This is a genomic window from uncultured Allobaculum sp., from assembly GCF_948576815.1.
In the GTDB taxonomy this organism is placed as follows: Bacteria; Bacillota_I; Bacilli_A; order Erysipelotrichales; family Erysipelotrichaceae; genus Allobaculum; species Allobaculum fili.
Map to the genome: position 1 here is coordinate 1 of NZ_CAPAEZ010000002.1, position 57,671 is coordinate 57,671.

At 52.5% G+C, this 57,671-nt stretch carries 41 protein-coding genes, 1 pseudogene and 1 other annotated feature (1 of these 43 running past the window's edge); of the genes and pseudogenes, 17 read left to right on the forward strand and 25 right to left on the reverse strand.

Going from position 1 to position 57,671, the window contains the following annotated elements; translation table 11 throughout:
• Positions 1-289 precede the first annotated feature (289 nt).
• Positions 290-1,990, reverse strand: a complete 1,701-nt coding sequence (locus Q2J39_RS00355; RefSeq protein ID WP_288338769.1) for an MFS transporter — start codon at positions 1,988-1,990, stop codon at positions 290-292.
• A 284-nt stretch (positions 1,991-2,274) separates the two neighbouring features.
• Between Q2J39_RS00355 and Q2J39_RS00360 the strand changes: the two genes are divergently transcribed.
• Entirely contained in the window at positions 2,275-3,366 is a 1,092-nt protein-coding gene (locus tag Q2J39_RS00360; RefSeq protein ID WP_288338771.1) for an FUSC family protein, read from the forward strand.
• Between the two features lie 198 nt (positions 3,367-3,564).
• On the opposite strand, the gene Q2J39_RS00365 is transcribed toward Q2J39_RS00360, so the two are convergent.
• From Q2J39_RS00365 to Q2J39_RS00375, 3 genes are all read right to left on the reverse strand, one after another.
• Positions 3,565-3,879: an AzlD domain-containing protein gene (locus Q2J39_RS00365; RefSeq protein ID WP_288338773.1), complete on the reverse strand. Its 315-nt coding sequence runs from the start codon at positions 3,877-3,879 to the stop codon at positions 3,565-3,567.
• The gene (locus tag Q2J39_RS00370) at positions 3,876-4,595 is read right to left on the reverse strand and encodes an AzlC family ABC transporter permease (RefSeq protein ID WP_288338774.1); all 720 of its coding nucleotides are present in this window, start codon (positions 4,593-4,595) and stop codon (positions 3,876-3,878) included. The genes Q2J39_RS00365 and Q2J39_RS00370 overlap by 4 nt, the downstream gene beginning before the upstream one ends.
• Positions 4,596-4,809: 214 nt before the next feature.
• Positions 4,810-5,340 (reverse strand): tetratricopeptide repeat protein, encoded by a 531-nt coding sequence (locus tag Q2J39_RS00375; RefSeq protein WP_288338775.1) that lies wholly within the window; start codon positions 5,338-5,340, stop codon positions 4,810-4,812.
• Positions 5,341-5,561: 221 nt separating this feature from the next.
• On the opposite strand from Q2J39_RS00375, the gene Q2J39_RS00380 reads away from it, so the two are divergent.
• Positions 5,562-5,990, forward strand: a complete 429-nt coding sequence (locus tag Q2J39_RS00380; RefSeq protein ID WP_300925471.1) for an iron-sulfur cluster biosynthesis family protein — start codon at positions 5,562-5,564, stop codon at positions 5,988-5,990.
• Positions 5,991-6,140: 150 nt separating this feature from the next.
• Here the strand turns inward: Q2J39_RS00380 and Q2J39_RS00385 are convergent, their stop codons facing one another.
• The 3 genes from Q2J39_RS00385 to Q2J39_RS00395 all read right to left on the reverse strand — a co-directional run bounded on the left by Q2J39_RS00385 (position 6,141) and on the right by Q2J39_RS00395 (position 11,515).
• The gene (locus Q2J39_RS00385; protein ID WP_230266587.1) at positions 6,141-7,010 is read right to left on the reverse strand and encodes a UPF0158 family protein; all 870 of its coding nucleotides are present in this window, start codon (positions 7,008-7,010) and stop codon (positions 6,141-6,143) included.
• 228 nt (positions 7,011-7,238) lie between these two features.
• Positions 7,239-10,541, reverse strand: coding sequence for a DEAD/DEAH box helicase (locus tag Q2J39_RS00390; protein WP_288338778.1), 3,303 nt, complete (start codon positions 10,539-10,541; stop codon positions 7,239-7,241).
• Between the two features lie 95 nt (positions 10,542-10,636).
• Positions 10,637-11,515, reverse strand: a complete 879-nt coding sequence (locus Q2J39_RS00395) for a DUF1848 domain-containing protein (RefSeq protein WP_230266585.1) — start codon at positions 11,513-11,515, stop codon at positions 10,637-10,639.
• Positions 11,516-11,783: 268 nt separating this feature from the next.
• Between Q2J39_RS00395 and Q2J39_RS00400 the strand changes: the two genes are divergently transcribed.
• Together Q2J39_RS00400 and Q2J39_RS00405 are read left to right on the forward strand one after the other, a co-directional pair.
• Positions 11,784-13,145 (forward strand): MATE family efflux transporter, encoded by a 1,362-nt coding sequence (locus Q2J39_RS00400; RefSeq protein ID WP_230266584.1) that lies wholly within the window; start codon positions 11,784-11,786, stop codon positions 13,143-13,145.
• A gap of 293 nt (positions 13,146-13,438) precedes the next feature.
• Positions 13,439-17,587 carry a TIR domain-containing protein gene (locus tag Q2J39_RS00405; RefSeq protein WP_288338780.1) on the forward strand — a complete coding sequence of 1,383 codons (4,149 nt, stop codon included), beginning with the start codon at positions 13,439-13,441 and terminating at the stop codon, positions 17,585-17,587.
• A gap of 139 nt (positions 17,588-17,726) precedes the next feature.
• Here the strand turns inward: Q2J39_RS00405 and Q2J39_RS00410 are convergent, their stop codons facing one another.
• The 6 genes from Q2J39_RS00410 to Q2J39_RS00435 all read right to left on the reverse strand — a co-directional run bounded on the left by Q2J39_RS00410 (position 17,727) and on the right by Q2J39_RS00435 (position 25,106).
• Positions 17,727-18,731 (reverse strand): LacI family DNA-binding transcriptional regulator, encoded by a 1,005-nt coding sequence (locus tag Q2J39_RS00410; protein ID WP_230266581.1) that lies wholly within the window; start codon positions 18,729-18,731, stop codon positions 17,727-17,729.
• A 215-nt stretch (positions 18,732-18,946) separates the two neighbouring features.
• Positions 18,947-19,939 (reverse strand): carbohydrate kinase, encoded by a 993-nt coding sequence (locus Q2J39_RS00415; RefSeq protein WP_288338781.1) that lies wholly within the window; start codon positions 19,937-19,939, stop codon positions 18,947-18,949.
• Positions 19,940-20,041: 102 nt separating this feature from the next.
• The gene (locus Q2J39_RS00420; protein WP_288338782.1) at positions 20,042-21,481 is read right to left on the reverse strand and encodes a glycoside hydrolase family 32 protein; all 1,440 of its coding nucleotides are present in this window, start codon (positions 21,479-21,481) and stop codon (positions 20,042-20,044) included.
• Positions 21,482-21,487: 6 nt separating this feature from the next.
• Positions 21,488-23,497 (reverse strand): sucrose-specific PTS transporter subunit IIBC, encoded by a 2,010-nt coding sequence (locus Q2J39_RS00425; RefSeq protein WP_230266578.1) that lies wholly within the window; start codon positions 23,495-23,497, stop codon positions 21,488-21,490.
• Positions 23,498-23,842: 345 nt separating this feature from the next.
• A complete protein-coding gene (locus Q2J39_RS00430; RefSeq protein ID WP_230266577.1) occupies positions 23,843-24,100 on the reverse strand; it encodes a SemiSWEET family transporter in 258 nt (85 codons plus the stop codon).
• Between the two features lie 322 nt (positions 24,101-24,422).
• Positions 24,423-25,106: an InlB B-repeat-containing protein gene (locus tag Q2J39_RS00435; RefSeq protein ID WP_288820389.1), complete on the reverse strand. Its 684-nt coding sequence runs from the start codon at positions 25,104-25,106 to the stop codon at positions 24,423-24,425.
• A 114-nt stretch (positions 25,107-25,220) separates the two neighbouring features.
• On the opposite strand from Q2J39_RS00435, the gene Q2J39_RS00440 reads away from it, so the two are divergent.
• The gene (locus Q2J39_RS00440) at positions 25,221-26,267 is read left to right on the forward strand and encodes a YdcF family protein (protein ID WP_288338784.1); all 1,047 of its coding nucleotides are present in this window, start codon (positions 25,221-25,223) and stop codon (positions 26,265-26,267) included.
• Between the two features lie 218 nt (positions 26,268-26,485).
• Here Q2J39_RS00440 and Q2J39_RS00445 read toward each other — a convergent pair whose 3' ends face one another.
• From Q2J39_RS00445 to Q2J39_RS00455, 3 genes are all read right to left on the reverse strand, one after another.
• Complete coding sequence (locus Q2J39_RS00445) at positions 26,486-27,466, reverse strand: P1 family peptidase (RefSeq protein WP_288338806.1); 981 nt, start codon at positions 27,464-27,466, stop codon at positions 26,486-26,488.
• Between the two features lie 273 nt (positions 27,467-27,739).
• The gene (locus tag Q2J39_RS00450; RefSeq protein WP_288338785.1) at positions 27,740-28,165 is read right to left on the reverse strand and encodes a serine acetyltransferase; all 426 of its coding nucleotides are present in this window, start codon (positions 28,163-28,165) and stop codon (positions 27,740-27,742) included.
• Between the two features lie 378 nt (positions 28,166-28,543).
• Positions 28,544-28,774 carry a hypothetical protein gene (locus Q2J39_RS00455; protein WP_288338786.1) on the reverse strand — a complete coding sequence of 77 codons (231 nt, stop codon included), beginning with the start codon at positions 28,772-28,774 and terminating at the stop codon, positions 28,544-28,546.
• Positions 28,775-29,279: 505 nt separating this feature from the next.
• On the opposite strand from Q2J39_RS00455, the gene Q2J39_RS00460 reads away from it, so the two are divergent.
• Entirely contained in the window at positions 29,280-34,856 is a 5,577-nt protein-coding gene (locus Q2J39_RS00460; RefSeq protein ID WP_288338787.1) for an SGNH/GDSL hydrolase family protein, read from the forward strand.
• 1,037 nt (positions 34,857-35,893) lie between these two features.
• On the opposite strand, the gene Q2J39_RS00465 is transcribed toward Q2J39_RS00460, so the two are convergent.
• Positions 35,894-36,919, reverse strand: a complete 1,026-nt coding sequence (locus tag Q2J39_RS00465; protein WP_230266571.1) for an aldo/keto reductase — start codon at positions 36,917-36,919, stop codon at positions 35,894-35,896.
• 776 nt (positions 36,920-37,695) lie between these two features.
• Between Q2J39_RS00465 and Q2J39_RS00470 the strand changes: the two genes are divergently transcribed.
• The 11 genes and pseudogenes from Q2J39_RS00470 (at position 37,696) to Q2J39_RS00520 (ending at position 47,528) form a co-directional block, all read left to right on the forward strand.
• Positions 37,696-39,159 carry a peptide ABC transporter substrate-binding protein gene (locus tag Q2J39_RS00470; RefSeq protein ID WP_288338788.1) on the forward strand — a complete coding sequence of 488 codons (1,464 nt, stop codon included), beginning with the start codon at positions 37,696-37,698 and terminating at the stop codon, positions 39,157-39,159.
• Positions 39,160-39,229: 70 nt separating this feature from the next.
• Entirely contained in the window at positions 39,230-40,177 is a 948-nt protein-coding gene (locus tag Q2J39_RS00475) for an ABC transporter permease (protein WP_230266569.1), read from the forward strand.
• Between the two features lies 1 nt (position 40,178).
• The gene (locus Q2J39_RS00480) at positions 40,179-41,222 is read left to right on the forward strand and encodes an ABC transporter permease (protein ID WP_288338789.1); all 1,044 of its coding nucleotides are present in this window, start codon (positions 40,179-40,181) and stop codon (positions 41,220-41,222) included.
• Between the two features lie 2 nt (positions 41,223-41,224).
• Positions 41,225-42,460 (forward strand): ABC transporter ATP-binding protein, encoded by a 1,236-nt coding sequence (locus Q2J39_RS00485; protein WP_288338790.1) that lies wholly within the window; start codon positions 41,225-41,227, stop codon positions 42,458-42,460.
• Positions 42,460-43,420: pseudogene (locus tag Q2J39_RS00490) on the forward strand (ABC transporter ATP-binding protein). The gene Q2J39_RS00485 and the pseudogene Q2J39_RS00490 overlap by 1 nt, the downstream one beginning before the upstream one ends.
• A gap of 271 nt (positions 43,421-43,691) precedes the next feature.
• Positions 43,692-44,447, forward strand: a complete 756-nt coding sequence (locus Q2J39_RS00495) for an AzlC family ABC transporter permease (protein ID WP_288338791.1) — start codon at positions 43,692-43,694, stop codon at positions 44,445-44,447.
• Positions 44,444-44,749 carry an AzlD domain-containing protein gene (locus tag Q2J39_RS00500; RefSeq protein ID WP_288338792.1) on the forward strand — a complete coding sequence of 102 codons (306 nt, stop codon included), beginning with the start codon at positions 44,444-44,446 and terminating at the stop codon, positions 44,747-44,749. Before Q2J39_RS00495 ends, Q2J39_RS00500 begins: the two co-directional genes overlap by 4 nt.
• Before the next feature lie 177 nt (positions 44,750-44,926).
• Positions 44,927-45,484: a TetR/AcrR family transcriptional regulator gene (locus Q2J39_RS00505; RefSeq protein WP_288338793.1), complete on the forward strand. Its 558-nt coding sequence runs from the start codon at positions 44,927-44,929 to the stop codon at positions 45,482-45,484.
• Positions 45,485-45,617: 133 nt separating this feature from the next.
• Positions 45,618-46,292 carry a hypothetical protein gene (locus Q2J39_RS00510; RefSeq protein WP_230266563.1) on the forward strand — a complete coding sequence of 225 codons (675 nt, stop codon included), beginning with the start codon at positions 45,618-45,620 and terminating at the stop codon, positions 46,290-46,292.
• A gap of 31 nt (positions 46,293-46,323) precedes the next feature.
• Positions 46,324-46,755, forward strand: a complete 432-nt coding sequence (locus Q2J39_RS00515) for a DUF2871 domain-containing protein (RefSeq protein WP_230266562.1) — start codon at positions 46,324-46,326, stop codon at positions 46,753-46,755.
• Positions 46,756-47,150: 395 nt separating this feature from the next.
• The gene (locus Q2J39_RS00520; protein WP_288338794.1) at positions 47,151-47,528 is read left to right on the forward strand and encodes a helix-turn-helix domain-containing protein; all 378 of its coding nucleotides are present in this window, start codon (positions 47,151-47,153) and stop codon (positions 47,526-47,528) included.
• Between the two features lie 155 nt (positions 47,529-47,683).
• Here the strand turns inward: Q2J39_RS00520 and Q2J39_RS00525 are convergent, their stop codons facing one another.
• The 8 genes from Q2J39_RS00525 to Q2J39_RS00560 form a co-directional block, all read right to left on the reverse strand.
• Positions 47,684-48,514 (reverse strand): HAD family hydrolase, encoded by an 831-nt coding sequence (locus Q2J39_RS00525; RefSeq protein WP_288338795.1) that lies wholly within the window; start codon positions 48,512-48,514, stop codon positions 47,684-47,686.
• A gap of 445 nt (positions 48,515-48,959) precedes the next feature.
• Positions 48,960-49,871: an ornithine carbamoyltransferase gene (gene argF, locus Q2J39_RS00530; RefSeq protein ID WP_230266559.1), complete on the reverse strand. Its 912-nt coding sequence runs from the start codon at positions 49,869-49,871 to the stop codon at positions 48,960-48,962.
• Positions 49,868-51,055: an aspartate aminotransferase family protein gene (locus Q2J39_RS00535; protein WP_288338796.1), complete on the reverse strand. Its 1,188-nt coding sequence runs from the start codon at positions 51,053-51,055 to the stop codon at positions 49,868-49,870. Before Q2J39_RS00535 ends, argF begins: the two co-directional genes overlap by 4 nt.
• A 2-nt stretch (positions 51,056-51,057) precedes the next feature.
• Entirely contained in the window at positions 51,058-51,915 is an 858-nt protein-coding gene (argB, locus tag Q2J39_RS00540) for an acetylglutamate kinase (RefSeq protein ID WP_230266557.1), read from the reverse strand.
• On the reverse strand, positions 51,912-53,117 hold the full coding sequence (gene argJ, locus Q2J39_RS00545; RefSeq protein ID WP_230266556.1) for a bifunctional glutamate N-acetyltransferase/amino-acid acetyltransferase ArgJ: 1,206 nt from the start codon (positions 53,115-53,117) through the stop codon (positions 51,912-51,914). Before argJ ends, argB begins: the two co-directional genes overlap by 4 nt.
• Positions 53,118-53,193: 76 nt before the next feature.
• Entirely contained in the window at positions 53,194-54,123 is a 930-nt protein-coding gene (gene argC / locus Q2J39_RS00550; RefSeq protein WP_288338797.1) for an N-acetyl-gamma-glutamyl-phosphate reductase, read from the reverse strand.
• Between the two features lie 450 nt (positions 54,124-54,573).
• On the reverse strand, positions 54,574-55,980 hold the full coding sequence (argH, locus tag Q2J39_RS00555) for an argininosuccinate lyase (protein ID WP_230266553.1): 1,407 nt from the start codon (positions 55,978-55,980) through the stop codon (positions 54,574-54,576).
• On the reverse strand, positions 55,981-57,252 hold the full coding sequence (locus Q2J39_RS00560; RefSeq protein WP_230266552.1) for an argininosuccinate synthase: 1,272 nt from the start codon (positions 57,250-57,252) through the stop codon (positions 55,981-55,983).
• A gap of 242 nt (positions 57,253-57,494) precedes the next feature.
• Positions 57,495-57,671 (reverse strand) — a binding site (T-box leader); it runs 31 nt beyond the window's last position.

Consider the following 57,671-nt stretch of genomic DNA (forward strand, 5'->3'; position numbering starts at 1 on the left):
AATTATCCCAAGGAGGCGGTCGAGAAAATACCCGTCTTTTATTTGACGCTTACGAAATAATACGCAAAATAACAAAGCGATCCGCATGTCCGGGCAAACGTATCCCGGAAGCGGATCGCTTTTCCTCTGCCGAAGGGGTTTACCTCGCGTAACCCGAACTGCAGAAATTGAAAACGCCCTGGCTTTGCGGCAAGCCAGGGCGTTGTTGTTTTTTCTAAAACGTTTTGCTTGGTAAAGAAGAACGAAAAGTCGCTTCGTCTTCGCTTACCCCACTAAAAACGGAGAAATCTTAGTCTTTCTTTTCGTCTTCGGATCTGGAAGCGTCAGCAGGCGCTGCGTTTTCCTCTGTAGCGGGATCCGAAGCGTTTTCGTCTGCCGGTTTGGCGGACGGTTTGGATTTTTCCTCGTCTTCCGTATGCGAATGTTCGTCCGGCGCTGCGCCTTCGTGTTCCACGTATTCGGCATCGACCGGTTTGTTTTCTTTGGCGTCGGCCGGTTCTTCAAACGGGTTCACTTCAGCAGCTTCTTTCGCTTCGTGCTCGGCTTCGAGGGCGTTTTCTTTTTCCGTTTCCTTTTCGGGCGGTACGACAATGGAAGAAGCCACGACATGCGCGCGCATGGCGGATGGCGTATCCTGACGCTTCATTTCTTCGTCATACGCTTTCTGTTCTTCTTCCTTGCGGCGGCGTTCCTGCGCTTTGCGGGAACGTTCGCTGCGGTATTTGTTTTCCCAGTCACGCAGTTTCAGAACGAGCGAGCGGGTTGTCGCATTGGTGACCAGATCGTCGTTTTTCGCGCTGCGGATGAGCAGCCAGAGCAGGAAGAGAATCAGGACTTCCGCTGCAATGGCCAGAACGTACATCCATACGTAGCTGTGCAGGCCGTCATACATGTAGCCGATCACCATGATCGACAGAGCCGTCGTCATCGTCGAAAGGCAGTTGAGCACGGCGTAAAACGCGGAGAAGTGACGGCGTGCCGCATTGGCGGAAACGAGCAGCGGCAGAGAAAGTTCACTTAACGCAAAGACGCTTCCAAGGAAGAACGCCAGCCAGGACAGGGCGTCGCTTGCGCCGCTGAGAATGCAGATCAGAATGCCGATCGAAGCGATCAGCGAGCAGAGATCGAGAATGGCGATCGTCCATACCGGCTGCAGACGGTTGGACAGCCAGCCGCCGACCAGCTTGAAAACGAGGTTTCCAAGCATCGCATACGTCAGCATCGACGCCCCCAGCAAAGTGGTGCGGCCAATGGAGGCGGCCAGCGAAGAGAAGTGCATCGGCAGACCGATCAGAATGGCGGACAGAATCGCGATCAGCGCGAATGTCCACAAAACCGAGTTGGACAGCTTGCGCGCATCCGGTTCTGCGGGAATGCCGTGTTCATGTCCATACGGCTGCATGCCCGCCTGCGCCGGCGTCAGATCAATTTTCCAGAGCAGCGCCGGAAGCATAAGCACCAGAATGAGGACAGCTTCCAGAACGAAGCCCATGCGCCAGCCAAACATGGAAATGGAAAAGCTGAACACGGAAGAAAACAGCGCCGCCACGAGTGCCGATCCCGCCAGCGCGATCGATGTCGCTCCGGCGCGATGCTTCACAAACCAGTTCTGGACGATCGTACTTGCCGGAACCATGCCGATCAGCGCGGCGCCGATTCCGGTAATGGCGCTGAAAATGTAAACCCAGGCCACGTTCACGGAAAAGGCAATCATCAGAACCGATCCGGCACAAAGCGCGGTACCGATCAAAAGCAGGTCCAGAAGCCGCAGCTTGCGCAGCAGAAACGGGACGGCCAGGGCGCTGAGCGCCATGAATACGAGCATCCAGGTCGTCGAGGCCGAAGCCTGACCCAGGGAAATGCCCAGGCCGCCGGAAAGCGGGCTGTAAAACGCACCGGCGGAATAAAAGCACAGACCGATGCTCGCACCGACCATCAGACACGTGCTGATCAGTACTTTCAAATATGCTAGGTGGTCTTTTTTTACCATAAATAAAAGCTCCTTTTGTTTCCTCCATTATACGGGGAGGGCTGTCGATTGGAATGACCAAGCCCGATTTGACCCGTTTCCACTCGCCCCCTTTTACGCCGTCCATTCTCGTTCGGGTATCCCTTTTCGATTTTTATTACCGTGGTTTTACAATGAAACGGAACGATGAACGTATCCAGAATGTACATTCTTTTCATACCGATTCCATACCTTTGTATTCAACGTGTATTCAATGGCTGCCTTCTGGAACGTTCTCGATGCCCTTTTGAGAAAAGGAGGCTTCCATGACCTTTTATCAGATGATTCAATATGATCCGGCCGCGATCCGCGCCATGATCGCGAAAACGGACGCGCCCGAAGAGAAGCGCCGATGGCGTCTGGCTATGTTTGTCCGTTCGCTTCTGATCGTTGTCTTTGCGATCGCCTTTATCGGTCTTATGACGGCACTCTTCGGTTCGGCCAACAGTTCCATGGCGGTCTCCATTTTCTGCATTTTACTGGCGAGCCGGTTTGTCGGCTTCGGCTACCGGATCAAGGATTCCCTGTTTGCGATGTTTGTCGCGTTCGCCCTGCTTTTTGGCGCGCCGATTCTCGCTTCGCTCAGCCCCAGTCCTCTGCTGACGTTTGTCATTCATTTTTGCGCCCTGCTTCTGATCATCGCCCTGACGTGCGAAAATCCGTCGCTTGGAAACGGCGGCCTGTATTCCTTTGCCTACATTTTTCTTTGCGGCAATCCGGTGTATGGACAAGATCTGATCGGCCGTCTGGAAATGACGGTTGTGGGCTATGTCCTTTGTGCAATCGTGCTGTGGCGCAATCATCGAAACGCCAATCCGGACCGGACGCTTGGCATGGTCTTTCATGAATTCACTTTGTACAACTACAAGTGCCAGTGGCAGCTGCGTCTGACGCTGGGTGTCAGCCTGCTTCTGACAATCTTTTCGCTCTTTGTCGTTCCGCGCTACATGTGGGCCGGCTTTGCGTGCGGCTCCCTGCTTTCGGATGCGCAGATTGAAGACCGCATTCACGAAAAGAAGCGCGACCGGATTCTTGGCGTCATCGCCGGTTCCCTGCTGTTTTATGTCGTCTATAAAATTCTTCCGCCCCAGCTGTATCCGCTGCTCGGTCCGGTCGGCGGTCTGTGTCTGGGCCTGTGTTCAGAATACCGTCACAAGACGATGCTCAACTGCTTTGGTGCCCTGTCGCTGGCGGCCGGACTGTACGGCCTGAAAGACGCGGTCATTCTGCGTATTGGACTGACGATTGCCGGCGTTCTGTTTGCGATGCTGTTTTACTGGCTGTATGACCGCTTCATCATGGTCCATTTCCTTCCCGAAGCGCAGAAGCGCACCATGAACCGGGCGCAAAACCAGTAAGAACTTCAAAATATTCCCCAGAACAACCCAGAACAAAACACATAAAGGCGAAGGACCTTACGCCAGATGCTTCTTCCCACAGGGAAGAAGCCGCGTAAGCCTTCGCCTTTTCTGTCTCAATTTCGATCGCTTTTCAGCATCCATTTCTGCAGGCGATTCCATCCAGATCCGGCAGTCTGGATCTCTCCAGCTGAATTATTAAAGACCGGGAACGAGTCCCGCAATCCAGGCTGCGCCCGCTGCGGCGCAGGCCACCTGAAGCAGGCTGCCGCCAAACCAGGCGCTGATGACTGCGGCCAGTACACCGATCGAGCAGACGGCAGTCGAAAGCGAACCCGCAAAAACGCCGGGAAAGGTCATCGCCGAAAGGACGGCGTACGGTACGTAGTAGAGAAAGGACTGAAAGAAGCGCGATCGAATCGGCCTGGAAAACAGGGCCATCGGAATCATGCGAATGACATACGTCACCAGTGCCATGACCGCGATGCCGGTATACATTTCGGCCGTACTCATTGCGGTTCGTCCTCCTTCCTTGGAAACTTCCAGGCACAGAAGGCGGAAGCCAGAACGGTCACAATTACGATCACATAGCCGTTGGACAGTTCTTTCAGACCTGGCGTCCAGGCAAACAGACAGCTGAGCGCAATGGAAAGCAGGACACAGATTGCTACGGCTTTTTCCCTGCGGGCAGCCGGTACAAAAATGGCGATAAACATGCCGTACATCGCCAGTCCCAGCGCATTGACCAGATTTTGAGGAAGCAGGCTGCTCGCCAGTCCGCCGGCAATCGTTCCCGCGGTCCAGCCAATGACCGGCAAGACGACCAGCCCCATGAACCAGACAAAGGACAGCTTTCCTTTTTTGGAAATGGCCGCCGCATAAATTTCATCGGTAATACCGTATGCCATGAGCAGACGTTTGCCAAGAGGCACCGATCCGCCGCATTTCTGTGCCAGCGAAATCGCCATCAGAAAATAGCGCGCGTTAATGATCAGCTCGGTGAGAATGAGTTCGAACAGACTGGCGCCCGCGCAGATCAGCGTCGTTCCCGCAAACTGCCCGGCACTCGTCAGATTGGTCAGCGAAGTAACCGCCGCCTCGTTTACGGTCATTCCCTGAATAATAGCGGCCATGCCGTAGGCGCAGCTGACTGCGAAGTAGCCAAGTGCAATGGGAATCGAAGTTTTCATGCCGTCCAGAAAAAGACGGCGCGATTCATTTTCGTTCATGGTTTGAAGTATAGCACCACAAAAGAGACGTCCGAACCTTCCCTTTTTCTCGTCTGCACCTTCGTCTGCGGATTGTATGGAACCATCGTTCTGAACGCGCTCCCAAAAAATTCAGTTCTCTTATGGCGGCGTCTTTTTTCCAAAACAAAAGCCGAAAAGCCGACTTAAAATCAAGTCTCGCTTTTCGGCGGTTCAGACGGTATTCACTGCTTTTTCAGTTGAGCGCGCCACTGACGGCCTGCATGCCTTCGAGCATGCGTGCGGCCAGCCGGCTTTTGGCCTTTGCGGCTTTTTCCATCCAGTAGCGGGCAAGATACTTGTTGCGGCTTACCCATTTTCCGAGATAAAAACATTTTCCCAGAACAATCTGCGCATCCGGACATCCGCCGTTCGCGGCCTGATAGAGATAATCAAGCCCGAGCTCCAGATCAATGACCGTATGGCTGATTCCGTGAATGTTTCCCAGGTAGTACATCGCCAGGACATTCATGGCGTCGGTATTGCGGTTAAAAGCGGCCAGCTTCAAAAACTGTACGCCGTGCGCAATTTCGCCGACATTCATCGAATACACGCCTTCGAGAAACTGGGCTCTCGGCTCATCGTAATCGAGAGCGAGATCCAGCCACTTTCTGGCGGTTTTTTCATCCCGGGTGTTGTTGGAATACTCCTGGTACAAGGCCAGACAGGCTTTTCCGTCCCCGGTGCGCGCCTGTGCTTCAAGCTGTCTGAGGGTGATCAGTTTCATAAAGATTACCTCGCACCTTCATCTTAACCGTCCAGACCCCCTTCTGAACCCCATTTGCCTGTATTTCCCCTTATTTCGTAAGAATATTCCACATTCCCATAATAATATTTCTTGACACTCATTCTGTTTTATGACTTATAAACATTTCAAACAGACAGGGCTAAACCGAGCGCCTGAACCGAAACTCTTTTAAAATAGAGGAGAAATGGAGGCAGAAACATATGTTAACAATTACAGATGCAGCCGCGAACGTGCTGAAACCCATGCTGGAAGAAAACCATGCAGACGGACTGATGGCTACCCTTCATCAGACCTGCTGCTCCGCAGCACCCGTTTTCCAGATGGTTCGCTACGAAGAAGGCGACAAGCCGGTGGAAATCAACGGCATCAAAGTGCTGATGGATGAAGATACCGCCAAATACTGCGATGACGCTTTTGTCGATCTGCAGAACGGCGAACTGATGGTATTCGCGCCAGCCGAAGGCGGCGGATGCGGATGCGGCGGCCATCACGACCACGAAGGCGGATGCTGCCACGGTGACGATCACGACCATGAAGGCGGATGCTGCCACGGCGACGATCATGACCACGAAGGCGGATGCTGCCACGGCGAAGGCCACGACGGCGACTGCTGTAACTCTCACGAATAATCCCAGACCGAAGATTCCTATGCAAAACCGGGCCTGAAAAATCCGGCTCGAAGATCAAATCGAAATTTTTGAAACGATAAACGCCGCAGGCGGAAACAGCAGTTTCCGCCTGCGGCGTTTTATTTTTATGGATCGTTAAAAATCTCGTTTCTATTTCAGTTTCAGAACGGCTTTGCGAACATCGTCTTCGGGCTTAAAGCCAAAGGATTCAACGAGTTCTGCATCCAGTCCATAGGAGCGGACAACCGGCAGCTTGCGGCGTTTTGCCTCTTCGAGCAGACGGGAAAGAATTTCCTTTTCGTAGCCGTTTCCCTTTACTTCTTCATCGCACCAGAAGTTGCACAGATAGCCATTGCGGCCATCGGGCAGTTCGGGTGTTGGCGGCGTGAAGACCCAGGCGATGGCGCCGCACGCGACGATACGGTTTTTCCACCAGGCGAAAATTTCATACAACGCGCCGTTTCGCATCTGCGCTGCAAAGTAGCGGTCGAGTTCGAAATCGAACGAATCGTCTTCCGGCGCAAGACCGAGTTCTTTCTTGCGCAGTTCAACCATCGTTTTCACATCGCTGCGCACCGCACGGCGATAGACAATTTTCGGGACTTCTTCAAAAGCGACTTCGTTGTCGCGGCACCAGTTGCGTGCAAATTCCATGTAGCGGTCGTCTTCGTATTCATACCAGTCGTTGAGCAGGTTGAAACTGTTCAGCGCGTTGCGAAAACGCTGGAAAATGCCTTTGCGGTTGCCTAAAGCGGTCGTCAGCGCGTCCTTGGCCTGACCGTCCGGGAGTGTCCACGTAAATTCACGCATCATGCGGATGTCGCCGGCATCGCGGGATGTCGGGATCAGCAAAATGGAATCGTAGACTTTGTCGAGTTCATCATCGATGTCGTTGAGCTCTCTTACGGAAAGACGATCATCACGCATGATGATTTCTCCCGTACGGGTATTGAGATAATACTCAACCGAATTGCTTCCGCCCTGAATGGCATCCACAATATCGTCAAGATCAATAACCATTAGTTTTATTTCCTCCACTTAATCTGTCCAGGGCTCTTATGAACACGGTTTTCTCTTTGCTTGCCTGCGTGCTCGGACTCTGGACAGGACGCTTTCATTATACCAAGCGGGTACGCTCAAGAAAAAGAAGGGAAGACAAAGGTCACGCCGTCAAAATCGACCGGCAAACGTGCCTTTCGTACTTCCCTTCTGTTGCGTTTGCGTATTTGGAGCGCCTGCTTTTTACGCTCAGGACTGGGAAGCCTGAGCATGCTGGAGACTGAGCTGCCGGATTTCTTCGCGGCGTCTGGCTTCGAGCAGCTCGTTGGCATCCTTTCTCGACACCATCCGCACAATGCCGGAAGAGGCCGCCTGCGAAGAAAACACGTTGCCGTACCAGACAATTTCCTGATCCACGATCAGACAGCACGCGACGATGCGGTCGTGAAAATGAACATGGAAACCCGCATTGCGCATGCGGCGTACCTGTTCATCGGAGGCGTTTTCGACAAAAAGATCAAAGCGAACGCCTTCGAGCGCTTTCTGACCGGCCACATCGATCAGCGTCTGCAGCTGCTCATCCTCAAAGGCGCGCATACAGAGCGCCACCCGTTTTTTCGCCTGGCGGATATCGCGCACACAGGCTGAAATGTAGTCTTCTGTCCGGTACACCTTTCCCGAAGACGTGCCTTTTCGCTCATCGAGTACTTCGCCGATCTGATAGCCCTGATTGACGTACTCTTTCATTCTTGCCTGATACATGCTTTCCAGCATGCGGTTCTGCACGTCGGCATAGTCGTAGACGATGGCAATCTGCTTGTTTCGCGTCTGGCGGTGAATTCGACCGATCGACTGTGAAATGGTGATCTGCGAACGAATCGGCAGCGCAAGCATGAGTGTATCGAGCAGCGGAAAGTCAAAGCCTTCACTGATGCTCGCATACGTGCCGATCAGCACGACTTTCTTATCTTTTCGTACTTTGGGATCTTCGAGTTCGCGCAGGCGTCTTGTATTTTCCTGCTTGCGTTTGGGATCACCCGCGTAGACGAACAGTTCGGTATCGTCTCCGGGGGCCAGCAGACGAGCGAGCGTATGGGCATGTTCAATAAAGCGCGTCAGCACCAGAACGGTTCGCCCGTTATCGAGCGCTTCGCGGATATCCTGCACGATCATTTCATTGCGCAGCGGATGCGAAGCCGCTTCCTGCACCAGACGGGTAAAGTCATTGTTTTCCGCGTCGCTTCCCGCAAAGGGTGTAAAGCGCGGACAGATCAGACGGTGGAACGTCTGACTGGCCATCTGATCTTTCGAACTGAACGAAGCCGCGATTTCACCCAGTTGCCAGAACATGCTTGTCGAAAGGCCGTCAGTCCGCTTTGGCGTCGCGCTCAGACCGTATACGCGTTTGGCCTGCAGCGCGTCGAGTACTTTCTGATAGGACGGCGAGCCGGCATGATGGCATTCATCCACAAAGACGACGCCATAGCCGGAAAGCAGTTCTTCGAGATTTTCCTTCTGGACCAGCGAAGGCACCATGGCCACATCCACGCGCCCAGAAAGCGAACGCGTAGCGCCCTGCAGCACCCCGATTTTTCCTGGATAGTTTTTCGAAGGCGCCTTCCAGTTTTCCCATTCCGGACTGGAAAAATGCAGGAAGCGGTTCAGCGAACTGACCCAGCCCTGCAAGATTTCCTTGGAATTGACCAGAATCAGCGTGCTTCTCGAAATCTGCGCGATCAGCGCTGCGCCGATGACCGTTTTTCCGGTCCCCGTTGCCGCTTCCAGAATGCCGCTCCCTTTCTGATACAGAGCGGAAGCCAGCGACACCTGTTCCGGACGAAGTTCGCCGTTAAATTCCATCGGAACCGACTGCCCTTCGCTTTCCCAGTCCTGCAGATCCACTGTCGCTCCAGCCTGAGAAAGCCGATAAAGAAGCGGCGCTTTTAAATGACGGGGCAGCGAAATCCAGCGCGTGCCCAGTCCCGTATTGTTTTTGTTTTCAGTATTTTCAGAATCGGCATTTTGTGAACCGGATTGCGGTCCATGCGCTTCGCGTCTAGCCAGCGAAACGATGCGCGGTCCGGTCGCAAACTTGTTTTTCTGCGAGCGATACGCCGGATTCCAGTAGCTGCCCATCGCCAGAATCTGATTTTGTACAGAAGCGGGCAGCGCATCCGCGCACACCCAGATCCGTCCTTTTTCGATCACTTCGATCACGCCGGATTCCTGCAAAGGCGCAAACACAAACGGATCGTCGTCCGCGGCGATCAGGCGCATGGACTCCATCGTGTCCGGCTCGCTTTTCGGATCGCCCGCAAACAGTTCTTCCCGCTTGCGCGAGGTGCATTCGCGAATCTGCGCCTCCATCTGGGCCGGTTCCACACGGGTAATCGACTGTATCTGCGCAAACGGATCGGCAATTTCTTCGCCTTTTTCATCGATCAGAATGGAATACCGATCGGCGTCTCTTCCCTGTTTTCGCAGCGCTTCATCGAGCCAGCCAAACAGCGGAAGCGGCAACGCCATTCCCCGATCCTTGGGCTGTTCCTTGACAAAAATACGCGGGAACGTCTGATCGAGAAAGCGCAGATCCCTGAGCTCACCTTTGGCAAACCCGTTGATCAGAAACGCGCGCAAAAAGCGGGAAACCCGGGAGGCGTCCACCGGCATCGCGAGTAAAAACCAGATGCGCCACGACAAAACACCGTCTTCCTTGCGTTCTTCGCAAAGAACATCGAGTCCAATCGCTTTAGCTGCCCTCTGAACTTCAAGCGCAGCCTTCTGCCCCTGGCCGCTTTCGATCGTGATACAGGCGTAGGCAATGTGACCATCCTGGCTTAACGGCGAAAGCCCGATTTCACTTTGTCCGTGAAGATGATTGAGCACTTCTCTTCGTCCAAGCGAAATAGCGGGCCGAACGGTACAGGTTTTGCATTCCGGCTTGGCGTTTTTCTGAAAGTACGGACAGCCCGGCCGCAGACGGATCGGACAGGGCTGATAAAAGAAGCCTTTCTGGGAACGGACAAAATACGTTTCTTCATTGGAAGGAAACGCGATGCCAAGCAGATCCGCATACGCCAGCGGATTTTTCGGTGAAGCGGAAAGGGAAGAAACGGAAGGTTTTCCTCGTTTTACGGGCGATTCGACCGGCTCATCGGATCTGGAAGCAGCCGTCTCCGACTGTGTCTGCGAATCGGACGGCTTTGAAAACTCCGCCCGGGGCTGAAAAGCAGCCCGTTTGTGCTCAACAGCCTGTTCATTGTGGACCGGCGGCTGCGGTTCACGCTGGGCGAAAAACGCTTCTTCCGATTGTGGTTTTGGGGAAACTGGCCGCGTCGGATGCGTTCGAGGCGGTTCCGGAGCGGCGGCTCGCCGCGTACGCTCCGGCGTTCTGGAAGAAACAGCAGCTGCATCCTTGCGGCGTTTTGTTCTCTGGTCAATCTCAAGCTGCAGGTCGGCGGCAATCTGAGAAGGCAGATGATGGTCTTCTAACAGTTTCTGAAGACGTTCGAGTTCGTCGAGTGCCTGTTCAAAAAGTGGGCTGGATGACATGCTTCTCTCCTTTCCGCCGGTCTGGCTAAGGATCGACCGGAATCGGATTTCGAAAATCCGATTTGGATTCGATCTGGTTTAATTTTACGTGCAGTTTATCGTTTGCGGCGAATGATTTCATCGTCGGCTTCCAGATGTCCCACCAGCATCGTCGAACTGGGATCATGAAGACGCCGGTTTTGGGCGATCTGCTTTTCATCAAAGTTGGCATAGCAGTAGCGGCAAAGGTGCGCACACGTGTTGTAGACGCCAAGATCCGCCATTTCGACGCAGCCGCAGTCGCGCGCTTTCCACTTTCGAAACTTGCGGCCGGTCCAGGCCAGCGCGAGTTCCATAGGAAAGCAGGCGCCGGAAGGCACGCCGAACGGGGCTAGAATCTGCTTTTCGTTGCAGGTGAAAACGGGAATGCCATGATCCGCAGCGCATTTTGCGAACGCTTCGCCAATAGCTTTTAATTCGGCTTCACTCGGTTCGTGCGCATTCAGTTCGCCGGCATGACGGCGGACGTTTTTGTAGTCGTCGAGAAAGGAAATGGAAATCGTCTCCACCGCGCCTTCGAGCAGAGAACAGAGCCGCTCAAAAGCCCGAATGTGATAGTCCACCGTATACGTTGGATTCAGCAAAATCGGATCGTAGCGAACCGACACATGATCCTTTCCCAGCTTTTCGCCCATGAAGCGGACCGCTTCAATAATTTTCGTTTTATCGGGTACCGCCGGTTCCAGATCCTTTTTATACGGCGTAATCGTCACATCCATTAAGATCGGCTGCTTGAACCGGTCCAGATACGGAATAAGCGGCAGCGGATTTTTCGTACAGAACATCCAGGCATCCGCGTCTTCAAAGTAAATGCGCGAAACCCGTTTGGGATAAAACGGATTGCGCACGTCCACAAAGCCCTCCTCCAGGCGGTTGAGCAGCCAGGGCGTGTAAAACGCGGGAATATCGGTTCGGCAGCTTGCGGAAACAATCATGACATCCTCCTTTCTTTTTCCTTTTTCCGGATGACAAATTCCAATTCAGGATGGCGAATCTGAAAAGCCACATTCGAATCCGCTTTGAAACGGCGCGTTTTCGGATCTGCCGGTTCGTTTCTCCCGCGGATAAAAAGCCATATCTCATCAAAAGGAAAAAGCAGAACCCGAGGAGAAAATGGAAAGGATAGTAAATTTCTCGAACAGACTTGGCAGAACGTTTTCTTTGATCAGGCATTCCGGAACAATTCGATGGATAATAGCAGATATGACAGACTCCTCTCAATTATTATCCGCACTGCGCGCGGACAAACCGCTCAACGCCTCCATGCAGCGAAAACTCATTTTATCGCTTTCCTGGCCTGCCATTCTGGCGCAGGTTTCCGTCACCATCATGCAGATGATCGACGCCTCGATGGTCGGCCATCTCGGGGTACAGGCCGGCGCGTCCATCGGTCTGGTCTCTTCGAGCACCTGGCTGATCAACGGCATCTGTTCCGGCTCCGTCTACGGCTTTTCGGTGCAGACCGCGCAGGCGATCGGCGCAAGAAACAATGAAGAAGCCCGCAACTGCAGCCGGCAGGGTCTGCTCGTCATTTTAGGCGTGGCGTTTCTGATCGGCAGCATCGGCTTTGGCCTTTCAGGAATGGTTCCCGTCTGGCTGGGCGGCGAAGACGCCATTCTGGCGGATGCGAGCGCCTATCTCGGCATTTTCTGTCTGTGTCTGCCGTTTTCTCTGTTAAACACCTGGGCGATCGCGACCTTGCAGGCGGCCGGCGATACCCGGCTGCCGGGCATGACGCAAATTGTCATGTGCATGCTCGACGTCCTGTTCAACTACCTGTTCATCTTCGCGATGAATCTGGGCGTAGCCGGATCCGCTTTAGGAACCGGCGCCGCCATGGCGTGCGCGTCCCTGTTTCTCACGTGGCGCGTCCTGTTTAAAAACGAATTTCTCAAAGGGAAATGCCGGATTCACTTTACCCGTCATTCCCTTTCTAAAGCGGTACGCATCGGCGTTCCAATCAGTCTGGAACAGCTGATTTCCGGCTCTTCCTATGTCATGTTTACCCGCATCGTCTCTTCTCTCGGTTCGGTTTCCATTGCGGCCAACAGCTTTGCGATCACCGCGGAAAGTCTCTGTTACATGCCCGGCTACGGCTGCGGATCCGCCGCAACCGCCATCATCGGGCAGTGTACCGGCGCCAACCGGCACGATCTGGCCCGGGAAATCAGCTGGCGCATCGTACGCATCGGCATGGGCATGATGGCTCTTTCGGGCGTCGTCATGTTCGTCTTTGCCCCGTGGCTGATGAACATTCTCACCCCGGATCCAGCCGTCATTGAACTCGGAACTTCCATGCTTCGGCTCGAAGCGTTTGCGGAACCGCTTTATGGCGCTTCCATCGTCTGCTCCGGCATTTTGCGCGGAAAAGGCGATACGATCTGGCCGGCTTGCCTCAACTTCCTCTCCATCTGGTGCATCCGTATTCCGCTGGCCGCCTGGCTTTCCCGCTCCTTTGGACTGGCCGGTGCCTGGGTTGCGATGGGCGTGGAACTCGACGCGCGCGGTCTGCTTTTCCTGTGGCGCCTTCATCATTCGTTCGCCCCGTCGAAAAAGAAAGCCTGATCCATATTCCAATACTCCCGTTTCTTTAATGGGAATTCATCTTTTCTTCCTTAGAAAGATGTTTAAAGTCCGCCCGATGGTCAAAGACCGTCCGGCGGACTTTTTATACGTTCGAATGTCCGATTTGGCCGTTTTGGGAAATACACACCCCGCAAAGAAAGCCGCTGGATACGATAGGTATAAATAAAGAAGAAAAGTAAAAAAGTATTCTGCATCCGATTCTGCCTGCGCATGCACGCAGAAGAAATGCGCGGACGAAATCCCACGGACGAAAGACATGGAAAGGAGACGGCATGAAATGCAAATATTATCCAGAAAATACCGTTCAGGAAAGCGGACTCAGCAAAGTTCTGTTTATCCCCTCAGGGGATCGTTCGACAGATTCACAGATTATTCAAACCATCCGCGACCAGGTCAACTGCCTGATTCTTGCGCCGGATCCAGAAAATGCCCTCTGGAGTGAAGAGGATCTGCGCCTGCTGCAGGAATTCACGCTGGCCGTCATTGCGGTTTCTTCCCGACTGCTTCGCTCTGAACAGGAAAATACGCTTAAACTGATCTGGGCGCTGCGCGAAAGTAAAGTTCTTCTTCTTCCCATCCTTCTGGACAGTATCGATCTGTCTGCCTATTCCCAGCTGTTCGGAGATCTTCAGTATCTGGATTTTCAGCCGGATTTTCTGAAACGACAGAATTTTGAAAGCCGTATGCGGTCATATCTTCAGTCCGTGATTCTGGAACCCCCGCTGATCGAGAAAATAAGAAGCTCGTTTCATTCGTATATTTTTGTCAGCTACCGTAAGAAAGACTGGGCTTATGCGCAGGATTTTCTGGATTTCGTTCAGTCTCTGGAATGCACATGGGATGTCGGGGTCTGGTACGACGACTTTCTGATGCCGGGAGAAGATTTCAGCCAGCAGATTTTCGATCAGATGAAACGAAGCGAGCTGATCACGCTGCTCGTAACGCCAAAACTCGAAGAAAAAAATTATATAAGCGAATATGAATATCCGGCTGCCGTCCAGTACCGCAAAAAAATCATTCCTGTCCAGATGGAACCAGCGAATACAGATGTCCTGAAGCTGCTGTATGCCGGCTTTCCGCCGGTTTTTTCCCTCCAGTCGGATGATCTTCGTGAATCTTTACAGTCCCTTTTCGAAAATCCGAAAACACAGAGCCAAGAACCGCAGAATCCCCAGAAGCTTTTCTATCTGGGCCTTGCCTATCTGAGAGGCGTCGACACGAAACGCAATCCCGCTCGCGCCATTCCGCTTCTGAATCAGGCGGCCGAAAAGGGAGTAGACCAGGCGCTTCTCGTTCTTTCCGATATTTACCTGTACGGAGACGGCGTTCCGGTCGATCCGCGCAAAGGCGTTGAGTTTTTAAAACGTTATTTTGCAAAGACGATCCAATCCTTCAAAGACCAGCCCTCCACGGAAACGATTGAGCGTCTGCTTGACATCACAATCCGCTATCTGAACACGCTGACCCGTCTGGGCTGGTTTGAAGAACTCAACACGACGTGTGCCAGCGTGCTGCATCCGATTCTTCTTCTCCTGGAAGATATTCCGTACGATCTCAGCCCATACGACAGTACTCCGTTCAAAATCCTTTTTTATGCGTCCATGGCAAACTGCTGCCTTCATGCCGGCCAGAAGGAAGGCGCGATGCTTGTCCTGGACGATCTGATTCAGATGGCCAGTTCCCTGAAGGGGATCAACGAGGCGCTTTTATCGACCGTTCTTTTCAGCTTTTTTCATCTTGCCAATCTTCAGATCAACGACAGCCGTCCAGAGGATGCAAAAAAGACGATTGCGCAGTTCTGGAGCTGGATGAAAAAGGTTCCCAGGGAACTGACCGATCTTGCCTGCGGCTGGAAATACCAGATTCTGGAGCTGGAAGTCCGGCTGGCCCAGGAACAGCAGGACTTCAGAAAAGAAAGCGAGCTTTGCAAGCAGATGGAGAAACTGGCGGACAAAAGCGGCTTTCTTTCTCAGACGCAGGCGCGTTCCATCGAAAATCAGAGGCTGTTAAATCAGGCAGACCAGGAATATGCGGCCGGTCAGTACCGTCTTTGCATCGAAACGTATTCGCGCTTTCTCGAAGCGGATGCAGTTACTCTGGAGCAGGATATTCTGCAGGCTGCTGTTCGCAGAACCATGGCCGAGGCGTACCGTAAACTGAACCGGACGGATGAAGCCATAAAATGCGTGGATGCAGCTATGCATTCTCTTCTTGTCCGGCTCAAGGAATCCCAGGAAGCCAGAAAGGAGATGATCGCCTGCCTGTTCTGCCGTGCAGAGATCAGCGAACAAAATAACGACTGGCTTTCGGCCGATCACTGCTATCAGAGGGCTTTAAATCATCTTCAGAAACTAACCGGGCCGAAGTATTCCGTAAAAAACGGACAGATCAAAGAAGAGAGGAAGCCGCTTCGAATCCCGAAAAATGCGGTGGATATGTACAATGCCGCTCAGTTTTATGAAGAGCGGGGAAAGCTGTACACCGCGCTCTCCTGGATCGATCTGGCTCTGGATCATATTGGCGCCAGTCGAGCGCAGTCTCTTCCTGCTTCGCTTCTGGAAAGCGGTATTCCAGTTCAATTTGAGGAAGTGCTGTGGGATACCGCCGGACGGATTCTTAAAAAGCTCGAAGACTGCGACGCCGCCTGCCGAAGTCTGGAAACAGGGGTCAGTCTGACCCGCATTCATTCTGAACAGGAAATTGCAAACTATCCGGGACACCATCCGACGGCGCTTCTGGCCCATCTGGCGCTGTGCTATCTGGAAGCCGGTGCGCCCCAAAAAGCGGATCAGGCGATGGAGGAAGCCTGCCAAAGCGCCGTGAAGTACCTCTCCCATACGGATTTATCCCCCGCGCAGCTCGAAGACTGGCTGGACATGACGGATCTGCTGCGAGATGCCGTATGGGATTCCAAAAATGAAGCGCTTCGACGGTCTGTGTTTCAGCTCCTGATCGATCTGCATGCGCAGGCCATCCAGATCCACCCGGATGAAACCACGTACAGAAACTATGCAGAAAGCTGGATGGATCTTGCGCGAATCGATTATTTCAGCCGTCCGGAAGACAGTCTTATTGCCTGGAAAGAAGCTCTGAACATCTGGATGCGCTTTGATCCGGAAACTCTCCATCCCCTGAAGGAAGACAAACTGTCTTTGATTCATCATGAAATAGCAAGCCTTTATCTGCAGCAGGAAAATCATTCGCAGGCCTGTGCCCACGCCTTACAGTCCATCAAACACGGTAAAACCGCGTCTTCTCTTGGTCTGCCGCTAAACAGCCAGTGCAGCTGGCCCGATTCCTTTTGTCTGGCCGCCCGTGCCTGTTCTGCTTTGGAGGAGTATGAAAAAGCCCGTCAGTTCTGCGAAGACGGACTGAAATGGATGGAGAGTCTGACGTGCGGACCGTTTGATCTTAAGGACAAAGATGCCGCCGAGTTCTGGAACACCTGGCGTGTACTGGAAAAAGAATTTGCGTCCATTTGTCTGCATTTCCAAAATCCGCAGGCATTTCTCACCTCGTTTCAAAAACTCAGCACCCAGTTTTCCCGTCTGGCTGCCCCTGAGGAAGAGTATTCCGCACTCGAGCTGATGGATACGCTGGTCATCGCTCTGAAGGATTTTTCACTCACCTCGTATGAACTCGAATCGCAAAGCTGCGAAATTCTGATCTGCCTCGCTCTGTGCTGCACACCAAACGGCAAAGAGATGCGTACCGCGGCGCGTCTCTTTGAAATCTGGATGGCAGATGCAGAAGCCATCCACAATTCTCTGCCGGACAAAACATGGAAAATTCCGCTTGCCTGTCTGAAAGTCCATTTTTACGAAAGTGTCTATGCCAGAAAATCCGACAATACGATTTTTCATTATTATCTGCTGGCTCTGTTTCGCTGCGGAACCACGCATCAGGCTTTTCATCAGGACGAAGCAGCCTTCAAGGTATTCAAAACAATCGATCCGCTCTGCACGCAGTTTACGAAAAGCGGGGGCATTCTGAAAAAAGACGAGTGGGACTACTGGTATGCGGCCTTCGCCCAGCTCGGTCATATCGCCAGGTACTTGAAAGATCGAACCCGTGCCCTCCTGTATTACCGGCGTTCTATGCTTCTGGCCGCCCATAAGCTCAACCTCTTTCCCTGCAGCATCAACATTCTCCAAATGGTGAAAGCCAGCGAATTTACGTTAGGCATGTATTACAGCAATCGCCAGTATAAAGAGGCGAGAGCTCTGTTTGATCAAATTGAGCCGTTTTTGATGGAAACGCCCGTTCCAGAGGATGACCCAGAAGATAAGCCAGAGATTGTGCGCAAGCTTAAGCTTCTTCTTTGCGTTGGTATCGTGCTCACGAAAGCCGTAACCGAGGACAAAACGGATATTCTTCGCTATGAAAAGCGCCTCAATGATCTGAAAAGCATGACGGACTAAAGCGTAAAGCCGGCTTTGTGAAATAACCGCATTCCGCCATCCTCCTCCAGACCGTTGACACGTACGACAAAAAGGACCGGCTGAACATGCATATTCACATTTCTGCCGGCCCTTTCTCATTTTTTCTTTTCTTTGGATTTCAGTTCGTTTTCGTTCGATCGAGAACCGAATCGCCATAACTCCATTCGTAGCCGATCGTCTGCATGCGGCTGACCGGCTCATTGCGAATCATGGAAATCAGCGTCTTTGCGGCAAGCACTCCGGCTTCTTCGTTTTTAAACCGAATGGACGTGAGCGCCGGCGTAAGAAGCTGACCGGCTTCATAGCCGCCAAACCCGATCAGGGAAACATCTTCCGGAACGTGAAGTCCCCGTTCACTGAGCGATTTGTACGCGGCCAGACAGATTTTATCGGTCGCGCAGATCATCATCGTCGGAACGTGTTCATCGAGAATGCGGTCGCAGGCTTCTTTGGCTTCTTCATAGGAAAAGGACGTTTCCACAAAAGCAAAGCTTTTCATCTCGTCCCCTTCCTGCTTCAGGCCATCCTGTACGCCCTGTTTACGGGTAACGCCAACGGCCTGATCGTTTGGGGAGACGCCAACGTAGACGACATCGTCATGGCCCATCTTTCGGGCGTATCGGCCGGCATCCCGACCTGCGCGGTAATCGTCGTAAACGACCGAAACGCCGCTTTCAAATTCCTGGCCCATGACCAGAAACGGAACATTGCTCGATTTCTGTAGGCTTTCCAGCTTTTCATCGATGGTCGTGGCAATGAGAATGACGCCATCCAGTTTCAGCGAGCGCATGTATTCGATAGCGGAAATTTCACGTTCGCGATGATGATGGGCGGTCATGATAATGCAGCTGTAGCCTTCTGCACGCAGCGTTTCATCAATGACCGTCAGCTGACGCCCCGTGACGGTACTCGTCATCGTCGGCGCGATAATACCGATCGTATGCGACTCCTTAGAGCGCAGATTCTGGGCAGCCACGCTCGGCTCGAATCCGGTCCTGCGAACGACCGCCGAAATTTTTGAACGGGCGTCCTCGCTGACATAGCCGTGGTTGAAATAGCGCGAAACGGTACTTTTCCCGACCCCCGCCGCTTTGGCAATATCTGCCATCGTCAGTTTTTCCATATTCCTGCCTCCCGGAGCTGCTGCCTTTTCAGGTGCTTCCTGTCTTGCTTCTCTATTCGTTTCGCCGCATAAGGCGGCGATCGATTCAGGCTGTTTCTGCCTTACCTTTGCGTTTCATTTTCCTCACGCAGGCCAGTCAATGCAACTCTTCGTGCATCCATACCGCTCTGTACCGATCGATGCCAATCTATACCCGCCCATCCGAGGGGAACCGCTCAGAACGCTGCTTTGCGTCCGCTGGCTTCCAGAAAGGCGTTGACTTCCGCTGCCGCAGGCATCGCGGGAATGGCGCCGGGCTTCTGAACGGTCAGGGCTGCGCAGGCGTTGGCGTTTTCCAGCATCTGTCCAAGCGTTTTCGAATCGAGCTGACCCGGTTCGATTGGACTTCTGGCAATCTGCTCCAGGAAAGATCCCCAGAACGAGTCGCCGGCTCCGTTGGTATCGGCCAGCTGACTTTTAAATCCGCCGGCGCGTACGACGAAATCTTTTGTCGCCGCCAGGGCGCCGTCCTTGCCCAGGGTGATGACCGCAATCGTTACGCCCTGCTCGACGAGCGCTCTGGCGGCTTCTTCCGGGTCGGCCTTTCCGGTAAGCAGCTCCGTTTCCTCATCGGAAATCTTCATCAGATCCGCCGAAGAAATCAGGCTGCGCATTTTTTCAATCGCTGTTTCTTCATCGGGCCACAGACTGGCGCGATAGTTTGGATCGTAGCTGATCAGGGCGCCGCATTTTTTCGCAAAGTCGATTGCCTGAAGCGTTGTGCTGCAGGCAGGTTCGGCGGTCAGAGAAAGCGAGCCAACATGAAAGATTTTCGCCTGCTGCAGCTCGTTCAGATCGAGCTCTTCAAAACAGATTTGCGTATCCGCACCCGGTTTGCGGGCAAAGGAAAATTCCCGCTCGCCGTTTTCGTCTACGGATACGAAAGCGAGGGTGGTGAAATGCTCCGGATCTTCGATCAGGTTTCGTGTGGAAATGCCCTCCTGATCCAGAACCGTTTTGAGCAGACGGCCGTGCATGTCCAGACCGACTTTTCCCATGAAAGCGACCTGTCCGCCAAGACGGCTGACCTGCACGCAGACATTGCCTGGAGCTCCTCCGGGGTACTGGGCAAAGACGTTCATATTCTGGCTGTTTACACCCTGCATGGTGAAATCAATCAGAATTTCGCCCAGGGCTGTCACATCGATTGTTTTTACGGATTGAGTCATACCGGTTTCCTCTGTTTGGTTTCTCTTTCTCTTTCTTGTTCTTTTTCTTGTTCTTGTTTACTTCAGGACAGACCATCCTGCACACGCTCGCCGTCTGCAGCCTCAGGCTCTGGCGATTTCAAACGAGGCAAGGGGAGTAATTATGGCCTTCATGCGCACGTCCGCTTTCAGACTGCGATCTTCGGGCGCATCGTAAAGTCTTGTAGTAAAAGCAACCTGGCCATGATTGATGAAAATCTCCACGGATGACGTATCGGAGAAGATCGTGATTTGGCGCACGTCCGGACAGTACGCATGGCGTGTCGTGCGGCCAAGACCGCTTTGATGGAGTTCAAGTCTGACAACACCATTATGCCCCGAGAGCGTCAGATCGTGACGCAGCGAAATGGACCAGTCTTTCTGATCGTTTTCCAATTCGATCAGACAGACGCGATCATCCAGTCTGGCCGCCTTTCCCGGTTCGAGTTCAAGGCTTCTGGACGATTCGTTTTGCGCGAGCTGGAACATTTCTTCAATGGGGTACTGGTAAATCTGACCGTCTTTCCAGGTCAGTTCTCTAGGCAGCGTCAGCGCGTGCTGCCAGTTCGATTTTGCTTCCCGGTTGGTATACTCCACATCCGGAATACCCATCCAGCCAATCAGAATGCGCCGGCCGTTTTCATCGACAAACGTCTGCGGGGCGTAAAAATCAAAGCCATGATCCAGAGCCCGGAATTCGCCGGCGATCCAGCTTCCCTTTTTGTCTGGGTTTTTCTCAAGCTGGAAATATCCAGAAGGGTACAGGTTTTCGTATTCGTATCCCTTTTGGGGCGCTCCCTGCAGACAGGTGAGCAGCAGCGCAGCTTTGTCGAGTTCCAGAAAATCCGGACATTCCCACATATAGCCGTAGTCTTCTTTCCCCTCGATCGTTCCGGAAAGCGTCCAGTTTTTCAGGTCTTTACTCGTATAGAGCAAAGCCATGCCCTGATCCTGACGGGTGCGGGCACCAAGAATCATCCGGTAGCCGTCCTGGTCTTTCCAGACTTTCGGATCGCGCACATGACAGCTCATGTTTTTGGGATAGTCTTCGTTTTTGAGCAGCACCTGCTTGTTTTCCAGAAGCGTTCCGTCTGTGGATTCCGTCATGCACGTCCAGTGCTGACGGCCTTCATAAATGTAGTCATGCTCGCCGGGCAGCTTTCGGTTGCCAGTATAAAAGCAGCGAATTTTTCCATCGTCGCAAACCAGCGCGCTTCCAGAGTAGGCACCGCCTTCATCGAGCAGGCTGTCCGGAAAAAGCGGCACCGGCTGTTCTGTGTAGTGAATCCAGTCTTTCGTGGTGCAGTGGCCCCAGCCTTTTGCGGTGTTTCCAGCCGCGCTTTCGGGGGCGAACTGATAGTAAATATGGTTGATGCCGTCTTTTTCGCAGAGCCCGTTGGGGTCGTTGAGCCATCCGACGGGAGGCATGATATGAAAGCAAAGGCGATCCGGGCTATTGGCGGCCTCGGATCGCTTTGTCTCTGTCATCGCCTGCGAAAAACGGTTCTGTACAGAGTAGTTCACGGATTTTTATTCTCCTTTTTTCGTTTCCATCACGGCGTCGCCAGCCTGAACCTGACCGTACGGTCTGGCTTCAAAGGCGACTTTGTTTGTGAAGATGACCGGAGTCTGAATGGAAAGCCCGGCGGCGCGGATCGCATCGAGATCGGCTTCGATCATGAGATCGCCGGCTTTCAGTTTCTGACCGTTTTCCACGTGAGCGGTAAACGGCTTTCCATCCAGCGAAACGGTGTCCATGCCGATGTGAATCAGAATTTCTGCACCGTCATCGGTTTTCAGACCGATGGCATGCTTAGTCGGAAACAGCATGACGACTTCGCAGTCAGCCGGCGCGTAAAAGCGTCCGTTTTCCGGTTCAATCAGAATGCCGTCACCCATGGCTCTGGATGCGAAGACCGCATCGCTGCAGTCGCTGACCGGAGCGGTTTTGCCGGAAACCGGCGCGCACAGGATGTGCTTGGCTGCCTGGGTTTTGATCTGTGCAGGTGCTGCTTCTTTTGCGGGAGCAGCGGTTTCGATTGTTCTGGTTTCGTTTTCTTTTTCATTCTGGCTTTCGATCGTTTTGGAAGCCGCTTTTTTCTTTTTGAAGGAAAAGCCGCCTTTGTTTTCTCCGGTTTCGCCTTCTGGATGTTTTTTCATGAAGTAAACCGTAAGCAGGAAAGATACAGCCATGGAAATGGCGATGCCGATAAAGAAGTTCAGCCAGCTTTCCGGACGGATCGAAATGAATCCCGGAATACCCGCGGTACCTAAGGCAATGGCCAGCGTATGCGTACCGGCAATCCAGGCAGAGCCGACTGCGGAGCCGATGATGGCCGCGATGAACGGATAGCGAAGTTTCAGGGTGACACCGAACATGGCCGGTTCAGTAATGCCAAGCAGTGCGGAAATACCAGAAGCGGTGCAGAGGGATTTCATCTTTTCGTTTTTCGTCATGACCAGAACCGCAAGAACGGCTGCGCCCTGCGCAACGTTGCTCATCGAAGCGGTCGGGAAGATGAAGGAGCCGCCTGTAGTTTCCGCGGCTGCGATCAGCTGGGTTTCAATTGCGATAAAGGAATGATGCATGCCGGTCATGGTGATCGGCGCGTAAAGCAGACCGAAGATGGCGCCGCCGATAAAGCCGAGGGTGGAATAGAGCCAGCTCAGTCCGTAAGCGAGCCAGTCACCGGCTGTACGCATAACGGGTCCGACAATCGTGAATGTCAGCAGAGCGGTAATGAGAAGCGAAAGCATCGGTGTGGAAAGGTTGTCGAGCCAGCTTGGGGTGTGCTTATGCAGGAACTTTTCGATCGTGGCCAGAATCCAGGAAACAGCCAGCACGGGAAGAACGGTACCCTGATAGCCGATCGACTGCACTTCCAGGCCCAGGATGTTCCAGAACGGAAGCGTGTCTACCGAAGCGATGCTATAGGCATTGAGCAGGTCCGGATGAACCATGACCATGCCGATCGCTGCCCCCAGATACGGGTTGCCGCCAAACTTTTTCACAGCGGAGAAGCCAAGCAGAACAGGAAGGAACGTGAACGGTGCGCTTGCGCACATGTTAATGAACGAGGCGAGGCCCGCGAACTGCGGCGCCATGTCGATGAGCGACTTGCCCGGGGCGAACAGGCCGACGGCGGTCAGTACGTTGTTGATTCCCATCAGAAGACCGCCGGCGACGATCGCCGGAATGATCGGAACGAAGATATCAGAGAGACCTTTGACTGCACGGGTCAGCCAGCTGCCCTCCTTGCTCTTCGGTTCTTCGCTGACCGCCCCTCCGTTCAGGCCGGTCTGTTTGAGAACTTCCGCGGTAACCAGGTTTACGGTTCCGCTTCCGAGAATGACCTGCTGCTGGTCGTTGGCAAGGAAAATGCCTTTGACCTGGTCGACGTCTTCAAGTTTTTTCTCGTCGACTTTACTGTAGTCCTTCAGGCGCAGACGCAGACGCGTCGCACAGTGCATTGCTGAGATGATGTTGTCTTTGCCGCCGACATTTTCAATAATGTCCGCTGCGATCTTTGCGTAATCCATTTTTCCCTTTCTCCATTTTCTCTTTTGGCCGGCCTGTCTGCCGGCTTGTTTATACTTGAAGTTTATTGTGGTATCGATTCCATGTCAACGGTTTTTACAAAAATATGGAACCGATTTCACACGAATATAAAAAAATAGAGTATTTCAATATTTTCGGCTGTTTTTCGCCTTTTATTGATGCTTTCACCAGAAATCACCGATATGGTTTCGGTACCATATATTGATCGCAAAAACGGGATGTCTGGGACAAAGAAAAAGCCCGCACGCATCGTCAGCAGGGATGCATGCGGGCTTTTTCGCCCTGCGCTGCAGATTTCTGGTTTTTCCGCTGGAAAGTGCCAGATTCTAGAGCGCGGTAAGAAATGTGATCAGGCCAAGAAAGATTCCCGGCACGTTGGCCAGTACGAGCGGCCATTGTTTCGGCTTGATCATCAAACCGTAAACCGTCCAGATCACACAGTTAATGCAGGCGCAAAGCGGCTGGATCCAGGTGCCTTTTACGCCATGCACATTATTGAGGATCTGCGAAATGTAGGAAACATACATGAGAATCGAAAGAAAGCTTCCCACATAGCCAAGAATTTTGATCTGTTTCTGCGTCATTTCTTTTGGCGTCCTGTTCCCGTTCTCGAAACAGGATCTTCTCCTTTCCCTTTCTAAGTTCAAAGGCGAAATATTTCCCTTCCGAACAGCGTCCATCCCTTGACGAACGGCTGTTCCGTATCCGCCACGGATCCAAGTATAAAATTTCTGCCGCTTTCTTTCTTCTCATGTACTCAAAGCGCTTTCTTTTCATATATCGCTCGAGCCCCTCTTTTGACATACCCGTAAAAAGAAGGCAGCCGGATCGGATCGGCTGCCTCCTGGTTAAAGCTGTCTTTTCCTTTGGGGCGTCCTGGAAAGCCTGCGCTTTCAACGACGTCTTTTAGTTCTTGAGCGCTTCAAGGTTTTCGCTTGTGGCTTCCAGTCGAAGATCGAGTGCTGCCGCAGTGAGTGCTTTTGCGGCATCATCAATTTCTTTTTGCGCCTTCGCGCCATCCCGAACCGTCTTTGCCGCGCTCAGGGCATCGGTAAAGGCCTTTTTGGTCTGTGCGGAACTGCCGAAGTCGTCAAGATGCGCATTTACGCCATTCGAATACGTAATCGCCTGATCGATCACCTGTACATAGAGCCACTTGGCAAACAGCTTGATCGAGCCGGTCACTCTGGAGCTGAAGTCATAAGCCGAAGTCAGAGCTGCATCGGTAAACCAGCCCGCAAAGCGGTGATCCGCTTTCGTTGGAGCCAGGGCCGGAGCCGTAAATACCGCATCCGGTGCGTAAGCGACCGTCTGGGCTGCAACGCTGCTGCCGCCATTGGAATCAAAGGTCAGCGTATAGCGTTTGGCCGTCCACTTCGCGTAAAGGGTAACGTTGCCCGCTGCAGCTGTGCTGAAGCTGTACGACGTCTTCAGGCCTTCATCGGCGTACCAGCCGCCAAAGTCGTAATTCGCTTTTGTCGGATCCGCCGGTTTTATAAACTTCGCATCTTCTGTATACGCAGCCGTCTGGGAAGCTGACCAGCAGGACTTTGGTTTACAAGCGCACAATTTGACTTCATGGCCTGTCATGTTTGAAAGATGAGACTGTCCTTCTTCTTCGCAAAGCGGTTCTTCGATACAATTTCGTGGAACGAAAGCGCCTGAACGTTTTAATGGAATCAGGCAAGAGAATGAGGTGATGCTTTGTTTGAACTGATCGCATGTCTTCCCTTTCTGATCGGCCTGATTTTTCTGGTCTGCGTCCTGCTCGTTGAGCCGCGCAGTGTGTGGAGCGGCATAAGTCTGCTGACGTTTGTCGGCCTGAGCGGAATCAGCGCGGCTTTGCTGGTGTTTCGCTATTCGGCGGAACTGACTGCGAAAGCGCCCTGGCTGGTGACTCTTCTCATCCTGATCGCCGTTGTGGTCATCCTCTTCCTTCTGGTCTTTCCGCTGCTGCTGGCGGGCATCCTTTTTGTCGAAGGCATTCGCCTGATCCGTCGGGAAGGACTTTCACTTACCAACTGTCTTTCCATCGGTTTTTCCATCTTCATCCTGCTGGTCCTCTTTGTTTTCCCTGTACTGCTGCAGGCTGCGAACAATATCATTCTGGATTTTTTCTACGCGATGGCCACAGTCGTCGTTGGATACCTTTCCTTCCTGCTGGCGATTTACGTGCTCTCTTCCTGGATCAACCTGATTCATTTTCGAAATAAGAATCGTTTTGATCAGATCGTCGTTCTTGGCTCCGGCTTGTTCGGAACGACCGTACCGCCGCTGCTGGCGGCTCGAATCGATGCGGGAATTGCTCTTCAGCAGAAAAATCCTGGCGCGCTGCTGATTCTTTCGGGCGGTCAGGGACCGGGCGAAGACGTTCCGGAAGGTGCGGCGATGAAAATCTATGCCCTCGAACATGACGCGGATCCGCTGCATACCGTCAGCGAAGAACGCTCCCGAAACACGCTGGAAAACCTGACGCTTTCCCGCCTGCTGTTTCAGGAAGAGGAAAAGCGCGGCAACACAGCCATTGTCACAACCCGCTACCACGTGTTTCGGGCCCTGCTGCTAGGAAAATCGATCGGTCTTCCCTGTCTGGGATACGGTTCGAAAACCAAGTGGTATTTCACGCTCAACGCCATGCTTCGCGAGTTCATCGCCTACTTGTATGAAACCCGCAAGCGGCAGATGAAAATCATTTTCTGTCTGCTTCTGCCCTTTCTGTTCGTCGTACTCATGACTCTGATTTTTGCCTGATCCTGATTATTCCAGGAAGAGCATTGCCTTTAGCGCAGAAAGAACCCGTCTCAAAGCGGGCGGCACTGGTCTTCCAATTCAAACGGAACGCTATGGAAAAAGGCGGCAGGTCTTCACGTTTTGTGAAGGTCTGCCGCCTTTTGCTTATCTTCTGGTTTTAAGAATTCACGTTTTGCGCTCCGCCTGCGCTGGCGAAGCCATACATACAGAGTCTGGAGTTACGCGTTATTCTTTGCCTTTTTCTCTTCCAGTGAAGACCAGCTTTCCAGACCAAACATCGGCTCAGCGCTCTTGATGGCGTCGACGATCGCTTCGCTGAGCGCTTTAATGGCCACAACAGACACCGCTGTCAGGTCCATCGGCACCTGATTGGTCGTCATCGTAAATACGGTATCGCCGTCGTTTGGCGTATGTACAGGACGAATGGTCCGGGCCAGCGCGTTCTGACACATGCCGGCGAGTTTGGTCATCTCCGCCTGGTTGAGATCGGCGTTGGTGATCACCGCGCAGATAGTCGTATTCATGCCTTCCATGGACTGCGTCATCCTATTCAGTACTGCGTCTTCGGTATTGATTTCCATACCGGCCGCACGATTATAAATTCCTGCAAGACGATTTTTCGAGTCGGGTTCAAAGACATCGCCGCACGCGTTGACCGCTGCGATCGCGCCGACTTTCAGTGCGCCGATCTGACAGGCGCACGAACCGATACCGGATTTCATCGCATTTTCAAAGCCCATAAGCTTGCCGACACTGGCACCCGTTCCGGCTCCATAGCAGCCGCTTTTCCATTCTGGGTGTTCACTGTTTTTTGCGGCTTCATAGCCCATCGCTTTATCGGGGTAGGCATCCGGCGATCCGCAGGGCAGATCGAACAGCGAAGCCTGACATACGATCGGAACGACCAGTCCCTTCATGCCAAAGCCGGCGCCTTTTTCTTTCAGATACTGCATGACACCCGAAGAGCTTTCGAGTCCAAAGGCGCTGCCGCCGGAAAGAACGACGGCGTTGATCTTCTGCACCATGTTTTTGGGATCGAGCAGATCCGTCTCACGGGTTGCCGGCCCGCCGCCGCGCACATCCACGGCTGCCGTTGCGCCTTCCATGGATAAAATGCAGGTTACGCCAGTTCCCTGCTGGCGATCCTGAGCCTGACCGATTTGAAAGCCGTCAAGATCCGTAATTGGAATTTTCTTCATCATATTGTCCTTACTCTATTCTGTTTTCTCAGGCAAAGCCTGATTTTGAACGGTCTGCCGCAAAAGGAGACAGACTTTCTTTCCTTCATTATAGAAAATCCCGCCGGTTTTAATGTTCACCTTTGGGATTGTCTGTGTTTCTGGTGCATCCTCTATCCGATTGCTCAAAAGCAGAATCTGGCCTGGATTGCCCTTTCCTTTTTGTGTTTCTGTATTTTCGTGATTGCGATTTTTGCTTCTTTGTACTTTTCGTTTGTTTTGAATACGTGTTCTCTACTCATGCAAAGAGGAGATATGAATGGTCGGCTTTGGCGCGAAGACGGTTGCATGGGAAGGAACATCCTCGCTCACGACCGCGCCCGCCTGAATCTTTACATGATCCCCGATCGAAATATCGCCGATCAGCACCGCTCCAGCCCCGATCAGACAGTGATCCCCGATCACCGGCGCTTTTCCCTTGCTTTCGCCGATCGTTACATTTTGATAAATCCAGCATTCTTCCCCGATCTTTGCGTAGCGGGAAATATAAATGCCATGCAGACCGTGCGGAAGTCTTGGCCGCGAAGCAAACCAGGTGTCCTTGCCAATGTAGCCGCCATGCTTTCGCGCACTTCGATTCAGAAAAAACGTATAAAAATCCCTTTTCCATCCGCTTTGCGTATTCTGGCGGTGAAAGAAAACCTTCCAGTAGGTTTCCATTAAGTCCCCTTTGGACCAGGTAAGTATATCTGTACGGATTGCCACAAAGCCGTCCCCCTTAGTATTTGAAAAGGCCTGATTTTGCCTTTTTGACTCTCTGTTCTGCCCTGTTCTTTTTGTCCCCTTAAGCCAGAACGCTGGCTGCTTAACCGGGCAGTCGATGCGAGTGCAATCCGATACTAACAGAGGCAAAAGATGCGGGCAAGAACCGGAATACGCACAGACAAAACGATTGTCCCCAACCCGAAGAAATACACAGATCCTCTCCGGCATCTTCCCAGAACGATCTGTGTCTCCGTTTATGAATTTCTCTGTTTTCGCTTTTGGATCTTCGAATCCATTGTTCGATATTTCTTCAATGAACACGTGCAAACCCGCTTATTTCGGCTTCGCCAGTTTATCCTCGTAAGATTTCCGATGCAGCTGCAACCGCAGCCGCAATTCGCGGTGTTTTTCACTGGCCGATCCATCGGGGTCTGCGATGGGAAAGGCATGGTCCTCCCTTTTAAAAACCTGGTTGAACTGGATTTGCAGGCGGCGTTTGCAGCACGGATTGAAGCAAATATGGGGCCAGATCTTCCCGTACAGATCCATATAAATACAGATCATAAATGCAGATCATAAATGCAGGTCATAAATGCAGGTCATAAATGCAGGTCATAAATGCAGGTCCGCAATAAATAAAGATTCGTATTTGAACAGCGAAACAGGCCTATGGCGATTCAGAGCCCTGTTTTGCGCAGCCCCTGATTCAGAAAGGAGAATCGGTACCCGGCAGGGGAGACGATGGCCTGGAAAATCCATTCCGTCTGAGTATCCGGATCCGATTGGATTTTATGTATACGAAAGCCGCGTTTTGTCCACGGTTTTCATTCTGGATAACCGGTCTGCTTTTCTTACAGTAAGCGTTTTCTATTTTTTGGGAAAGTGTGTATACAAAAAAACAAAACAAAAAGCGTCGCAGGAAAAATGCCTAAGATTAAGCTGATTCTTCCCGTTTTACCTGTCAGAACCGCAGGCAGTGCTTCAAATTTTCGGGCGATTTCATGGAGCGACTCTGCAGATTCAGACGCAGGAAACGGAAAACTCAACAACACAGGAAAAGGAAGAAAACATGAAAAAACTGAAAAACCGGTTTGCATCTGCCTTCCTGGCTGCAGCACTGACTGTAACCGGAGCGCCTCTGCCGCTTCTTGCACAGGATCAGGCTAGCCCGCTGGCCGATGAAAATGCAGTCGTACTTGACTTGAACGAGAAAACAGTCGCTCGCTACAGTTCCGTACGCATCACCTTTACTGCAGAGACCTCTCACACGTACAAGATTCAGAAAAAAAATTCGTCAGGCGCGTTTGAAGATCTTGACGGAGCATCCGCTCTGACGACGGGCAGCTTTATTGATGAAAAGGCCGGAACAGGTACTGCACCGACGTATAAGATCGTCGACGTGACCAATCCGGATCAGCCGCAGGAAACGGCGGAATTTACAAGCGTAAAAACAGGCCTTGAAGCTCTGGCCGCCGTCAGTACTCTGGCATGGACCGACCCGAAGTCGGATGGACAGGCCACGGTTTTTGATGGAACCAATACGGTGCAGATGGATGCACAGACGGTTGCTAAAGTGGCAGCCCTGAATGAGGGTACAGTAATTGCCAAGGTTCAGCTCAGCTCGGATGCAGTCGCAACGCAAAGCGGAGCATTCCTTGGAATCAAATCCGGAACCAGCAACCGGTATTTCGGCTACCGGAGCAGCAGTGCTACTTCACTGCCTTTTGCTTTCGGCTACGAACTGACCGATACAAACAAGATCAACTGTCTGGGTTCCAACACGAATAACTGGAGCCTGCAGGCAGGCGAGAACGGTCACACAGTCGTTTACCGCGCGCCGGCGGATTGCGTTGCCGATCGTCTGACCTACTTCTATGACGGCGCGGACGGTCTGATCAACGCCTCTTATCCTAATATTTTCAAAGATCAGAAATTTAATGGCTTCTTAACAAAGACCACACCGATGGATGCAATTTCCATTGGAGGCGTAACGGACGCCAATGGAAGCAGCACGGCTTTCCCGTGGAAGGGAACGATCAATTACGTTCTGATTACTTCAGAACTGCTCTCTCAGTCGGAGTGTGCAGCGGTTTCGCAGGCAAATGCAGATATCCAAGCCGATCAAATTCCGGATCTGAGCGAGAAAACGGATGGAGAACAGCTGCAGATTGATGAAGCTCTGCATACGCGCTACTCGACAGTCCGCATTTCCTTTACGCCAGAAGCCGGCCATACCTATCGGATTCAGAAAAAAAATGAAGACGGCACATTCTCTGATCTTGCCGATGCTGGAGCACTGACAGCCGGCAGCTTCATTGATGTGAATGCAGGTCTCGGCAAAACAGTTACGTATAAAATTATCGACAACGATACGAAACAGGAAACGGCAGAGCTTACCAGCAAAGAAACGGGCCTGAAATCTCTTGCGGAAAGCAGCACGCTTTGCTGGATCGATCCGAAAACCGGAGGAACCAGTACCGTATTTGACGGAACGAATGTTGTTTCCGTAGATGCAGCAGCAGCCGCTAAACTTGCAGCCATGACCGAAGGAACCGTGATCGCAAGAGCCAAACACTCTTCCGATCTGAGCTCAGCGGGCGGCGCATTTCTTGGCATGAAGTCCGGCAGCGCAGACCGGTTCTTCGGATATCGCAACAATAAGAATAACCAGGCAGTATTCGGCTATGAACTGACAGACAGCAACAAATGCCAGTGCATGGGAACAAATGCCAGCAACTGGGATCTTGCAGCCGGCGACAATGCGCATACGGTCATTTACCGTGCCCCGGCTGACTGTCTGAATAACCGTCTGACCTATTTCTACGATGGAGCAGACGGGCTAACCGGTGCGACAAACCCGAATACATTTAAAAACGCCAGTTTTAATGGCTTTCTGACCAAAACCACACCGATGGATACTGTAGCAATCGGCGGCGTCAAAGATGCCAGCGGAAATGTAAGCAAAGCCTGGAAAGGCGAGATTGACTACGTCCTTGTCACATCCGAACTTCTGACCGAAGCAGAATGTGCAGCTCTTTCAGCAGCCAATGAAAACATTGACTCTGATAGTACGGTTGATCCGACACCGGATCCCGTAAAAGTTGAATGTACAGTCAAAGGCGGCGTCTTCAAAAATACGATTACCTGGAACGGCGGCGGAACCGCAAAGATCACCCGTGATGGCAAGGTTGTTGCCGAAGCAGCTGTTTCTCCATATAAGGACGTTCCTGAACAATCCGGTTCCCATACGTACAGCATTGAAGTGACGACCGATGGAAAAACCGATGAATTCTCCCATACCGTCAGCACCGGACTGGAAGAAACTTCCGTCCTGTATCACGACTTCAAAAAAGACACCGGAACAAATCCAACCGTCTTTGACGGAACACGTCTGCCCTATAACTTCCTTGAAAGTGCAGATGAGGATCTGAAAACCCGTGTTGGAAATATCGGAAGCGGTGCAGTCGTCATTCGTTTCAAATCCAATACGACTGCCAATCCATACAACCTGTTCTTTGCTCATAAAGCCGGCGTTTACGCTCAGGCGGCATGGCCGGCAGACAACGCAGTCGGCGCTATTGAAGGCCGCGTGCAGGCAAGCAAGAAAGCACGCTTTGACTTAACCGGAGGCGCTAAAGCTGAGTTAGGATCGGTTGCTGATGGACAGTGGCATACGATCGCCTTCTCCAGTGCAGATGCCGATCACCTGGGCGAAGCCGATACCTTCTGCGTGACACTCGATGGATCAAAAGTCTTCAGCTATCCAAATAACTCGTCTTTTGCAGGTCTGTTTACCCGGCTTGGCGGCGCTGCAGATGAAGTTCTGATCGGCGGTGTTCGCAAAGCAGCAGGCACAGACACATCGTCTTTTGCGGGACTTTTCAATGGTGAAATCGACTATGCAGCCGTTGTGGACGAACCGCTCTCCAATGAAGAGCTCATCGAACTGACAAAAGCGGATGAAGCCCCTTTAACGAAAAATCAGCTGTTTGATACCTCCGGAAATAAGCACTGGGTAGCTGTCGGCGGCGGCCTGGCTTCCGCTGGAAACGATATCCTTGGCTACAACGAAACCTACTACAAACTGTTCCATCTGAACATCAGTCTCGACCACAATGCCAACGGCGGATACGACCTGGCCAACTTCAACCGCCAGCGCTATGTCATCAACCGTTCCATTCCAGGCAACACGATCAAAACTATCGATGAACAGTACGATTCTCTGATCAATAAATATGGCCCGCGTTCTGTCCTGCTCATGCTCGATGGCAACGAATCTCTGAGCGACCAGCAGATCAAAGACAGTCTGAAATCGATCCTGACAAAGAATATTGAAGCCAAACGCTTCACCCTGCTTCAGATTCCGCCTGTAAAAGGGGACGCTTCCAGAGATCTGAAAGCTCTTGTCGATGCAGTGATTGCAGCAGACTTCTCAACATACGGCGATTCCATCGTCGTAGTGGATCACGAAGCCCTGTTCAAGGCTGCCGGCGAGGATGAAAAATCCTTCGATGCAAACGGTAACCTGAACGCCAGAGGTCATCTGCTGATCTGCAACCAGCTTGGTGCAGCTGTCGGTGTCGGCGATATGGGAACAGCCAATCTGAATACGCTCAGCAAGTATTCCTTCACACCGCTGGCTCCGCTTAAAGAAGAAACGCCGGTCTTCACCGTCACTTCCAATTCCGTGCAGGCTTCCATTCAGGCAGACGGAACCTACTATGGCGTTCTGGAAGTGAATGGTCAGAAAACGAAAAAGGCGTTTGCGAATAAGGCAGTTGTCTTCAATGGTCTGAACCCAGAGACCGCATTTGATTTCACGATCGTCAATGCGGATGGCGCTGTTGTTTACAAGAAGAAAACCGGTACGACCGGAACATCTGCAGTTACGGATGCAAAAGATTACGATCAGCTGACCGACCTGCAGAAACTGGTCAAGCAGTATACGACCCGGGAGCAGCAGACGACCTGGCTGTTTGTTGGCGACTCGATCACTCATGGTGTTTATACAGACGGCTTTACCGGCGTTCCGGATGTCTTCGAACGCTACGTCCATGACGATCTGAATCGTCCAAATGACGTTGTCATCAACGGAGCTATTTCGAATGCTGATTTTGGTTCTTACTTTACGCACAAAGATGAGCGCTACGATCGCTGGAAAGAGGAAGCGGACGTTGTCATCTGCATGCTCGGTACCAACGATGGAGCCTATGGTCCATCAGAAGGAAACCACTGGCTCTACACGGACTACAAACAACATCTCTCGGATGCCGTAAAAGAGTGGAAAGCAGACGGTAAAGTTGTCGTTCTGCGCGTTCCGCCGAAAATTGTCAACCAGGCGCATGCCGGACATATCGGACGCAATGACGATATCCACAGATGGGTAAAAGAAGTTGCCGAAGAACAGGGATGCATTCTGGTCGACCACTTCGATCTGTTTGATGAAAAACAGAAATCCGATGAAAAATCGATTACCTCCACCGGCTTCTGGTTCAACCATTCCGGCGGAAAAGACGGCATTCACCCCGTAGGTCCTGGTCAGATTGCCATGGCTAAACAGGTGATTCAGGAAATGGGTATCTTCGACAGCAATTCCCGGATTGCCCGTCAGGATATGGTCGAACCTATTACATCCTCTGAATCGATCAAGAACACGAAACTGGTTCTGGATACCGAACACAAGACCGTCAGCTATAACCTCAGCGCACTCGAAACAGAACTTGGCAAGACTGTAGGTGAAGCGGAACTGACCATTACAAAAGGCTCAACAACGATCTCGAAGAAGCTGATCCGCAAAGACGCATCGTCTTTAGGCACGATTTCTGTTGATCTGCAGGATCTTTCCGGAAATGTACAGGCTTCTGTTACGATTCGGACCACGGATTCCTGGAACGGAAGCACCTATACCGACCAGACTGTCGCAAAACAAACGCTGACTCTGAGTGAAGAACCTGTCGTAACGTTCGATCTGAAAGCCCTCCAAAAAGCTTACGATGATGCACTCGCACTGGCTGCCAAACAGGATACCCTCCTGCCGCAGCAGTGGAAGACGTATCTCACGCAGAAAGCCAGTGCAGGCAAAGCAGCACTCGACAATCCCGCAGATACCTTCAGTTCGCAGGCGGAAGTAGATGATTCTGCCGAGCGTCTTGCGTATGCGGTATCCTTGGCGACAAGCGCATCGAATGCCTATAAAACACTGGATGCGAACAAAGCTCTTGACCTCTCCGGCTATACCGATGAAACAGCTTCCGCCTATACGGCCGCCAGAAAAGCTCTGGAAGACTGCATGGCTGCCTCCATTACTGGTCAGGGACCGGACTATGCCTCAAAGGCGCAGATCGACAGCCTGCTCACGAGCTATACCGAAGCAAAAGCAGCTCTTGAAGAAAAACCGGCTCAACCGACAGTGGATACAACCGCTTTGCGTATGCTGCTTTCGGATATTGGAGAGATTGATCTGAGCGACTACCGCAATCCGAACGAGATCCACACCCGCTTTAATACGGCCCTGCAAACCGCAAAAAATGCGCTCACCTCGAACTCGCAGACCGTCATTGATAATGCGGTGAAAAACCTCCACACGCTCTGGCTTGAAATGCGTCTGAACCCTGAAGCTGAAAAACTGAAATCGTCTTCCATCTGAAAATGCGTATGTTCTGTTCCGTTTCAAATCTGAAAATGGCAGATTCCCGTAAAAAATGCAGGGATAAGTCCAGGTAAAAGCTTCAGGAAACAGACAGAGGATACAGCACCCTTCAGCTGAACTGAAGCTGTGCAAAGAGCGGATCTGTACTGGAAAAATCCAGCAGATCCGCTCTTTTTCAGACGTTCTAAATTTTTTAAGGGTTTAATCTCGGCGAGTTTTCCAAAAAGCTTGCAGGGATTAAACCCTCATTTTCGTTTCAAGGCAACCTGGACTGTCCTTTCGCTCCTTTGTATCCTTTCTCAAAGGGATCCTGTCTCAACGCGAGCCGGTTTCATGCGGGCACGGTGCGATTTCAAAGTCGCCGCCGGATCGGGTATTCCTTCGCGCTGTTCTTAATCTGCTGCACAATTTCGTTTCAATTCTCGATTCTCGATTTTCGAATACGTCAGGCAGCGATCGTTTGTTCGCACTTTTCCGTTCTTCACGTCTGCGTCATCGGCCGTCTTAGCGATTTGGCAAAAATTACCGATTTTCTAAACCCGCTGACGGCACTTCTGGCGAACGCATTCTGCTCCTTAACCTGGCAGGGGGTAAGCGGCGGGAGAAGGCCAGACACCCCACCGGCGGCATCCGCCTTAGTCCTCTTAAAAAAACAGACGAAAACTCGCTCATGATAGTTCGCATTTCAAGGGCATCCATAAGATCGCCGCGGATCCGCAGCAGAAACGGACGGAATTTCTGCTCCTTTCTCCACGTTTTGAAGCGGGAATTACCACTTTGTTCACCGTCTGGATCCAGTCCATCTGCCTCGATTTCTTTTTCCTTCGACCCCTTTCATTTCGCAAGTATACCCGCGTAAAAAAACAGCTGCTTTAAAAAGAATGAAGCACGCATTCGTTCCGCTCCAGTCGAAGTTTTCTCATCCCGCAAAAGCCGCCTGGGCTTTCGAAATTCTCTGGGAACTTGCTAAATACAGGCGGCTTTTAGACTTTGACTTTTTTTCGGATTCTGAGCGATATCCTCTGGAACTGGCTTTATTTGGATTGATTCTGTTTTTCAATCGCGTGGATTTCGGCGGCAATTTTGTCGACCTGCTCCATTTCCTCTGGAGTAAGCGAGGGCGTTTCCAGCGCCTTGAGATTTTTGAGAATCTGTTCGGGCTTGCTGGCGCCGATCAGAACGGACGTAACGCCTTCCTTGTCGAGCAGCCAGCGCAGCGCGAGCGCGGAAAGCTCACAGCCTTTTTTCTTCGCCAGTTCGTTGAGCTCGCGAAGCTTTTCGACTTTGGCTTCGGGCAGATCGGACTCATGCAGGAAGCGGCCGTCGGTACGAATGCGGCTGTCAGCGGGAATGCCGTTGAGATAGCGGTCGGTCAGCTGACCTTTCGCCAGCGGGGAGAACGTAATCATGCCTTTGTTCAGTTCGTTGCTGGCTGCGAGCGCGCCGTTGGTTTCCACGGTGCGGTCAAGAATCGAGTAGCGGTTCTGGTTGATGACGTAGGGCACTTTCAGCTCATCGAGAATGGCGCATGCCTTTTTGAGCGTTTCGCCATCGTAGTTGGACAAGCCAGCGTACAGCGCCTTGCCGGCGCGAACAGCCTGGGCGAGGGCCCCCATCGTTTCTTCAAGCGGGGTATTCGGGTCCATGCGGTGATGGTAGAAAATGTCGACGTAGTTGAGACCCATGCGGGCCAGCGACTGATCGAGACTGGCCAGCAGGTATTTGCGGGAACCCCAGTTTCCGTACGGGCCGTCCCACATTTCGTAGCCGGCTTTTGTCGAAATGATCAGCTCATCGCGATAGGGCATGAGTTCTTCCTTGAGAATGCGGCCAAAATACTTTTCAGCGGCACCAGGTTCGGGTCCGTAGTTGTTGGCCAGATCGAAATGGGTAATGCCGTGATCAAAGGCGGTAAGGATCATCTTCTTCATGTTTTCATACGAAGAATGGTCGGAAAAGTTCTGCCAGAGGCCCAGCGAGAGGGTGGGAAGCAGAAGACCGGAATTGCCGCAGCGGCGGTATTCCATTTGTTTATAACGGTCTGGATTTGCGATGTACATATACGTTTTTCCTTTCAATATATTATGGGCGGTATAGTTACGATCCGGATTTTGATCCGGATCGGCGAAACGAAGCGGGAAACAGGGCCTTTGCCTCTTTTCCGGCTTCGATCTGCCTTTCGTACACAAGTTGCGGTGCATTTTTATCACCGGCAATCTTCTGTACGTTCCGGTTTCAGAATAGCATTTCACCACACTCTGCGCCGGATATATCTTTTGGCTTGCGGGCAGCAGGCGGATGCGTCCATCCGCCTGTCGGGCACGTTTGGAGGCGTATCGGATCCGAATAGTTTTTTCATCTTTGATCAGCATAGGACTTTCTAAAGTCCTGATCTTTTATTTTCACGCAGACAGCTTGCCTTACGAATGGGTCTGCTTTTTTTACAGGCGGTCTGTTCACAGGCTGTAAACACCGCACCGACTATATAAACAAAGAAAAAGTTCAGCAGATGCAAGCGGTTTCAGCCTATTTTTTGCGGAAATTTGTGAAAGTTGTTTCCGTGAGATTGGAAATTATTTTCATCTATCTATAATTGAAATAAATTTTTATGGAGGAGAACAATGAAAAAATTTCTCACAGTTCTTACCGCCGGTGCAATGGGTCTTTCCCTTGCTGCCTGCCCTCTCAGCCAGCGCCATCCGCTTCTGAGACGTCGGGCACAAAGACTTCCGCTTCTGAGACGTCGGGTACAAAGACTTCCGCTACCGGTGAGCGGGTGACTCTGGCCAAGGAAAATGATGCGATCTCCCTGGACAGCAGCTACGCAACAGACGGCATGTCTTTTGAGATGATCGCTGCTTCCGTTGAAGGCCTCGAAACGATGGACAAAGACGGAAATGCCGTTCCTGGCATTGCGGAATCTTATGAGCTTTCCGATGACGGTCTGACCTACACGTTCCATCTGCGCGACGCAAACTGGGATAACGGAACACCGGTTACGGCCAACGATTTTGTATTTGCATGGAATTACACCGCAGCAAACCCGAAAGCCGAATACGCTTACCTGTTTACTGCAGACGGTGCCTGCGTAGAAAATGCAGAAGCCATTGTCTATGACGGCGAAACCGACAAGAAGCTCGGCATTAAGGCCGTTGACGACAAGACCTTTGAAGTCAAGCTTTCCACGAAGTGCCCGTACTTCCTTTCGCTGATGACATTCCCGGTATTCTACCCGATCAACCAGGAATTCTTTGAAGCGCAGGGCGACAATTACGGTCTGACCGCGGACAACCTGCTGGCCAACGGTCCATACAAGCTGACGCAGTGGACCAAGGGTTCTTCCCTCTCCTTTGACAAGAACGAATCCTACTGGGATGCCGAAAACGTCAAAGTTGCCGGAATCGACGTCAACATCGTTCCGGAAGCGTCTACTTCCGCACTGAGCTTTGAAAACGGACAGACCGACTTCACCAAGCTCAACTCCACGCTCGTTGACAAATACAAGGATTCCCCAAGCTACACCACGTACCTCGAAGGCTACCTCTGGTACCTCCAGTACAACCTCAACAATGAATACCTGAAAAACGAAAACCTGCGCAAAGCCATCGCTACCGTCATCGACCGTACCGACCTTTGCGACAACGTCCTCAAGGACGGTTCCATTGCGATCGGCGGCTTCGTTCCGGAAGCCTTCGCCGCTGGACCTGACGGCAAGGACTACACCGATGGTGCCAAGAAGTTCTACGAAGAAGTCGGCGATGACGGTCTGAAAGCCGCAGAAGAATACTGGAACAAAGCCAAGGAAGAACTCGGCGTTGATTCCATCAGCCTGCGTCTGCTCTACGAGCCATCCGATCCCGCCAAACCGGCTGCTGAATTCATTCAGTCCGAAATTCAGAAACTCCCGGGTCTGACGATCGAAATGGTCAGCCAGGAAAAAGAAAACCGCATTGAACTCCAGAAAGCCCGCGACTTTGACATCGTTCTGACTCGCTGGGGTCCGGACTATGCCGACCCGACCACGTATCTTAACCTGATGGTTACAGGCAATTCCTACAACTACGGCGATTACTCGAGCCCGGAATACGATGCGATGATTCAGGATGCAGCCAACGCAGCAACTCCTGAAGAACGCTGGGAACTTCTCCACAAGGCAGAAGAACTGCTGATGGAAGATTCCCCAGTTGTTGGTATCTTCCAGGTCGGCGGTGCAAGCCTTGTAAACCAGAAAGTTACCGGCATTGAAGCCCATTCCTTCGGCGTTCCTTATATTTATAAGAACCTTGCCAAAACGGAATAACCGCTTTCCTGCCAAAGACATGTTTTGAACGGGTCCCGGCCAGGGGCCCGTTTTTTAGGAAGGATTCATTATGGACAAATCAACAATCCGATATATCCTGCGTCGGGTTCTGATTTCCATCGTTACGTTATTTGTGATTGTTTTCGTACTCTTCTTGATGCTTAAGCTGATGCCGGGTACGCCGTTCAACGATGAGAAACTGACCGAGGCGCAGAGAGCACAGATTTACGCAGCCTACGGACTCGACAAGCCCGTGCTGCAGCAGTTCTTTATTTACGTTGCCAACATGATTAAAGGCGACTTTGGCATTTCCTACGCGATTCAGCGCAACATGCCGGTTTCCGCACTCGTCGGACCCCGTATCGGCGTTTCGTTCGGTCTGGGTATCGGCGCCTGCGTCATCGGTACGATTTTCGGTCTGATTCTCGGGATCGTGGCTGCGCTCAACCGCAACCATTTCTGGGACACCTTTGCGACGATCCTGTCTGTTATCGGCGTTTCCATCCCGTCCTTTGTCATCTGTCTTCTGCTGCTGATCCTCTTCGGCGTACAGATGCCCGTTCTGCCTGTCATTTACAACAACGCCCGGCCGGTCGCTTCTTCGATCATTCCGATGGTCGCCATGTCCTTTGGCGTTGTCGCCAACGTCGCGCGTTTTACCCGTTCGGAAATGATTGAAGTGCTGGGCAGCGAATACATTCTGCTCGCGCAGGCCAAAGGCATTTCGCAGCGCCGTCTGATCTGGATGCATGCAATCCGCAACTGTCTGATTCCGGTAATCACCGTTCTCGGTCCGATTATCGTTGGCCTGATGACCGGAAGTATGGTTATCGAAAAAATCTGCGCGATTCCAGGTCTTGGCTCGCTTCTCGTCAAGGCGATTGAAGTGCGCGACTATAACGTCATTCTGGCGATCAGTTTCCTGTACTCCGCTTTATACATCTTTGTCATGCTGCTGATCGATGTGCTGTACGGCATCATCGACCCGCGTATTCGCCTTGGAAAGGGGGACGCTTAAGATGCGTGCTGAAATTTCCTGTCAGAAACAGCTCGATGAATTTCTCGAGGGCTATCGCGTTCTCGATCAGGACTACGAGCTGATCGACATCCCGACGCGTCTGGATCATGACGAGGTCACGCCAAGTTCCTCCTTCATGCACGACGTATGGGTTCGTTTTAAATCCAACAAGGGCGCGCTCATCGGCGGTGCCATCATTGTTGTTTTCCTTATTCTTTCGTTTGCCTGCCCGATGCTTTCGCATTACAGCTTTGACGCCGTAAATACCGCGGAACAGTCCATGGCCCCGCGCATTCCGGGTCTGGAATGGATCGGCTGGTTCAACGGCCAGGGCGGCATTCGACAGTACGTGGGCGAATACGCCAACGTCTACCACTATTTTGGTACCGACGTTCTCGGCCGCGACCTGTGGGTTCGCTGCTGGGAAGGCTGCCGCATTTCCCTGTTCGTTGCCGGAACCGCGGTTCTCGTCAACGTCTTCATCGGCATTATTTACGGTATGATTTCCGGCTACTTTGGCGGTCTGGTCGATTCGATCATGCAGCGCTTCCAGGAAATCGTGAACTCCATTCCGACGCTCGTTATTCTGACGCTGCTTCTGCTCATCATGAAGCCGGGTCTGTATACGATCATCGTCGCTCTGATTCTGACCGAGTGGATCGGCATGGCCCGTGTCACCCGTGCGCAGGTGCTTAAGATCAAGGAAGAAGAATTCATTCTGGCTTCCAAGACGCTGGGCGCGAGCGGATTCTTCATTATTTTCAAAAAAATTCTGCCGAACATCTTTGGCCAGATCATCATCATGGCGATGTTCTCCATTCCTAACGCGATCTTCTACGAAGCGTTCCTCGCCATGGTCGGTCTTGGCGTTCCTGCCCCGCAGGCTTCGCTGGGTTCGCTGATCAACGACGGCTTCAAATCCATTCTGGTTACGCCGTACATGGTCATTATTCCTGTTGTTATCCTCGGTATTCTGATGCTTTCCTTCAACCTGCTGGCTGACGGTCTGCGCGATGCCTTCGACCCGAAAATGAAGGAGATGTAGAGATGAAAGAGAAAGAACGCATTCTTAAAATCCGCGATCTCGATATCGCCTTTACTACCGACAACGGTACCGTCAACGCGGTACGCGGCGTAAATCTCGATCTGCACCGCGGCGAAACGATCGCCATCGTCGGCGAATCCGGTTCCGGAAAGAGTGTTACGACCAAAGCCGTCATGGGCATTCTGGCCGGCAACGGAAAAATCCAGAACGGATCGATTGAATACACGTACTACGAATTCCCGCCTGAGAGAATCGCGGAAATTCAGACCAAATACAATGGCCGCATTCCGGACGGCTACCCCAGACCGGAAGAAAAGAAAACGGTCGATATCGTTCAGTCTTCCCCGAAATTCATTCAGTCGCAGATCCGCGGCCGCCGCATTGCGATGGTGTTCCAGGATCCGCTGACTTCGCTCGACCCGACGATGACCATCGGCAAGCAGGTCATGGAAGCCATGCGCTACCATTACAATATGCCGAAAAAACAGGCGTGGGACCGTGCGGTCGAACTGCTGCGTCTGGTCGGCATCAACGATCCGGAAAAGCGCATGAAAAACTATCCGCACCAGCTCTCGGGCGGCATGCGTCAGCGTGTGGTTATCGCTATCGCGCTCTCCTGTGACCCGGAAGTTCTGATCTGCGATGAACCGACGACCGCGCTGGACGTTACGATTCAGGCCAAGATTCTGGAGCTGATCAAGGACATCCAGAAAAAGAAGGATCTGTCCGTTATTTACATCACCCACGACCTCGGCGTTGTCGCCAAAGTTGCCGACTACGTCAACGTCATGTACGCCGGCAAGATCGTCGAAAAAGGTACGATCAACGAGATCTTCTACGATCCGCGTCATCCGTACACATGGGGCCTTCTGGCGTCCATGCCGGATATGGATACATCCGGCGACGAGCTGTACACCATTCCGGGTACGCCGCCCAACCTGCTGTACGAAATCAAGGGCGACGCATTCGCCCCGCGCAACCGCTTCGCACTGAAAATCGACGAAGATATCGATCCGCCGATGTTCCGCATTACCAATACCCACTCCGCCGCCACCTGGCTTCTGGCCCCGAAGGCGCCGGACGTACAGATGCCGCCTGAACTCAGGGAACGTCTTGAGCGCATGCGCAAAGCTGCTGGCTATACCGTAACCGCGCCGAAAAAACCGTTCGGAACGAAAGAGGAACCTGCAGCTGAAAACAAAGAAACAGAACGTAAAGAAGAGGAGGTTTCTGCATAATGGCCAATCGAATTCTTGAAGTAGAAAACCTCAAGCAGCACTTCAAAGTCAGCCGTTCCTTTACCGTCAAGGCGGTAGACGGCATCGACTTCTGGATCGATGAGGGCGAAACGTACGGTCTGGTCGGCGAATCCGGTTCCGGAAAATCCACAACCGGCCGTTCGATCATTCGCCTGTATCGTCCGACGTCCGGAAAAATCACGTTCTGCGGCCGCGACGTATCCGGCAAGATGTCGCATGAAGATGAGAAATTTCTCCATACGAACATGCAGATGATTTTCCAGGACCCAATGGCCTGCCTCAACCCGCGTGAAAAAGTTCTCGATATCATCGCGGAAGGCCTCGATATCCATCATCTGTACAACACGAAGGAAGAGCGCGACCAGAAAGTCTACGACATTCTCGAGCTCGTCGGCCTGTCCAAGGAACACGCTAACCGCTATCCGCACCAGTTCTCCGGCGGACAGCGTCAGCGTATCGGGATTGCCCGCGCGCTGATCATGGACCCGAAGCTGATCATCGCCGACGAAGCGATTTCCGCGCTCGATGTATCCATTCAGGCGCAGGTCGTCAACCTGATGAAAAAAAATTCAGAAGGAAACCAACACGGCGTTCCTGTTCATCGCCCACGACCTGAGCATGGTCAAATACATTTCCGACCGCATCGGCGTTATGCATAAGGGCCATCTGGTCGAAACCGGTACAACGGATGAAATCTTCACGCATCCAGTTCATCCGTACACCCGCTCCCTTCTTTCCGCCAACCCGGAACCAAACCCGGTCATCGAAAAGAAACGCGTGGCGCTCACCTACGATGCCGACGCGATGGGCGTCGACTACACCAAAGGCAAGAAGCAGCACATCGACGGAACGCATTACGTTCTGGCGACCGATGAAGAGCTGGCCAAATGGGTAGAAGAAGCCAAAGAAGACGCGCGTCAGAGTGCCCGATTGAATTAAAAAGGCTTTAGAACCAGACAATCTCAAATCAAAATTCTTCCAAAGGAAAAGATATGACGCTTCCCAATTGAGCAGGTCGGGAAACATGTCATATCTTTTTTCTATTCCACAAATTTTTCATTTCTTTCCGCGCTTTCATACGGTTTTCAAGCTGACGTGACATCGGAAAGAATAAGCGAAATGAATAAGAAAGAAAACCGGATCGCCAGATCAAGACAAGCCCAGACGGCGCTCGATAAAAGGCGATCGATTGGAAAGAAAGGATAGTTTCATGAAGGAATCCAAAGAGGCTGAACAGCTCCAGAGGACATCTGCATGCCAGAACCAGCCGGCATCGGCCGCGAAGTCCAAAGGCGCGTTTCGTGCGGGCTTTCTGGCCAGCGTGCCGATTATGCTGGGGTATATTCCAGTTGCCATCGCCTACGCGGGCATGGCGCAGACGGCAGGCATGAATTTCTGGCAGACGCTGTCACTGTCCCTGTTCGTCTATACGGGCGCGGGACAGATGACGACGGCGTCGATGCTGGCACAGAACGCGGGGCTCTGGACGATTGTCATTTCCGTTTTCGTCATGAATCTGCGCCATATCATCATGAGCATGGTCGTCATGGAAGATCTGAAAACAGCGCCGCTGTGGCTGCGCTGTGTGCTTTCGCTCGGTGTGACCGACGAAGTGTTCGCCATGTTTACAACGCAGGATCATTCGAAAATCACGCCGGCCTTTTTTGGCGGTCTGGCCTTTGGCGCCTGGTTTTCCTGGTGGGTCGGAACCGCGCTGGGCGCCGTACTCTGCGCCTTTTTCCCGCCCGTCTTAACCGCGGCGTTCGCCATCGCCATGCCGGCGATGTTTCTGGCGCTGCTGACGCCTTCCTTGCAAAAGCATGCCCGTCTCTGGATTCCGGTTCTTGCGGCGGCGCTCTTTTCCTGGCTGGCGAGCGTCTATATTGAGGGCAGCTGGAATATTGTCATCGGTTCGCTGGCCGGCGCGCTGATCGGTCTGCTCTTTGTAAAGGAGGAAGACGTATGAATTTCTTCCTGCTGACCGTTCTGCTTTCGCTCTCCACGATGATTCCGCGTCTCGTGCCGGCTCTGCTCGTCTCGAAAATTCATTTTTCTTCCAAAGGCAAAATCTTTTTGCAGCTGCTGCCGTATACGGTCATGGCTTCGCTGATCTTTCCCGGAATTTTGGAGACAGATCCAAAGCACATTCTGATCGGGGTGGGCGGCGGCGCGATCGCCGTGCTCTGCGCCTATCGTAAAATGCCCGTTATCGTCAGCGTACTGGCGGCCGTTCTGCTCGATCTGCTTCTGTATCTTTTCGTGTATTGAAAAAAGCCAGAGCGAAGCGTGTCTCGATCGAGATGCGTTTCGCTTTTTTCCTGTTTTATAATCACAGTAACTGGAGATCTCCCGCCTGACTGGCTTACGCCAGGGATACGACCGCGAATGAGATCCGAGAGAGACCAGAAACGAGATCCGAAAAGCAAAAGGAAAGGAGAGAGTGCAATGAAACCCGCTGCAACGTCCAAGGAAGAAATTCTGAAAACGTGTCGTCGTATGGCTTCGACACAGGGCTGGAACGATTTAAACATTCGGAACGTTTCGAGCGCCTGCCAGGTTTCGGTCGGCTGTCTTTACCATTACTTTCCTTCGAAAAGCGATCTGGTCAGCGCCACCGTCATCAGCATATGGAAGGAAATTTTCCATTTACCTGAAGGCTTTCTGAAACAGAACGACTTGAAGGCCCTGCTGAAGCAATGGTATGCGCAGATGGAAGACGTCTTTCATACGTATCCAGGCTTTGCGACCATGCACGCCCGCCTGATCGCCAGCAACGAACGGCAGGTAAGCTCCGTCTTCATGCGAAGGACCTGGAAGCAGATCGTCAGTACGATCGCGCAGACGATAGAAAAGGACCCCTCTATTTCCGCAAACCGATTCGACCCTGCGTTCTCGTCGGAACAGGCAGCGCAGATTCTGTTTTCCCTGCTTCTGGCTTCCATTGTTGAGGAAAACTACGATCCTTCCCTGATTCTGACCGCCGCCGACCGGCTTCTGTTCTGAGGCCTTCCTGCCTCAGAACAATTTTTTGTCAAAAGTGAACATTGTTCACATTATCTGGGCGCATCGATCTTCTCTGCCGCTTACATAGCGTACATTTAGTTCTGGAAAGTCTGATCGTGAAAGGAGTCTTACTATGCAGGCTATTCTGGAAACCCTGTTTGATGTGGTTTATCTGTTTACCGTCATCACCCTCGGCATTTTGATGATTCGCGATTGCAAGGGTGTGAAACAATACCGTCTCTTTGGATGGATGGCCGTTATTCTGGGATGCGGCGACGCGTTCCATCTCGTTCCGCGTATGGTCGCTCTCTGTACCACCGGTCTGGATCACTACACCGCCGCGCTGGGCATCGGAAAGCTCATCACATCCATTACGATGACCATTTTTTACGTATTGCTTTATTCCGTCTGGAAGGAGCGCTATCACCCAAAACATACGCAGAACCTGACGATTATCGTCTGGTGTCTGGCCATCATTCGGATTGCTCTCTGCCTCTTCCCCCAAAACGCGTGGACATCCACGCATGAGCCGCTCTCCTGGGGCATTTACCGCAACATCCCGTTCGCGCTGCTCGGTCTGCTCATGATCGTTCTGTTTTATCGCAGTGCCAAAGCCGCCAAGGACAAGGCGTTTAAATGGATGTGGCTGACGATCGTTCTGAGTTTTGCCTTCTACATTCCCGTTGTACTGTTCGCCTCGAAAGTTCCAGCGATCGGCATGTTAATGATCCCGAAGACATGCGCGTACGTCTGGACCGTTCTGATCGGCTATAGCGCGATGAAGAAATCCCAGAAAGCCTCGGCTTAAACGCGTAAAGCGAAGAAAGGAAAACGCGAGTATGAAACAATCCATGAAAAAGTACATGAATACCGCTCTGGTCTATGCGCTTCTGGCCATGGTCGGCGGTGTCTATTTCCGCGAACTGCCCAAGTTTGTCGGCTATACCGGCAAGACGATGCTTTCCGTCGTCCATCCCCATTTCTTTATGTTAGGGATGGCGATGTTCCTGTTTCTCGTCCTGCTGGAAAAGAACTTCGCCTTTACGACAAAGAAGACCGATCACATCATTCTTGCCTACAACCTCGGTCTGATTCTGACCGAAATCATGATGCTGGTGCGCGGCACACTCCAGGTGTTCAGCACGCCGCTCTCACACGGCGCAAGCGCCGCCATTTCCGGCATTGCCGGTATCGGCCACATTGTTCTGGGCGTCAGCCTGGTTCTCCTTCTTCTGGAAATTCGCAAGGCGATTTTTGCGGCCAAAGACTGAAGCGAAGCTTCGATTTCAAACACCGACCTTCTCTCCCCCATCGCTTTTGCCCCCTTTTCCAGGAAAATCCCCCGCATTACAAAGCCGGATCCTCTTTGTTTTTCAATGAAGAGAATCCGGCTTTTTTCTGAATTCTGAATTCACGCTTTTCAGCAGCCGGACTGCTGTTCCGTCCGGGAACCTGCCAGCGGACACAGAACCATCCAAAAAGGTTGAAAACGCAACGCATTAAAGGAGAATCTAATTCTTATAGTTCTAGTTTTTATCCACTTCTGGGTTGTGTTTTATTCATCTTATGCTAATTACAATGGAATCATCATGCGCTTCCAGTTAATCGAGACGGCTATGCGATCCTTCATCTGTTCGGCTCGGCGCGGTTTATACGGGTTGATTTTATGAAAAAAGAAAAAGATGAACTCAGCATTGAAATTGGCAAAAGGATCTACGAGTGTCGAAAGAAAAAAGGCTATACCCAGGAAGCTCTGGGGGATATTATCGGCGTCAATACCCAGTATATTTCCAATCTGGAGCGGGGGCTCTCTTCCCCTTCGCTGAAAACGCTGATTAAACTCAGCGAGGCTTTTGGCGTCTCCTGTGATTTTCTGCTGACCGGCGCGGGTAAATCCGGACGCAGTCAGACGCTTCTGCTGCTGATCAGCCGGCTCGACGAAGACCAGCAGCATCTGATGGAATACATCCTGGAAGGCGTCCTTCGTTTTGACCAGGAGAAAGCCGCCCTCCAGATCCTGCAGGATCGCGAAATCGACGTATAGGACGGATCCAAATCTGACTTTTTTCTTACTTCAGGGGATCTGTTTCTTCTTCACCACGGAAAAGAACGACGCATCCAGATTTTTACAATCCGGATGCGTTTTGGTTTTTCTTCGTCTGTTCTTAATAACGCAGAGTGAAAACAGAGCCGGTCGGATCAGACTTTGGCATCCCCGGTTTCCGGATGGATCCAGCCCTGTGCGACGCAGTACTGGTAAATGCCGTCTTCTTCCACGCTCGGACAGATATCCTCCGCAATCACTTTAAGCGAGGGAGAGCCGTTAGCCATGGCGACGCCAAGTCCTACGGCTTCCAGCATCAGCCGGTCATTGTCCCCGTCGCCAAAGGCAGCCGCCTGTTCTCTGGTCAGACCGTAATGATCGAGCGCCTTCTGGACGCCGACGCCTTTTCCGCCGCTTGCCGGAATGATGTCGATCGCCCGGTCCCACCACGCCATCACTCTGGCGTTTTTCGTGTTTTTCATAATGGAGTCGTATTCGTCCTTGCGTCCGCCCGTCATGATCTGATAGACACACTTGCCTTTACGGTGTTTGTCAAAGTCCGGATCGGGAATCAGACGGGCTTTGCTGATGGCGTAGTAATCGCTCAGATCCTGGTCGGTGCCGTTGGCCATAATTTCTTCGGTTGTCGCCAGCGCAGCGGGGCGTCCAATAGCCTGCGTATTGGCCAGAATTGTTTCCACATCATCGGGATCGAGCGGCGAGGAACAGATGACCTGACCGTCCCGATCGGTCGCGTAAGAGCCGTTAAAAGAAAGCAGGGCATCAAACTCTACGCCTTCAAACTTTGGAATCTGCATGGGCGAGCGGCCCGTACAGATGGCGATACGAACGCCTTCCTTTTGGAGCAGGCAAAGCGCTTCAACGGTGCGGGGGCTGATCACCTTCGTATTCATGTCGATCAGCGTGCCGTCAATATCAAAGAAAATCATTCGGATCTCGTCTGTATGCTTTTCTGCCTTCATCATTTTTTGCGCCTCCTCTTTTTTTTCTTCATTTTTCTTCTTTGCGCGTTTCGCGTTTCACGTCTTCACGAAATTCTCCCGCGTTCAGCGTAGTCCAGAAGCGGGCATTCTGTCCCGTTTTTTTCGCGTTCCTCCCCTGTTTTTGCCTCGTTCTTCGGGAAAACGGATCCAGCGAAAAAAAGGTTTTCTGCATGTCCAGGGTAAAGACATGCGGAAAACCTTTTGGGGTACCTGACTTTGTGTTTTGCCGGGAAATCCGCTTTAAAACCAAAGCGGCCAGAAAGGCGTCTGGAAAGGAGTATGGAGTCGATTCATCCGGCAAAAGCGAAAGCCTGTGGATATGGATCGCGCAGCGGCAGTACAAGTATGGGTGTTCTGCTGAAATCGCGTATCGTTTCGCGGTTTGTAAAGGAAATCTGCGGTTTGTACCGATTCGAAAGACGGCAGCCTATTCGTCTTTCATGAGCAGAACCATGACGGCTTTCTGCGCATGGAGACGGTTTTCGGCTTCTTCAAAGATTTCGTCCGCGTGTTCTTCGAAAACTTTTTCGGTAATTTCCTGACCGCGGTACGCCGGCAGGCAGTGCTGGATCATAACCGGACTCTTGGCGAGTTCGAGCAGTTCGTCGTTGACCTGATAGCCCTGGAACAGCTTCATGCGCTCTTCCTTTTCGGCTTCCATGCCCATCGACGCCCAGGTGTCGGTAAAGACGACATCCGCGTCCTTGACGGCTTCTTTTGGATCTTCAGTCAGCGTAAACTTGCCCGGGAATTCCTTCGCGAATTCCAGAACGGCTGGATCGGGCTGATGGCCTTTAGGCGAAGCGCACGCGACGTCCATGCCCATCTTCAGACCGCCGACGATCAGCGAGTTGGCCATGTTGTTGCCGTCGCCGATGTACGCCATTTTCAGGCCTTCAAACTTGCCGAACTTTTCGCGGATCGTCATCAGATCGGCGAGCACCTGGCAAGGATGGCAGTAGTCGGTCAGACCGTTAATAATGGGGATGGATCCATATTCAGCCAGATCTTCGACTTCTTTCTGCTCGTACGTACGAATCATGATGCCGTCGAGATAGCGGGAAAGCACGCGGGCTGTATCCTGTACCGGTTCGCCGCGTCCGATCTGCAAGTCGTTGGAAGACAGGAACAGCGCCTGTCCGCCGAGCTGATGGACGCCGGTTTCAAAGGAAACGCGGGTTCTTGTGGACGATTTCTGGAAAATGAGTCCGACGGCTTTTCCTTTTAAGTAAGGATGTTCAATGCCGTGTTTCTTTTCGTATTTGAGCTGGTCGGCCAGATCGAGGATCCGAACGATTTCTTCAGCGGATAAGTCCTGGAGTTTTAACAGATGGTTCATGCGAGCACCTCTTTCATCACGTTGACGGCTTGGTCAATCTGTTCATCCGAAATAATGAGCGGCGGCAGCAGGCGGATGGTTCCTGCGCCGGCTTTTAAAGCGAGAAGGCCTTTTTCGCGAAGTTTCGCAAGATCGTCGGCAATGGCTTCGGGTCCGACTTCAATGCCGATCATCAGTCCCATGCCGCGCACGTCCTGAATGTGATCGGAATCGATCGCTGAAATGGCCTGCATGAATTTATCGCCCTTGCGTTTCACATCGGCTAAAAATGCGGGATCGCCGACCTGGTCGAGGACCACGTTCGCTGCAGCCATGGCCAGTGCGTTTCCGCCAAAGGTCGTTCCATGATCGCCGGGCTGCAAAATATCGGCGGCTTTTTCGCCGGCAAGAAACGCGCCGGTCGGCACGCCGCCGCCAAGGCCTTTGGCGCACGAGACAAGATCAGGCTGAATGCCATACTGCTCATACGAGAAGAAGGTTCCCGTACGGCCGACGCCGGTCTGGATTTCATCAATGATCAGCAGGATATCTTTTTCCTTGCATAACGCTTCGACAGCTTTGACGTAGCCTGCATCGAGCGGGCGAACGCCGCTTTCGCCCTGAACGAGTTCCATCAGCACGGCGCATACCGTGTCGTCCATGGCGTCTTCCATCGCCGCCAGATCGTTGGCGTCGACGTATTTGAAGCCGGCGGTAAACGGGTAGAAGTTCTGGTGAAATTTATCCTGACCGGTCGCTTCGAGCGTGGCGATCGTGCGTCCGTGAAAGGAATTGTTCAGCGTAATGATCTGTACACGCTTTGGATCGCCGTATGTATCGATGCTGTACTTGCGGGCGGTCTTGATGACGCCTTCATTGGCTTCCGCACCGCTGTTGGCGAAGAAGACTTTCTTCAGGCCGGAAAGCTTAACGAGCTTCTGTCCGGCGTCGACGAGCGGCTTTGTATAGTACAGGTTGCTGGCCTGCATCAGGGTTCCCGCCTGATTGGCAATGGCTTTTACGAGTGCGGGATGATTGTGGCCGAGGCAGTTGACGCCGATGCCGGAATTCAGATCGAGGTACTCGTTCTGGTCAAGATCGTAGAGAAGGCAGCCTTCGCCGTGGTCGAGCACGATGGGAAAGCGGCCGTACGTATTCATGAAATGGGTCGATTCTGTTTCGATGATGGTCTGGGTATCGCTCATCTTTACACCTCTTCCTGGGAGAACATCGTTCCGATGCCTTCGTTGGTCAGCAGTTCAATCAAAATGGAATGGGGAATGCGGCCGTCGATAATGCTGGCGCGCTGAACCCCCTGCCGTACGGCTTCCACGCAGCAGTCCACTTTCGGAATCATGCCGCCCGAAACCGCGCCGGTCGCCAGCATTGCCGGCACCTGCGAAACTTTCAGGGCCGGAATGAGGCTGTCCGGATCGCTGGGATCCGCCAGCAGACCGGAAATGTCGGTCAGTAAAATCAGCTTTTTGGCATGGAGTGCGCCGGCCAGACAGCTGGCGGCGGTGTCCGCGTTGATGTTGTAGCTGTTGAGATCGTTCAGACCGGCAGCCACCGAGGAAATGACGGGGATGTAGCCGCCGTGAATGAGATCACGGACGATCTGACTGTTGACGGCTTTGATTTCCCCGACATAGCCGTATTCATCCCGGTCGAGCGGAACGGCCTGAAACAGATTGCCGTCCATGCCGCCAAGACCGATTCCCTTGCCTTCGAGCAGGGAAACGAGATCCTTGTTCACCTTGCCGCAAAGGACCATCTGCACGATGCCCATCGTATCTTCGCCGGTATAGCGAAGCCCGTTGACAAAGCGGGATTCGATGCCGGTTTTCTTTAACATTTTTGAAATTTCCGGTCCGCCGCCATGAACGAGAACCACATGAATGCCGACCAGGTGCAGCATGAGCACATCCTGAATGACGGCCTTTTTGAGTTCTTCGTCAATCATGGCGTTGCCGCCGTATTTCACCACCACAATTTCGCCGTTGTATTCCTTTAAGTACGGCAGGGCTTCCGAAAGAATGGCGGCGCGGATCTGCGCGCTCATCATGAGCGGTAGTCTCCATTGATGTGTACGTATTCGTACGTGAGATCGCATCCCCAGCACGTCGCGCTCTCTTTTCCTTCGTGCAGATCGATCAGAATGACGATCTCATCGGGTTCAAGAATGTGAAGCGCCTTGTCTTCGTCAAAATCAAGGCCCTTGCCGTTTTCGCAGACCAGAATTTCGCCGTTTTTCGACGCGAAGGAAATGCTGACAAGAGACGGATCAAACTGCGCTTTGGAATAGCCCATGGCGCAGATCACGCGGCCCCAGTTGGCGTCCTTGCCAAACATGGCGGCTTTGAGCAGCGAACTGCAGGCCACCGAACGGGCGAGCGTTTCGGCCTGCTCTTCGGTTTTTGCGGTTCTGACTTCGACCGTAATCAGGCGGCTGGCGCCTTCGCCGTCCTTGGCGATCGCGATCGCCAGCTTCTGCATGACGTCAAAGAGCGCCTGCTTGAAGATCGCGTAGTCTTCATTTTCTTCGGTAATTTCGGCATTGCCGGCCATGCCGTTAGCCAGAACGATGCACATGTCGTTGGTGGACGTGTCGCCATCGACGCTGATCCGGTTAAACGTCTTTTTCACCACATCATGCAGCGCTTTGTCCAGCATAGGCGAAGCGATCTTTGCGTCGCTGGTCAGGAAGCATAACATCGTTCCCATATTGGGATGGATCATTCCGGATCCTTTGGCGATGCCGCCTAAATAGACGGTTTTTCCGTCGAGTTCAAATTCCACCGCGTATTCCTTCACGCGGGTATCGGTCGTCATGATCGCTTTCGCGCTGTCGGTAGAGTCATAGCCCAGCACGATTTTTTCGGTACCGGCTTCAATTTTTTCAATCGGCAGTTCGACGCCGATGACGCCGGTCGAAGCGACCAGAACGTCTTCGGTTTTCAGACCGAGTTTTGCAGCAGCGGCCTGGGCCTGACGCAACGCGTTTTCGGCACCGTTTTGCGCACAGGCGTTGGCATTGCCCGAGTTGACGGTAATGGCCTGTGCCGTTCCGCTGGCCAGATGCTGCATGTTGAGCAGCAGCGGCGCGGCTTTCACCTGATTGGTGGTGTAAACCGCCGCAGCTGTGCACGGGGTTTCGGACACGATCAGCGCGAGTTCCTTTTTCTGCGGATTATTGCGCAGCCCGCAGTGAATTGCGCCGGTCTGAAATCCCGCGGCTGCGGTAATTCCTTTGCGACTTTCCTTCATGTTTATCCCTTCTTCGCAGTTCTCCAGTATCTGGAAATATATGGAAACGAAATCCGTATCGGATTTCGCGTTTTTCTTAAAGATGCAGGCCTTTGTATTCGTCCAGGCCAAGCATGAGGTTCATGTTCTGAACCGCGGCACCGCTCGCCCCCTTGCCGAGGTTGTCAAAGCGGGCGCTGAGCACATAGCCGGTTTCCGAAGATCCGTTGACAAAAATTTCCATGCCGTCTTTTCCGGCCAGCGTATTCGAGAACAGCGCGCCTTGCGGATCGCCGACCTGAATCTGGGAATCGCTGTACCAGTTTTTATACAGATCGAGCAGTTCCTGCAGACTGACAGATTTGGTCAGATCGTCCTTGCCGAGAAAGACCTGGGTGAGCATGCCTTTTTCATAGTCATCGACGATCGGTACAAAAAGCGGGGTCTGCTGCAGACCGCAGACGGCTTTCATTTCTGGAATGTGCTTATGGGCAAGTCCTAAAGCGTAGGGCTTCGGGCTGTTCATTTCGTCTTCTTTTTCGTTTTCGTAAGCGGCGATCATCGATTTTCCGCCGCCGCTGTAGCCGGTCAGCGAAAAGGACTTCAGCTGACTGTCCAGATTGAGCAGTCCGGATCTGGCGAGCGGATAAACCAGAGCGATAAAGCCGCTGGCGTGGCATCCGGGATTGGCCACTTTCTGCGCGCTCTGAATGGCTGCTTTATGCGCGGCCGAAAGTTCCGGAAAGCCGTACGCCCAGTCGGGCGAAGTGCGATGCGCGGTGGAGGCGTCAATGATTCGGGTATCGAGTCCTTCCATCAGCGAAACGGCTTCGATCGCTGCCGCATCGGGCAGGCAGAGAAAGACCAGATCGGCTTTTTCCATCAGACGCCGGCGTTCGCCGGGATCTTTTCGTTTGTCTTCGGCGATGGTCAGCAGTTCCAGATCGTCGCGGTTTAAAATCCGCTCCTTAATCTGCAGCCCGGTCGTTCCGGCCTGGCCATCGATGTAAATTTTTGGTTTTTTCATACACGTACTGTTTTTTATCTTTTTCCCTGCTCAGAATACCGGCCTATGCATTTTGTGAACATCCGCTTTTTCAAAGGAGACATATATATTCCTGTTTTGCGGGATTTCACCGGTTCTGTATGGGCTGTCTTTTTCCCGTTTTTCCTGCACTTTTCAGGTGAATTTGCGGGGATGGAATCCTGCCTGTCCGGACTCTTTTCTGCCAGGCGTTCGAGCTCTTCCCTGTTCTTCCTATATATCTATATCCTTCTATAGCCTTCTTTCTGCTTCCGATATATATGGAAAGATATCGAAAGACAGGCGGCACGCAGCGGTTGGATGGAGAGGAAAAATCATCGGAAACGTCGACCGCCGCGACAAGTTTCCTACTGGCGCGGCGGTCTGGCGTAAACATTTCCTTTCCAGAAGAAGCGCGTCTTTTTCCTTTGACGGCTTTCGCTCGGTCTGGAATTATTTCGAAGTTCTGACTTTGGACGTTTTGTGCGCGGCGACAAATTCCTTGGCTTTGGCGGACTGGTCGAGCACGTTTTCCTTGCACGGACCGCCGTACACTTTCCGATCGGCTACAGCCTTGTCGAGATCGATCGCCTGATAAAAGTCTTCGTCAAACAGATCGCAGAGCTTTTCGAGATCGTCGGGGCTGACCTGATCGAGGGTAAGGCCCTTGTCGATGCAGTCAGCGACGAGCGTACCGGTCAGTTTGTAGGCATCCCGGAAGGGCATCCCTTTTTTGGCGAGGTAGTCAGCGCATTCCGTTGCGTTGATGAATCCGGCACTGGCGGCCTGTTTCATCTTGTCCTTGCGTACGCGCATCGTCTTTAACATGCCGGGCAGAACTTTCAGGCACATCTCGACGGTATCAACGGCGTCAAAGACGGCTTCCTTGTCTTCCTGCATGTCCTTGTTATAGGCGAGGGGCAGACCTTTCATGACCGTGAGCAGACCGATCAGATCGCCGTAAACCCGGCCGGTTTTGCCGCGGATCAGTTCGCACATGTCCGGATTTTTCTTCTGGGGCATGATCGAGCTGCCGGTGGAATAGGCGTCGTCGAGTTCGATGAATTTGAATTCCCAGGAGCTCCAGAGAATCATTTCTTCGCTCAGACGGCTCATGTGCATCATGAGGATGGAAAGATCGCTTAAAAATTCAATGCAGAAGTCCCTGTCGCTGACCGCGTCGATCGAGTTGGACATCGGCTTGGAAAAGCCAAGATGTGCGGCGGTAAATTCCCGATCGAGCGGGAACGTCGTTCCAGCCAGAGCGCCGGCGCCCAGCGGACATTCGTCCATGACGTCCAGCGCGTTTTCCAGACGGAGCGCGTCGCGGCGGAACATGTTGGCGTAGGCCATGAGCGTGTGCCCGAAGGTGATGGGCTGCGCTCTTTGAAGATGGGTATAGCCGGGTACGAGCGTATCGGCGTATTCGGCGGCCAGATCGGCCAGAACCGAAATCAGATTGAGCAGCGTGTCGTGAATTTCTTCGGCTTTGGAGACAACATACAGACGCATGTCGAGTGCGACCTGATCGTTGCGGCTGCGTCCGGTGTGGAGCTTTTTGCCGGTGTCGCCGATGGCGGCCGTCAGCAGCTGTTCCACGCATGTGTGAATGTCTTCATACTGGCTGGAAAATTCCACCTGACCGCTGTTCATTTTGTTGAGAAGATCGAGCAGGCCGTGATGAATGTCCTGCTTTTCCTCGTACGTGAGAATGCCCTGTTTTTCGAGCATGCAGCTGTGCACCAGGCTTCCAAGAATGTCCTGGGGATACAGCCGGGAATCAAAAGAAATGGAACTGTTGAAGTCGTTGGCGTCCGCGTCGGTTTCCTTGGAGATCCGACCCGCCCAGAGCTTACTCATTTATTCCACACTGGAGAAATGTTCTCCAGTTTCCTTTGCGAGCTGCTTGTCGTTGATGGCTCTTACCGCGATCGGCAGACCGAAGAGGTTGATGAAGCCGGCGGAATCGCTCTGGTCGTAGCAGTCATCTTCATCGAAGGTGGCCATGCCTGCGTTATAGAGGGAATACGGGGATGTTACTGATACCGGAATCATGTTGCCTTTGTAGAGTTTGAGCGTAACGTCGCCGGTTACGGTTTCCTGCGTGGAATCGACGAAGGCGCTCAGCGCTTTGCGCAGCGGGGTGAACCAGAGGCCGTCGTAGACGAGTTCGCCGAATTTCTGCGCGACGATTTCCTTGAAATGCTTGGTGTTTTTGTCGAGGGTGATTTCCTCGAGCTTGTCGTGGGCTTTATACAGAATGGATCCGCCCGGCGTTTCGTATACGCCTCTCGATTTCATGCCGACCAGACGGTTTTCAACGATATCGAGAATGCCGATGCCGTTGGCGCCGCCGATTTCGTTGAGCTTGAGGATGATGTCCTTGGCGCTCATTTCTTCGCCATCCAGAGCGGTCGGTACGCCTTTTTCAAAATGGATGGTGACATTGGTCGGCGTATCCGGAGCCATTTCGGGGGATACACCCATTTCGAGGAAGCCGGGTTTGTTGATTGGAGCTTCGTTGGCCGGATCTTCGAGGTCCAGGCCTTCATGGGACAGATGCCAGAGGTTTTTATCTTTGGAGTAGTTGGTTTCCTTGCTGATTTTCAGAGGAATGTTATGCGCTTCGGCGTAGGCGATTTCCTTTTCCCGGCTGTTCAGATCCCAGAACCGCCATGGAGCGATAATATCGATTTCCGGAGCGAACGCCTTGATGGCCAGTTCAAACCGAACCTGGTCGTTTCCTTTACCGGTACAGCCGTGGCAGATGGCATCGGCGCCTTCGGCTTTGGCGATTTCCACAATCCGTTTGGCGATGATCGGTCTTGCGAAAGACGTTCCCAGCAAGTACTGTTCGTAGCTCGCGCCGGCTTTGAGGGACGGTACGATGTAGTCGTCTACAAAGGTGTCGGTCAGATCTTCAATATACAGTTTGGAGGCGCCGGTCTTGAGCGCTTTTTCTTCGAGGCCGTCGAGTTCGCCGCCCTGTCCGACGTTGCCGGATACCGCGATGACTTCGCAGTTGCCGTAATGTTCTTTCAGCCAGGGGATCAGAACGGAAGTATCCAGACCGCCGGAATAGGCGAGGACGATTTTCTTATACGTTTTGTTTTCGTTATGCAGGTTGCTCATGATTTTTCTCCTTGTTCGCTTTCGCTTTTGAATGGTCTGAGAAAGAATGAGAAGAAGATCCAGCAGATTTAAACGTTTATGTATGTATGGATTTTTCGTTTCGGATCTTGTTCTAAGCTGTGCGTATGTATGCGGCGAATGGCTGTTTCTCAGTGTGTGTCAGCCTTTCGCCGGCCTGAATTCAGGCATCGTCGGTCTTCCTGCATGAAATCGCCCCTTCCAAAAAAAAACGTCCTTTCGAATGAAAGGACGATAAGGATCGCGGTACCACCTGTCTTCCCTCTTTCTTGAAGAGGACACTCTCCCATAACGCCGGGTCGCGGGAACAGCTCGATTTCTGTCGCGGTTCCACTCACGGGCACGTTCGCTGCATTCCGGACGCTTCGTTTCACCAGGCCGAAGCTCTCTTTGGACCTTTC

Coding starts and splice junctions, on each gene's coding strand:
- Q2J39_RS00470 (WP_288338788.1), top strand. CDS start 37,696: ATGTCTTTTGAGATGATCGCTGCTTCCGTTGAAGGCCTCGAAACGATG.
- Q2J39_RS00535 (WP_288338796.1), bottom strand. CDS start 51,055: ATGAGCGATACCCAGACCATCATCGAAACAGAATCGACCCATTTCATG.
- Q2J39_RS00515 (WP_230266562.1), top strand. CDS start 46,324: ATGAAACAATCCATGAAAAAGTACATGAATACCGCTCTGGTCTATGCG.
- Q2J39_RS00520 (WP_288338794.1), top strand. CDS start 47,151: ATGAAAAAAGAAAAAGATGAACTCAGCATTGAAATTGGCAAAAGGATC.
- Q2J39_RS00435 (WP_288820389.1), bottom strand. CDS start 25,106: ATGACAGGCCATGAAGTCAAATTGTGCGCTTGTAAACCAAAGTCCTGC.
- Q2J39_RS00510 (WP_230266563.1), top strand. CDS start 45,618: ATGCAGGCTATTCTGGAAACCCTGTTTGATGTGGTTTATCTGTTTACC.
- Q2J39_RS00400 (WP_230266584.1), top strand. CDS start 11,784: ATGACAGACTCCTCTCAATTATTATCCGCACTGCGCGCGGACAAACCG.
- argC (WP_288338797.1), bottom strand. CDS start 54,123: ATGAAAAAACCAAAAATTTACATCGATGGCCAGGCCGGAACGACCGGG.
- Q2J39_RS00525 (WP_288338795.1), bottom strand. CDS start 48,514: ATGATGAAGGCAGAAAAGCATACAGACGAGATCCGAATGATTTTCTTT.
- Q2J39_RS00355 (WP_288338769.1), bottom strand. CDS start 1,990: ATGGTAAAAAAAGACCACCTAGCATATTTGAAAGTACTGATCAGCACG.
- Q2J39_RS00380 (WP_300925471.1), top strand. CDS start 5,562: ATGTTAACAATTACAGATGCAGCCGCGAACGTGCTGAAACCCATGCTG.
- Q2J39_RS00415 (WP_288338781.1), bottom strand. CDS start 19,939: ATGACTCAATCCGTAAAAACAATCGATGTGACAGCCCTGGGCGAAATT.
- Q2J39_RS00365 (WP_288338773.1), bottom strand. CDS start 3,879: ATGAGTACGGCCGAAATGTATACCGGCATCGCGGTCATGGCACTGGTG.
- Q2J39_RS00425 (WP_230266578.1), bottom strand. CDS start 23,497: ATGGATTACGCAAAGATCGCAGCGGACATTATTGAAAATGTCGGCGGC.
- argJ (WP_230266556.1), bottom strand. CDS start 53,117: ATGAAGGAAAGTCGCAAAGGAATTACCGCAGCCGCGGGATTTCAGACC.
- Q2J39_RS00390 (WP_288338778.1), bottom strand. CDS start 10,541: ATGTCATCCAGCCCACTTTTTGAACAGGCACTCGACGAACTCGAACGT.
- Q2J39_RS00465 (WP_230266571.1), bottom strand. CDS start 36,919: ATGTACATCGCAAATCCAGACCGTTATAAACAAATGGAATACCGCCGC.
- Q2J39_RS00360 (WP_288338771.1), top strand. CDS start 2,275: ATGACCTTTTATCAGATGATTCAATATGATCCGGCCGCGATCCGCGCC.
- Q2J39_RS00460 (WP_288338787.1), top strand. CDS start 29,280: ATGAAAAAACTGAAAAACCGGTTTGCATCTGCCTTCCTGGCTGCAGCA.
- argF (WP_230266559.1), bottom strand. CDS start 49,871: ATGAACCATCTGTTAAAACTCCAGGACTTATCCGCTGAAGAAATCGTT.
- Q2J39_RS00430 (WP_230266577.1), bottom strand. CDS start 24,100: ATGACGCAGAAACAGATCAAAATTCTTGGCTATGTGGGAAGCTTTCTT.
- Q2J39_RS00410 (WP_230266581.1), bottom strand. CDS start 18,731: ATGGAAAAACTGACGATGGCAGATATTGCCAAAGCGGCGGGGGTCGGG.
- Q2J39_RS00495 (WP_288338791.1), top strand. CDS start 43,692: ATGAAGGAATCCAAAGAGGCTGAACAGCTCCAGAGGACATCTGCATGC.
- Q2J39_RS00505 (WP_288338793.1), top strand. CDS start 44,927: ATGAAACCCGCTGCAACGTCCAAGGAAGAAATTCTGAAAACGTGTCGT.
- Q2J39_RS00480 (WP_288338789.1), top strand. CDS start 40,179: ATGCGTGCTGAAATTTCCTGTCAGAAACAGCTCGATGAATTTCTCGAG.
- argH (WP_230266553.1), bottom strand. CDS start 55,980: ATGAGTAAGCTCTGGGCGGGTCGGATCTCCAAGGAAACCGACGCGGAC.
- Q2J39_RS00375 (WP_288338775.1), bottom strand. CDS start 5,340: ATGAAACTGATCACCCTCAGACAGCTTGAAGCACAGGCGCGCACCGGG.
- Q2J39_RS00445 (WP_288338806.1), bottom strand. CDS start 27,466: ATGAAGAAAATTCCAATTACGGATCTTGACGGCTTTCAAATCGGTCAG.
- Q2J39_RS00475 (WP_230266569.1), top strand. CDS start 39,230: ATGGACAAATCAACAATCCGATATATCCTGCGTCGGGTTCTGATTTCC.
- Q2J39_RS00455 (WP_288338786.1), bottom strand. CDS start 28,774: ATGATCTGTATTTATATGGATCTGTACGGGAAGATCTGGCCCCATATT.
- Q2J39_RS00500 (WP_288338792.1), top strand. CDS start 44,444: ATGAATTTCTTCCTGCTGACCGTTCTGCTTTCGCTCTCCACGATGATT.
- Q2J39_RS00485 (WP_288338790.1), top strand. CDS start 41,225: ATGAAAGAGAAAGAACGCATTCTTAAAATCCGCGATCTCGATATCGCC.
- Q2J39_RS00560 (WP_230266552.1), bottom strand. CDS start 57,252: ATGAGCAACCTGCATAACGAAAACAAAACGTATAAGAAAATCGTCCTC.
- Q2J39_RS00385 (WP_230266587.1), bottom strand. CDS start 7,010: ATGGTTATTGATCTTGACGATATTGTGGATGCCATTCAGGGCGGAAGC.
- Q2J39_RS00450 (WP_288338785.1), bottom strand. CDS start 28,165: ATGGAAACCTACTGGAAGGTTTTCTTTCACCGCCAGAATACGCAAAGC.
- argB (WP_230266557.1), bottom strand. CDS start 51,915: ATGATGAGCGCGCAGATCCGCGCCGCCATTCTTTCGGAAGCCCTGCCG.
- Q2J39_RS00395 (WP_230266585.1), bottom strand. CDS start 11,515: ATGATTGTTTCCGCAAGCTGCCGAACCGATATTCCCGCGTTTTACACG.
- Q2J39_RS00370 (WP_288338774.1), bottom strand. CDS start 4,595: ATGAACGAAAATGAATCGCGCCGTCTTTTTCTGGACGGCATGAAAACT.
- Q2J39_RS00405 (WP_288338780.1), top strand. CDS start 13,439: ATGAAATGCAAATATTATCCAGAAAATACCGTTCAGGAAAGCGGACTC.